The 57,671-nt window shown below is 61.4% G+C and carries 46 protein-coding genes and 1 pseudogene (1 of these 47 running past the window's edge); 16 read left to right on the forward strand and 31 right to left on the reverse strand.

The window, feature by feature from the left end; all coding sequences use genetic code 11:
- A partial coding sequence (locus tag DDF78_RS01650) for a Spy0128 family protein (protein WP_152581451.1) occupies positions 1 to 1,591 on the reverse strand: 1,591 nt, incomplete at its 3' end.
- 780 nt (positions 1,592 to 2,371) lie between these two features.
- On the opposite strand from DDF78_RS01650, the gene DDF78_RS01655 reads away from it, so the two are divergent.
- Entirely contained in the window at positions 2,372 to 3,334 is a 963-nt protein-coding gene (locus DDF78_RS01655) for a hypothetical protein (protein ID WP_152581452.1), read from the forward strand.
- Positions 3,335 to 3,541: 207 nt separating this feature from the next.
- Here the strand turns inward: DDF78_RS01655 and DDF78_RS01660 are convergent, their stop codons facing one another.
- From DDF78_RS01660 to DDF78_RS01700, 9 genes are all read right to left on the reverse strand, one after another.
- Positions 3,542 to 3,886 carry a lectin-C gene (locus DDF78_RS01660; RefSeq protein WP_152581453.1) on the reverse strand — a complete coding sequence of 115 codons (345 nt, stop codon included), beginning with the start codon at positions 3,884 to 3,886 and terminating at the stop codon, positions 3,542 to 3,544.
- 111 nt (positions 3,887 to 3,997) lie between these two features.
- Positions 3,998 to 4,477, reverse strand: a complete 480-nt coding sequence (locus DDF78_RS01665) for a Fur family transcriptional regulator (RefSeq protein ID WP_162000788.1) — start codon at positions 4,475 to 4,477, stop codon at positions 3,998 to 4,000.
- A gap of 493 nt (positions 4,478 to 4,970) precedes the next feature.
- Entirely contained in the window at positions 4,971 to 5,738 is a 768-nt protein-coding gene (locus DDF78_RS01670; protein ID WP_162000789.1) for a siderophore-interacting protein, read from the reverse strand.
- Positions 5,739 to 6,140: 402 nt separating this feature from the next.
- A complete protein-coding gene (gene rplI, locus DDF78_RS01675; RefSeq protein ID WP_152581456.1) occupies positions 6,141 to 6,587 on the reverse strand; it encodes a 50S ribosomal protein L9 in 447 nt (148 codons plus the stop codon).
- A gap of 14 nt (positions 6,588 to 6,601) precedes the next feature.
- The gene (gene rpsR, locus DDF78_RS01680; protein WP_152581457.1) at positions 6,602 to 6,850 is read right to left on the reverse strand and encodes a 30S ribosomal protein S18; all 249 of its coding nucleotides are present in this window, start codon (positions 6,848 to 6,850) and stop codon (positions 6,602 to 6,604) included.
- Positions 6,851 to 7,053: 203 nt separating this feature from the next.
- Positions 7,054 to 7,704 (reverse strand): single-stranded DNA-binding protein, encoded by a 651-nt coding sequence (locus tag DDF78_RS01685; protein ID WP_152581458.1) that lies wholly within the window; start codon positions 7,702 to 7,704, stop codon positions 7,054 to 7,056.
- A gap of 90 nt (positions 7,705 to 7,794) precedes the next feature.
- The gene (rpsF, locus tag DDF78_RS01690) at positions 7,795 to 8,091 is read right to left on the reverse strand and encodes a 30S ribosomal protein S6 (protein ID WP_152581459.1); all 297 of its coding nucleotides are present in this window, start codon (positions 8,089 to 8,091) and stop codon (positions 7,795 to 7,797) included.
- Between the two features lie 300 nt (positions 8,092 to 8,391).
- Complete coding sequence (locus DDF78_RS01695) at positions 8,392 to 9,855, reverse strand: zinc ribbon domain-containing protein (protein ID WP_162000790.1); 1,464 nt, start codon at positions 9,853 to 9,855, stop codon at positions 8,392 to 8,394.
- A gap of 135 nt (positions 9,856 to 9,990) precedes the next feature.
- Positions 9,991 to 12,822 (reverse strand): zinc-ribbon domain-containing protein, encoded by a 2,832-nt coding sequence (locus DDF78_RS01700; protein WP_152587860.1) that lies wholly within the window; start codon positions 12,820 to 12,822, stop codon positions 9,991 to 9,993.
- A gap of 31 nt (positions 12,823 to 12,853) precedes the next feature.
- Here DDF78_RS01700 and DDF78_RS01705 point away from each other — a divergent pair, with 31 nt between their 5' ends.
- Positions 12,854 to 14,764: a zinc ribbon domain-containing protein gene (locus tag DDF78_RS01705; protein ID WP_162000791.1), complete on the forward strand. Its 1,911-nt coding sequence runs from the start codon at positions 12,854 to 12,856 to the stop codon at positions 14,762 to 14,764.
- Positions 14,765 to 15,008: 244 nt separating this feature from the next.
- On the opposite strand, the gene DDF78_RS01710 is transcribed toward DDF78_RS01705, so the two are convergent.
- Positions 15,009 to 16,262, reverse strand: coding sequence for a pre-peptidase C-terminal domain-containing protein (locus DDF78_RS01710; protein ID WP_152581463.1), 1,254 nt, complete (start codon positions 16,260 to 16,262; stop codon positions 15,009 to 15,011).
- A gap of 434 nt (positions 16,263 to 16,696) precedes the next feature.
- Between DDF78_RS01710 and DDF78_RS01715 the strand changes: the two genes are divergently transcribed.
- Positions 16,697 to 17,710 (forward strand): ribose-phosphate diphosphokinase, encoded by a 1,014-nt coding sequence (locus DDF78_RS01715; protein WP_152581547.1) that lies wholly within the window; start codon positions 16,697 to 16,699, stop codon positions 17,708 to 17,710.
- A gap of 603 nt (positions 17,711 to 18,313) precedes the next feature.
- Here DDF78_RS01715 and DDF78_RS01720 read toward each other — a convergent pair.
- The gene (locus DDF78_RS01720; RefSeq protein WP_152581464.1) at positions 18,314 to 19,117 is read right to left on the reverse strand and encodes a potassium channel family protein; all 804 of its coding nucleotides are present in this window, start codon (positions 19,115 to 19,117) and stop codon (positions 18,314 to 18,316) included.
- Between the two features lie 110 nt (positions 19,118 to 19,227).
- On the opposite strand from DDF78_RS01720, the gene DDF78_RS01725 reads away from it, so the two are divergent.
- Positions 19,228 to 19,569, forward strand: coding sequence for a hypothetical protein (locus tag DDF78_RS01725; protein WP_152581465.1), 342 nt, complete (start codon positions 19,228 to 19,230; stop codon positions 19,567 to 19,569).
- Positions 19,570 to 19,616: 47 nt separating this feature from the next.
- Here the strand turns inward: DDF78_RS01725 and DDF78_RS01730 are convergent, their stop codons facing one another.
- Entirely contained in the window at positions 19,617 to 20,690 is a 1,074-nt protein-coding gene (locus DDF78_RS01730; protein WP_152581466.1) for a YeiH family protein, read from the reverse strand.
- A gap of 283 nt (positions 20,691 to 20,973) precedes the next feature.
- Complete coding sequence (locus DDF78_RS01735) at positions 20,974 to 21,789, reverse strand: LysR family transcriptional regulator (RefSeq protein WP_152581467.1); 816 nt, start codon at positions 21,787 to 21,789, stop codon at positions 20,974 to 20,976.
- Between the two features lie 111 nt (positions 21,790 to 21,900).
- Here DDF78_RS01735 and DDF78_RS01740 point away from each other — a divergent pair, with 111 nt between their 5' ends.
- Positions 21,901 to 22,215, forward strand: a complete 315-nt coding sequence (locus DDF78_RS01740; protein ID WP_152581468.1) for a chorismate mutase — start codon at positions 21,901 to 21,903, stop codon at positions 22,213 to 22,215.
- A 111-nt stretch (positions 22,216 to 22,326) separates the two neighbouring features.
- Here DDF78_RS01740 and DDF78_RS01745 read toward each other — a convergent pair whose 3' ends face one another.
- The 5 genes from DDF78_RS01745 to DDF78_RS01765 form a co-directional block, all read right to left on the reverse strand.
- Positions 22,327 to 23,907 carry a bifunctional phosphopantothenoylcysteine decarboxylase/phosphopantothenate synthase gene (locus tag DDF78_RS01745; protein ID WP_152581469.1) on the reverse strand — a complete coding sequence of 527 codons (1,581 nt, stop codon included), beginning with the start codon at positions 23,905 to 23,907 and terminating at the stop codon, positions 22,327 to 22,329.
- An 83-nt stretch (positions 23,908 to 23,990) separates the two neighbouring features.
- Positions 23,991 to 24,620 carry a Type 1 glutamine amidotransferase-like domain-containing protein gene (locus DDF78_RS01750; protein WP_152581470.1) on the reverse strand — a complete coding sequence of 210 codons (630 nt, stop codon included), beginning with the start codon at positions 24,618 to 24,620 and terminating at the stop codon, positions 23,991 to 23,993.
- A gap of 94 nt (positions 24,621 to 24,714) precedes the next feature.
- Positions 24,715 to 25,932, reverse strand: a complete 1,218-nt coding sequence (locus DDF78_RS01755) for a MalY/PatB family protein (RefSeq protein ID WP_152581471.1) — start codon at positions 25,930 to 25,932, stop codon at positions 24,715 to 24,717.
- 286 nt (positions 25,933 to 26,218) lie between these two features.
- On the reverse strand, positions 26,219 to 27,304 hold the full coding sequence (locus DDF78_RS01760) for an alpha/beta fold hydrolase (protein ID WP_237564508.1): 1,086 nt from the start codon (positions 27,302 to 27,304) through the stop codon (positions 26,219 to 26,221).
- A gap of 253 nt (positions 27,305 to 27,557) precedes the next feature.
- Positions 27,558 to 30,188 (reverse strand): alpha/beta fold hydrolase, encoded by a 2,631-nt coding sequence (locus DDF78_RS01765; protein ID WP_152581472.1) that lies wholly within the window; start codon positions 30,186 to 30,188, stop codon positions 27,558 to 27,560.
- Between the two features lie 434 nt (positions 30,189 to 30,622).
- On the opposite strand from DDF78_RS01765, the gene DDF78_RS01770 reads away from it, so the two are divergent.
- Genes DDF78_RS01770 through pknB form a run of 7 tightly spaced genes read left to right on the forward strand, consistent with a single transcriptional unit; the run spans position 30,623 to position 39,605 of the window.
- Complete coding sequence (locus DDF78_RS01770; RefSeq protein ID WP_152581473.1) at positions 30,623 to 31,324, forward strand: FHA domain-containing protein; 702 nt, start codon at positions 30,623 to 30,625, stop codon at positions 31,322 to 31,324.
- Between the two features lie 24 nt (positions 31,325 to 31,348).
- Positions 31,349 to 31,963, forward strand: a complete 615-nt coding sequence (locus DDF78_RS01775) for an FHA domain-containing protein FhaB/FipA (protein WP_152581474.1) — start codon at positions 31,349 to 31,351, stop codon at positions 31,961 to 31,963.
- Between the two features lie 8 nt (positions 31,964 to 31,971).
- Entirely contained in the window at positions 31,972 to 33,618 is a 1,647-nt protein-coding gene (locus DDF78_RS01780; protein ID WP_152581475.1) for a protein phosphatase 2C domain-containing protein, read from the forward strand.
- Complete coding sequence (locus DDF78_RS01785) at positions 33,618 to 35,039, forward strand: FtsW/RodA/SpoVE family cell cycle protein (protein WP_152581549.1); 1,422 nt, start codon at positions 33,618 to 33,620, stop codon at positions 35,037 to 35,039. The genes DDF78_RS01780 and DDF78_RS01785 overlap by 1 nt, the downstream gene beginning before the upstream one ends.
- Complete coding sequence (locus DDF78_RS01790; protein ID WP_152581476.1) at positions 35,036 to 36,502, forward strand: peptidoglycan D,D-transpeptidase FtsI family protein; 1,467 nt, start codon at positions 35,036 to 35,038, stop codon at positions 36,500 to 36,502. The genes DDF78_RS01785 and DDF78_RS01790 overlap by 4 nt, the downstream gene beginning before the upstream one ends.
- Positions 36,499 to 37,548: a serine/threonine-protein kinase gene (locus tag DDF78_RS01795; protein WP_152581477.1), complete on the forward strand. Its 1,050-nt coding sequence runs from the start codon at positions 36,499 to 36,501 to the stop codon at positions 37,546 to 37,548. The genes DDF78_RS01790 and DDF78_RS01795 overlap by 4 nt, the downstream gene beginning before the upstream one ends.
- Positions 37,545 to 39,605, forward strand: a complete 2,061-nt coding sequence (pknB, locus tag DDF78_RS01800) for a Stk1 family PASTA domain-containing Ser/Thr kinase (RefSeq protein WP_152581478.1) — start codon at positions 37,545 to 37,547, stop codon at positions 39,603 to 39,605. The genes DDF78_RS01795 and pknB overlap by 4 nt, the downstream gene beginning before the upstream one ends.
- A gap of 291 nt (positions 39,606 to 39,896) precedes the next feature.
- Here the strand turns inward: pknB and DDF78_RS01805 are convergent, their stop codons facing one another.
- The 3 genes from DDF78_RS01805 to DDF78_RS01815 form a co-directional block, all read right to left on the reverse strand.
- Complete coding sequence (locus tag DDF78_RS01805) at positions 39,897 to 40,544, reverse strand: anthranilate synthase component II (protein WP_152581479.1); 648 nt, start codon at positions 40,542 to 40,544, stop codon at positions 39,897 to 39,899.
- A 137-nt stretch (positions 40,545 to 40,681) separates the two neighbouring features.
- The gene (locus DDF78_RS01810) at positions 40,682 to 41,974 is read right to left on the reverse strand and encodes a class E sortase (RefSeq protein WP_152581480.1); all 1,293 of its coding nucleotides are present in this window, start codon (positions 41,972 to 41,974) and stop codon (positions 40,682 to 40,684) included.
- Positions 41,971 to 42,732, reverse strand: a complete 762-nt coding sequence (locus DDF78_RS01815; protein ID WP_152581481.1) for a DUF881 domain-containing protein — start codon at positions 42,730 to 42,732, stop codon at positions 41,971 to 41,973. The genes DDF78_RS01810 and DDF78_RS01815 overlap by 4 nt, the downstream gene beginning before the upstream one ends.
- 72 nt (positions 42,733 to 42,804) lie before the next feature.
- Here DDF78_RS01815 and crgA point away from each other — a divergent pair, with 72 nt between their 5' ends.
- On the forward strand, positions 42,805 to 43,323 hold the full coding sequence (gene crgA, locus DDF78_RS01820; RefSeq protein WP_202613171.1) for a cell division protein CrgA: 519 nt from the start codon (positions 42,805 to 42,807) through the stop codon (positions 43,321 to 43,323).
- Between the two features lie 1,076 nt (positions 43,324 to 44,399).
- Here the strand turns inward: crgA and DDF78_RS01825 are convergent.
- Positions 44,400 to 45,110, reverse strand: a complete 711-nt coding sequence (locus DDF78_RS01825; protein WP_152581483.1) for a rhomboid family intramembrane serine protease — start codon at positions 45,108 to 45,110, stop codon at positions 44,400 to 44,402.
- Between the two features lie 142 nt (positions 45,111 to 45,252).
- Between DDF78_RS01825 and DDF78_RS01830 the strand changes: the two genes are divergently transcribed.
- Complete coding sequence (locus DDF78_RS01830; RefSeq protein ID WP_152581484.1) at positions 45,253 to 45,471, forward strand: hypothetical protein; 219 nt, start codon at positions 45,253 to 45,255, stop codon at positions 45,469 to 45,471.
- A 257-nt stretch (positions 45,472 to 45,728) separates the two neighbouring features.
- Here the strand turns inward: DDF78_RS01830 and DDF78_RS01835 are convergent, their stop codons facing one another.
- Together DDF78_RS01835 and DDF78_RS01840 are read right to left on the reverse strand one after the other, a co-directional pair.
- A complete protein-coding gene (locus DDF78_RS01835; protein WP_152581485.1) occupies positions 45,729 to 47,099 on the reverse strand; it encodes an MFS transporter in 1,371 nt (456 codons plus the stop codon).
- Between the two features lie 448 nt (positions 47,100 to 47,547).
- Entirely contained in the window at positions 47,548 to 50,004 is a 2,457-nt protein-coding gene (locus tag DDF78_RS01840) for a glycogen/starch/alpha-glucan phosphorylase (protein ID WP_152581486.1), read from the reverse strand.
- A gap of 474 nt (positions 50,005 to 50,478) precedes the next feature.
- Here DDF78_RS01840 and DDF78_RS01845 point away from each other — a divergent pair, with 474 nt between their 5' ends.
- The gene (locus DDF78_RS01845; RefSeq protein WP_152581487.1) at positions 50,479 to 50,949 is read left to right on the forward strand and encodes a sterol carrier family protein; all 471 of its coding nucleotides are present in this window, start codon (positions 50,479 to 50,481) and stop codon (positions 50,947 to 50,949) included.
- Positions 50,950 to 51,135: 186 nt separating this feature from the next.
- Here the strand turns inward: DDF78_RS01845 and DDF78_RS01850 are convergent, their stop codons facing one another.
- The 5 genes and pseudogenes from DDF78_RS01850 to DDF78_RS12045 form a co-directional block, all read right to left on the reverse strand.
- Positions 51,136 to 51,957: an amino acid ABC transporter permease gene (locus DDF78_RS01850; RefSeq protein WP_202613172.1), complete on the reverse strand. Its 822-nt coding sequence runs from the start codon at positions 51,955 to 51,957 to the stop codon at positions 51,136 to 51,138.
- Entirely contained in the window at positions 51,948 to 52,628 is a 681-nt protein-coding gene (locus tag DDF78_RS01855) for an amino acid ABC transporter permease (RefSeq protein WP_202613173.1), read from the reverse strand. The genes DDF78_RS01850 and DDF78_RS01855 overlap by 10 nt, the downstream gene beginning before the upstream one ends.
- A gap of 341 nt (positions 52,629 to 52,969) precedes the next feature.
- Positions 52,970 to 53,977 carry a glutamate ABC transporter substrate-binding protein gene (locus DDF78_RS01860; protein ID WP_152581488.1) on the reverse strand — a complete coding sequence of 336 codons (1,008 nt, stop codon included), beginning with the start codon at positions 53,975 to 53,977 and terminating at the stop codon, positions 52,970 to 52,972.
- A 300-nt stretch (positions 53,978 to 54,277) separates the two neighbouring features.
- On the reverse strand, positions 54,278 to 55,033 hold the full coding sequence (locus DDF78_RS01865) for a hypothetical protein (RefSeq protein WP_152581489.1): 756 nt from the start codon (positions 55,031 to 55,033) through the stop codon (positions 54,278 to 54,280).
- Between the two features lie 517 nt (positions 55,034 to 55,550).
- Positions 55,551 to 55,919, reverse strand: a pseudogene (locus tag DDF78_RS12045) (DUF3073 domain-containing protein); the annotation flags it as partial.
- A gap of 156 nt (positions 55,920 to 56,075) precedes the next feature.
- Between DDF78_RS12045 and trpS the strand changes: the two are divergent.
- Complete coding sequence (gene trpS / locus DDF78_RS01875) at positions 56,076 to 57,167, forward strand: tryptophan--tRNA ligase (RefSeq protein WP_152581491.1); 1,092 nt, start codon at positions 56,076 to 56,078, stop codon at positions 57,165 to 57,167.
- 151 nt (positions 57,168 to 57,318) lie between these two features.
- Here the strand turns inward: trpS and DDF78_RS01880 are convergent, their stop codons facing one another.
- On the reverse strand, positions 57,319 to 57,671 hold the 3' end of the coding sequence (locus DDF78_RS01880; protein ID WP_152581492.1) for a GuaB1 family IMP dehydrogenase-related protein. 1,108 nt of this gene lie beyond the right edge of the window; the window shows 353 of its 1,461 coding nt (coding positions 1,109-1,461); the start codon falls outside the window, past its right edge; its stop codon occupies positions 57,319 to 57,321.

Raw genomic sequence — 57,671 nt, forward strand, 5'->3', positions numbered from 1 at the left:
AGCCAGACGTGGTATAGGTCACGGCCACCTTCGCATAGAAGGTCTGCGAGTTTGTCTCATAGCCCGCGCCCGCGCTGTTTTCCACCACCTTGTAGACGTAGATGCCATCCGTGCTGTACTGCTCGATGTTCGGGAAGGAAATGCTGCCACCGTTGTTCGACACGGTCTTGCTGGTGAACGCCGCCGCGCCGCTAGGGGCTAACTGTCGTGTCAGGGCGAAGTTGAACTGTTGGCTACTCGTAGGCGTCTTGCCATCCACCGTCTTCGCCAGCGACAACGACTGCGTCGCGGGAACTATCGTCTTCTTCGTGACGTTGGCGAATGTTGGGGTGCCGCCCACCGCCTGCGTCAGCGCGGCATCCGTGTACCAAACAGGTGCGGCGGCCGCATACGTGGTCGTCGAGCCAGACGTGGTATAGGTCACGGCCACCTTCGCATAGAAGGTCTGCGAGTTTGTCTCATAGCCCGCGCCCGCGCTGTTTTCCACCACCTTGTAGACGTAGATGCCATCCGTGCTGTACTGCTCGATATTCGAGAAGGAAATGCTGCCACCGTTGTTCGACACGGTCTTGCTGGTGAACGCCGCCGCGCCGCTAGGGGCTAACTGTCGTGTCAGGGCGAAGTTGAACTGCTGGCTACTCGTAGGCGTCTTGCCATCCACCGTCTTCGCCAGCGACAACGACTGCGTGGCGGGAGTGGTTGTTGGGGTGGTCTGGCCGCAAGGCAGATTAGGAAGGAAATTCAGCTGATGGACTTCCTCGCCGTCGGAGCTGGATGTCACAGTTATGTCTTTGCCCAGAATTTGCGAGTTCACTGAAAATTGGATATTCAACGCCAAGTTGGCGTTTGGTGCATAGATCGCACCACCTTGGAAATTGTTGAATGTTACTGTGCCCGTGACCTGGGAAAGATCCCACAAGACCGATGTCGACGGGCCTGACGGATCAGACTTACCATTCAGAACACCTGCGAACGGATCATTGATGGTCGTAGTTCCACTTGGAACCCTAACCACCAGTGGGCTGTTCGGAGACGGGGTTATATTGCCTATCGACCCGCTCACGCTATTTGACCAGTTCAGGTAGTTGACCTTGCCGTTGGTAAATCCTTGGATGCTCCCGTTGCCATACGAGGACGCGTAAGTGACCTGGTTGGCCTCCGGAAGGCTATACATACCTGCAAGGCACTGATTGGTGGCCGCAATGTTGGTACTCAGTTTGGTGAAGTAACCACTGACAGGTGATTGCTTGGTACTGAAATCAGACAACTGTGCGTTCTGCAACTGATTAACGTTAATTCTGTTGGCATTCCCAGAGGAGTTGTTAATCTGAACTGCACCAGGACCAGTAGCAACTAGCTTCAAATTCGATATATCACCGAATTTCACATAATCCTGAGTAACCTCGAATAACCCATTGCCACCAGCGAACTTCTGCGCAAGAAGGCGAAGCGGTACCCCATCGATGGTAGGCACAGCTTCGGAACCCATTCTTGCGTTACCGTTGTTTTGATGCGCATTAGTGAAGGTGCCAAAAGCTGCCATCGCCGATTGGTTGTGGCTGTTGTTCAGGACCAGGTTGCCCTGCGCCAAGACGCCGAAGGTCGCAGTTTGCCCGTCCGGGGCATTAGTAACAAAAGGATTAAAGGTCGTAGAGGCGGCAGAAGCTTCGCCTACAGACCCCCCCCCCGATGCTGGCGGCGAACACTCCGAATACAGATAATGCGAATGCAATGAATGCAGCAACGACCGCTCTGAACGCGCGTGACCTCAGCGACGTATGCCTCATTTGTCACTCACCTTTCATGTGCCGCAGCTTCCCCGGGGCTTGCGGCATCCCCCTTAAAACTTTACTCATACTATAACCCCGGTGCATCATCCTTCCAATTCGTCATAATGCCTGATTTTCGTTGTAATACCAGTCATACGTAATCGATTACGTTGCTGGAATTCTGCGGAAAAGAGCATGTCAACTCTTCCATTTTCATCAACTAGCAATATATGTGATATAACACACATTTAATAGGTAAAACTCATCCTTCGCTCCAAAAATGCCTCATATGCAATGCCCACGAAGCGACCGTTCTGTTCCAGTACTCCATCTAACTGGCACAAATCAGCCACTGACCGTCGGACAGCGTCCGTTCTCTGCCAGTAGCCCGTACTACTGGATAAAATGCGCCACTGACAGCAACTCAGTGGCCGTCCTCCGCCAGTTGACCATGGCAACTGCAGGGAACGGTCGCCGACATGCAGCCGACACGCGGAGGAGCGGCCATTCTGCGCCAGTTAGCGAGACTGGACGGCAAGCCTTCGACCACATAGGCCGGAATGGGTTGTGGGGTACCTTGCGACACAGTTACGGTCATTGCTATGAAACAGCATCCCGGCGTACAGAACCTGCTAAACCGCGCCAGACTTGAGCAGCGGTGCTGCTTTGGCACAAACCAAAGCGAGCAGAAGGCGTTGCGCCGCCGCCTTAAGACCGGCGAACTCGTCAGCCCGCATCCGGCGCTGTACGCCGCACCCAAGGAATGGCAGGCGCTGAACCCCGTCGAGCAATGCATGCATATGGTGCGAGCGCTCGCACTGCGGCATCCGAACTGGGTTTTCGCTGGCCCTAGCGCGGCAGCAATATGGGGCCTTGACCATCCTTGGTCGATGCATGACGGCAGCGTGGCGATTATCAGCTCAACGAGCTCCCGGCATTCTGCCCATCGCAGACTTACCTATATATATGCATCGTCCTTCGACGTGCATGAATGCCGAGGGCTGCGGGTCACGAGTGTGGCGCGCACGATTGTGGATTGCGCGCTGAGGCGTTCCTTGCGCGAAGGCCTGCCGTTCATTGATTCAGGATTGCGGGCCGGGCTGGTAACGACTGCAGACGTTCTCACTGAATGCGAACGGCTTCGTGAGAGTTGCGCCCACATCCGTGGGCTGGTGAAGCATGCTAGCCCCGCGAGCGAGAATGGCGGGGAATCGTTCTGCCGCGGCACTGTTATCGAAGAAGGTTTCCCCGTTCCCGAATTGCAGGTTGTGCTTCGTGACCCGGACGATCCGAAGGCCGTGTGCCGCGTCGATTACTTGTATCGTCTGCATGATGGCAGGCTCATCGCGATCGAGTATGACGGCATGCGCAAATATGTCGACCCGAGCATGACCGGAAATCGAGAGATCAGGGAGGTAGTGCGCGATGAGCGGGAACGCGAGGCCCTGCTGAAGCGCGCCGGCGTCACCGCTATCATCAGGCTGGATTACACCGAGGTATTGCAGCGCATGCCGCTGGTCCGCAAACTCATGGCCGCAGGCATCCCCCGGCTGTTCCGCCACTGACCGCCACGCCACCAGCGGCTTTCTGCCCCAGTAGACCCTGCAACTGGATGAAATAGTTCACTGACCGCTACTCAGCGGCTGTTCTCCGCCAACTATCCCATTCAACTGGAACGAAAGAGCCACTGACCCGAAGATCAGTGGCTCTTTCGTTCCAGTCAGCCGCCTAGGAGCGGCCAGGACAGTAGCAGCTCAGGCAGCTCAGCAAGCTCAGGCAGCGAGGGCAGCCTTCAGCTCGACGAGATCCTTGATGATCTCCTCGTGCGAGGCCTCGTCGGTGTCGAAGGCGAGGTGGCAGAAGGCGCAGTCGTGGTGCTCGTTGTTCTCGGTGCAGGCCTTGTCGCAGTCCTTGGCGTTGCATTCCTTGCCGCTGACACAGTCGGAATCGTTGCAGCAGTCGCCGGTGAAGCAGCAACCACAGCAGCCACAGGCGGCCGTGCCATGCACATGCTGCTCAGGGTCGAAGTTCTTCAGCGTCTCGGTGTCCACCGCGAGCCGGCCGGCGCTCTTGGTGTCGATTGCATAAGCGTGCTCGTCATATCGCGTGATATCCATGTTCATTCCTTATCGATCATATGCTGCAGGCAGGCATGCCCGCGCACCGTTGTTCGTTACCTAGAACGGTACGTGCGTGATCGGCACAAGGCTAATTGTTGAAAGTGGATATCACTTCGTTTGCTCGCTGCGAGGCGCAAGACCCAGACGGGTCGCTAAAATGTCGGCTTGCTCAGGGCTTGCATCATCATCCGTTGCCTTGCGATCCTCAAGCTTCCGGCACCGCGCGCACAGGCCGAATATCTCAATCGAGTGCGTAACGTCAGAGAATCCCAAGGATTGCGCCCGGCTGTTCACCCATTGCTCAAGCCCGGGAATCTCAAGCTCGACGGCCCGCCCGCAGCGCCGGCACACGACGTGATGGTGGTGATGCCGATCGCGACACAAACGGTAGTAAACCTCGCCATTCTGCCGGACGGAATCCAGCTCGCCATCCTGAGCCATGATCTGCAAATTGCGGTACACCGTAGCGATGCCGACCCGGCGGCCTTTCTCAAAAAGCCGGTTATATACGGTCTGCGCGGTGGCGAAGGTATCGTCCTCCTGCAATTGCTTCACAATCTGCATCCGCGCCCGGGTGACTCTTTGCATCGTAGGCATTCAGCGCTTCCCGTCAAGCCCGAAGGCATATCGTTCCCGTATCGTCATGCCTTTAACTATATGTAACGATATTCGTTATCACAAGTTATGAGCGCAATACTGTCACTTTTGCTTCTCTTTTGACTGTCTCAGCCTGCCTTAGCCTGTCTCAGCCTGTCGCCGACATTTATTAAGCAGTTTTTTCGCTTATTCAGCACTTCGCAAAGTAGACATCATTGTCAGCACAGAGCGTTTTAGCGGAATTCCGCCATTCCTGTGCGCCCATATGCAAGCGCCGACAGGCATGAAGCCTAGCAATCGCCGAAATGTGCTTAATTAATTCGCATGGCCCCGGTTATGACCCCCGCCATGCCCCCGCAAGCCACACCCTGCAAGTCACGGCGCAGATCCCGCCCCGCAAGTCAGGTACATTGCACGGTTACATAGCACATGCGGGCCAACGCCTATGCGTCAGCATCCCAACCCTGTGCTGATTCTTACAGCGTCAAAACCTCAGCACTGCGCGCTGCGCCCAGTAGCCCTGCACGTGCGTATCGCCTTTTGGCAGAGCGCCACGAATCGACGCGCGAATCGAGCGCATCATCGAGGATTCGCCCGCCGCCCAGCAGAACCATGCCTCCGGCTGCGAGTCATGCAGCATGTGCAGTTGCTCTTGCAGCTTCCTAAAGGCATGCAAGGCTTTAGCCGTCGGCACGTACCGCACCTCGACCCGTTCATCAGCTTCGATGAACCCGCTGAGGTCATGCGCTCCCGTGAGCATCACATAGACGCGAACACGATTCGGCAGACTGCTCACAATCGCCCTAATCGCCGGAAAAGCCGTTTCGTCGCCCATTAGGACAACGCCTTGGCAGCCTTCGGCAACGCTGAAAGGCTGCGAGCCGGCCATAGTGGCGACCAGTTCGCTGCCCGAGCGCACATGCAACGCCCACGCCGCCGCCGGCCCGCTCGTCTGGTGCAGGTAGAAGCTCACGTCCACGCGGCTGCGATCCGGGGGATGCCCGGCAATCGTATATCCGCGCTGCACTTCGCGGCCCGAACCCATCGGGAACCACAGCCGGACCCAGGCGGCAGGCTCGAACAGACTCTCCGGCAGCGCATCAGGGCTGGCGAAGGACACCCGCTTCATCAGCCCGCCGCATTCGAGCGCCGTGGAAACGACGCGGAGCCGGAACTCCGGGGCGCGCATCGCTTTGAGCACGACCCCCTGGAATCCGCGGCTCACCGAGCCGACTCCTGCTCGCAGCCGCATGACCCTCCGCACAGCTCGCAGCCGCATGATCCCCAATTACAGCAGCGCTGGAATCCTCGCATCGAAGCGTCTCCAATCCGGCCAAGAGCCGATATCATGCGGCGACGAGCGATGCCGTTTTCGCCGCGCACAATCGCGCACAGTCACGCACAGCCACGTATAGCCGCGCATAATCCCCATAATCCATGCTGATACACACCGTGCCGAGCGCATGACGCGCCTTCAGACACAAAAGAAACAAAAGATACAAAAAGCACAAAGGCATAAAAAAGTTCGCCGTCCATGCGCAGGGCATGAACGGCGAACCGTATGCTTAAGCCCGAGCCTGCTGGGCTACTCGCACATGCATATATGTATATACAGCAGACGAGCGGCCCATTAGGCGGTAAAGAAAACCGAAAACTACTCCGCGACGACCTTGACGGTGAAGGAAGCGGAGATTTCCGGATGAAGGGCCACGGTGGCGGGGAACTCGCCAGTGGTCTTGATGGTCTCGACGGCGATGCTCTTGGGATCGACGGCGGCCTTGGGAGCCAGCGCGGCGGCGATCTTCTCGGCGGACACGCCACCGAAGAGCTTGCCGGATTCCGACACCTTGGCGGCGACCTGAACGGTCACGCCTTCGATGGCGGTCTTGGCGGCGACGGCATCCTCGCGGGTGGCGACGGTCTTGGCCAGACGCGCACGGCGCATCGACTCGATCTGAGCTGCGGCACCCTTGCTCCACGCGAAGGCCAGGCCCTGCGGGATCAGGTAGTTGCGCGCGTAGCCGGGGCGCACCTCGATGACGTCACCGGAGTGACCGAGGTTGGCGACGGTTTTGGTGAGAATAACCTTGGTTTCAGCCATGTTCTCTTCTCCTATCAGCGACCGGAAGTGGCGTACGGCAGCAAAGCCATCTCGCGGGCGTTCTTCACGGCCTGCGCGATTTGACGCTGCTGCTGGATGTTGACGCCGGTGATGCGGCGAGAGCGGATCTTGCCACGATCGGACACGAACTTGCGCAGCAGCGCAACATCCTTGTAATCGATCTCGTGGATCTTCGCCGCGCTGAGTGGGTTCGGCTTCTTCTTAATGGGTTTGACCGGTGGTTGCGGCCTCTTGCGTGACATGTGATTGTCTCCTTATTACCAACTGATTATTGAGAGCTGCATCCGTGAGCCGCGGCTGTGTCTTATCGACACTGTTTTTGTAAACACTGTCGTATCAATACCGTGCTTCATGAATGCGATTGCCTATGAACTTGTGTGAACACGCGAACGTACGAATCTGTGGACGCACGAACGCCGAACGCTAAGCGGGGAAGTCGGAACTCTCAGAACTCCGGCTCGTCGCCGTCGCCGCCGAAGTCCGAACTCCCGCCGAAGGACGAGAATCCGCCACCATTCGACTGCGCGGGCGAACCCCAGGGGTCGGCCACGGGCGCGGACTGCGACGGAGCGGATGCGCCGCCGGAGTAGCCCGAGCCGCCGGAGTAGCCGGCACCGCCCTGATACCCGCCATTGCCGCCGTTGCCGCCGGAATTGCGATTGCCGCCGCCGTTGTTGCCGCCGCCATTACCACCCGCGAAACCGCCGCGATTGCCGGAGAATCCGGAACCGGAGCTTTGGCGAGTCACTTGGGCCGTGGCGTAGCGCAGCGAGGGGCCAATCTCATCGACCGTCATTTCGACGACCGTGCGATTCGTTCCGTCGTTCGCCTGATACGAGCGCTGGCTGATGCGGCCCTGCGCGATTACGCGCATGCCCTTGGACAGGCTCGACGCGACATGATCGGCAAGCTCGCGCCACGCGGCGCACCGCATGAACAGCGCCTGGCCGTCCTCGAACTGGTTCGTGTCGCGGTTGAACGTGCGCGGGGTGGATGCGATGGTGAAGTTGGCAACGGACGCGCCGCTGCCGATCGTACGCACCTCGGGGTCAGCCGTGAGGTTGCCCACGATGGTGAGAGTTGTTTCACCTGCCATGACGTACCTTCTTCCCAGTCATTATCGTTGCGAATGCACAGAATGCACACGATGCAGCGCCTATGCGCCGTATCAGCGAGTTGTTCGGCGTTACTTGGTGTCCTTGCGCAGGATCTTCGTGCGGATGACAGACTCGTTGAGGTTGAGCACGCGGTCGAGCTCATTGCTCACGGCCGGCTCGCAGGCGTAGTTCACCACGACGTAGTTGCCTTCGTTCTTGCCATCGATCTCATAGGCAAGCTTGCGGCGTCCCCAATAATCGGGATCCTCGACGGAACCCCCTTCGTTGGTGACAAGTTCCAGATACTGCTCGGTCAGCTTCTTCAGACCGCGCTCATCCAGCTCAGGATCGGCTATGAACATCAGTTCATATTTGTGTGCAGACATCACCCACCTCCTTTGGACAAAAGGCTGCGGTCGTTCCGCAGCAGGAGTGTGTATGCAAAGCACGCAGCTTGACGCTACGCGCAACCTCACAAGAATAACCCCATGTTGGGACTTCGAGTAAGCGGTTGGAGGCCGGCGCATTGGGAAGTCGGCCCGTTGGACGTCAAGGAGACCGGTACCGTTGACGGCTGGTGCAGTTCAGTTGCGAGTCGGTTGGGTGATTGGTTGGCGGAGCGGCAATCAGCGCAGCCCTTCGCTGCCTGTGCATACCTACATATGCCCGCGCGAGCTTACGACACGCTAGGACAACTGAACCGGCATGCAGTTGTCCGCAGTCAGGCCGTTGGCGGAGCACCATCCTTTGGCCTCGTCAGCCGAGCCGAAGGATTCGCCGGAAAGGATGACATAGAAGTTGGCGTCGAAGCCGCGAGCCGTATAGTAGCTGTATTTCGAAGCCCAGATGAGGATGGCCTTGGGGTGTGCGATGCGCATCTGCAGGAACTGCTCCATGATGTCGCGATACTGCCATGTCTTGCCTTCCGCCTGCAGATCCTTCTTCTTGCTGGAAAGCTGCGTGGTCGTCGTGGAGTAGAACTGGTTGGCGGCATCCGCATCGTTGTCGAGCTGCCAGTTGAGCGCGGATTGGGCGTTGCTCTCGATCTGCGCGTCGTCGATGTTCGCGCCGCCCAGCGCGCCACTGTCCGAAGGGGCCACAGTGCCGTTCGGGGTGCCGTGCGGCTGGACGGTGACATCCGTGTTCGAAGTCCTGATCGCGTCGTACGGACGCCAGTACTGCATCGTGGTGAAGGCCAGCTTGACCGTGGACGTGCCGCCGCTGAACGATATTGGCGAGTGCGAGAAGTCATAAACCGCCGACGCCACGACATCGCCGCCGTCCTTGATGGTGACCGTGACTCCTGACTCGGCGAATTTCGCATTCTTACTTGCGCAATTGCTCTGCGCAGAGAAAGTCACGATGAGCGTGGCATTGCTGTGATCCACCGATTCAAGCGAAAGATCCGGCGCGCTGGTGCATGCCTTGGCAGCCGTGCTGGGTGACTTCGACGAGCCGTTGGACTGCGCCGTGGCATTCTGCTGCGTTTGCGAGGCATTCTGCTTCGCACCATTATTCGAGCCAGAGCCGCGCAAAGCGAACCACCACACGCCAAGCCCCACCGCCAGCAGCACGAGCAGGGCGCATACGACGGCGATGATTCTGCGGCGCGATGCGTCGCCTTGCTTCTGCGTATTCGCATCCTGATTACTTCCGCTGCCACCAGGGTACGTGGCAAAAGCGCCAATCGCCGCAGGCGGGAGCGCCGGAGGGATTGCCGGAGGAGCCACTGCGGGAATCATCGGCGGAACTTCGCCGTTCTTCTTGTCGGCGGGCGTTAGAGAGAACTGCGTTGCAGCGGGAGCGGCTGCTGCAGTAGTGGCGCCAGCGCCGGCGGCTGCAAACATAGGCATGGCCTGCGTTGCGCCCACCGGCATGCCCGTATTGGCCGAACCAGCAGATTCGGCTACAGCGGGCGAAGCGGCAACACTCAGCCGCGCCCCACAGGATTCGCAGAAGCGCATATCAACGGTAATCGGAGTGCCGCATTGCGGGCACGTCGGCGCAGCAGCAGGAGCGACGGCGGTCACAGCAGCAGCGTTGGCAACAACAGCGGGCGGCGCAATCTCCGGCTGCTCGGTGCCACAACTCGCGCAGAACCGGTCATCATCGTCCATCTCGGTCCCGCAGGACACGCACGCCTTCGCCATTGATGCTCCCTCCGCCATACTGCCGTCACACTCAGCTTATATACAGCTACCCTTTATCCTTGCACAATCGTTAAACCTTGCGCTGTAGGTGTTCAGTTTTGATGCTTCGCCGTTGAAGGCAGGCCATGAGCCACCTCAATCCTGCGGAGCGAAGAATACCCCGCCAACATTGCTATTGAACAGCTCACCATTCTTGGCTTCCGAACCGGCTATCACCGGAGTGGATAGCGCACTTCCATCGGGAAGGTTGTTCATACCACCAAAACTCCGTATCGAATCACCGAGTTGAGCCACCGGAAAACCTTTCGGATACAAAGTAAACGACCCACACGAACCAATGCCCGTCGTGACTTCCGACTTATCGACCGTGAGAATTCGCATGCCCTTGTCTGTGTTTTGGTCAACATAGGAATCTCCTGGCTTCCCCTCAAAATGCAAGGCACCAGCATCGCACTGCAAGGCGTATGAGCCATCCGTGTTCTTCGTTGCCGAAGCGAATCTGCCTGTAAAACGGCTCTCCCTAATCGTCCCCTGCGGGTGCTCGGGAGTGGTGTCACCGTCACCTGTCGCGTTGTATCTCATCGCTCGTCCTGAGAAACTGCCATCGCCATTTACGGTCAGCTTTGATTTCCACATGGTGCCCACGTCATACACATACTGCCCCGCGGCCTGCTGCATCGCCGCCTTCAGCACCACTTTTGCCGCGCTGTCAGCAGCCGCATTATTCTTCGGCTTAGGCGGGTTCTTGACATCGGGCAGCGCGTCCCAATCGACCGACGCGGAATCGACAAGATAATATGCCGTGTCATCCGAAGGGGCAGGCTTTACTGGTTCCATTGAAGAACCGTTGCCCCACGGCAAGAACGGATTGGGAGTCGTTAATGATGTAATCGGAATGCTGGAAGAGTCATACAGGGTCTTGTCACGACGAATAAAGAACGGACGCGACGTATCCACCGGTTTGCCTTTTTTCGCGTCGGCAACGGATTGCTTGTCGAAATATCCCGAAGCGACAACTTTATTGACATCAGCGCCAACTGGGAAATAGACGTAGAGCGGTCCCATATCGTAGCGTGCTCCCGACCACTTGCCATCACTAGGCGCACCTTCTGTTATCCACTTGCCACCGATACAATTACCGCCTTCACGCCCCAACTTATACGTGTCACCGCATGTAAAGCCAGTAAGAGTGGAAAGCGGCAGCAGTTCAAAAGCACCAGTGTTGCCTGTGAATAAGTTGTTAATCATGCTATCGTTCGGGCAAGCACTCTGCTGTCCCGAAACACAAAACACCAGATTATCCTCGAAAGTCCAGCGCTGATCCGGTGTCTGATACTCGGAACTCGACACACCATTCGTCTCGCCATCCGAATTTTTCGTAAAGTCGACGCAATCATTCTTGCTATTGCAGTAGCGTCCCTGCACCGGTGCTGTCATAGGATTAAGACTGTCTGGGTCATATTGTCCAGACACCGCATCCTTCATTCCCGAAGCGTCGATACCGTAGAACAGCGTGAGCGCACCGCCTTGCGCGGGGGTGCCGGGTGCGGGGTCGGAATCGACGACTTTGCCGAGCATGTTCTTCGCGGAGAAGCGGGGGCGCAGGGTCACGTCGAAGCCGAGCTTGCCGTATTGGCTTTGCGCGGCGTTTTTGTCGGTGCCGATAATGTCATAGCTCACGCCCGTTCCCCGCGCGGCGACGGCGAGCTTGATGCCGGACGCCGGGTCGGTCACCGGCTGACCGTCAGCGGGCTGCGAGGCGACAACCGTGCCCTCTTTGATCTTGCTGCCGTTGACCACGACCTGCTTGTACGCCACCGGCACGCCCATATCCTGCACTGCGGCGGCCGCCTTGCTAAGGCTCTGCCCGGTCGTGCCCTTCGGGACGCCGGGGCCTTGCGACGAGAGCACGGTGACGGTCGTGCCGCGATAATGCTGCCCGGCGTGAACGTTTTTGTACCCAAGGAAGGTGCCGCTCTTCTCGCGGGAGAACTGCACCGTAACCTTGGGCGTGAAGCCTTGCTGGCTCAGCGCCTTGGACACCTCTTTCGCCGACGAGCCGGACTTCCCGCCAGCGGATACGCCCGCCGGATCGGGGATGGCGTTTCCGCCCCACAGACCGGCCTGATAAGTGCCGAACAGCGCTGCGACGACCACGGCAATCACGGCTACTAGCGCGATGATGATGCGAATGCGCCGCGATGGCGAAACTGCTGTGGTTGCTGCGGTTACTGGTGCAGCGGTTACAGTTGCGGAGATTGCAGTCGCCGCTGGCGCTGGTGCTGCGCCCTCGGCTACCTCGGCCTCGGCGACCTCACCTATCTCATCTATCTCGCTGACAGGTGGAGTCGCGCCATTCGGCTGTGCTTCCGCCTGCATTTCAGCCGGCGCTTCGGCTTCCCAAGCGGATTCGGCCGCTTGAGGCTCCTCGACTGAATCAGACGACGCGACTGATACAACCGGCTCAGCTGACTCACTTGACGTTGCGTCACCGACAGCAGCATCGTCATCGGGGTCGCTGCTGTCAATGTCGACGCCGCTACCGGCGTTGTCATCGACGCTGCCATTGCCGCCATCGACACCATCACCGCCATCAGCATCAGCCTCGCCGGCATGACTGTCAACGGTATCCATCTCACCGACACCAGTATTATCGACATTCGTAACAGAAGCGAGCGAAGTCGAATCGTCGGCTGCCACAGTTTCGGCATCACCCAGCGAAGCACCACTCTGCGCAGTCGCTGCGCCGCATTGGTCACAGAAGGCAGCATTGTCATCGATTTTGTGGCCGCATTGCGTGCAGTACATGCTTGCAGACTCCTTTGTGTCGCAACATTCCCTGAATTGGCAGGTCTGCGCCGCACGTCGGCCTGTCGCGGGCATCGCATGGCTGCGAACACCAATATGTGCCGCATCCGTGACGATATCTGCTGATAGTCTACACGTAACGTTCAGAAATCTTGTCAACGACGTTCAGGAAACGAACGAAGGGGAAGTTATGTTCTGCAGCCAATGCGGCACGAAACTCAACGACAACGCGAAATTCTGCTCCCGCTGCGGGCAGCGGGTCGCCATGGCAGCGCCGCCGCAAACGCCCACGCCGGTTACAGCCGTGCAGCCTACAGCCGCGCCGGTTGCTGGCGTCAGTCAAACCGTGCCAGTAACCGCACAGATCAATCAAACCGCCGCCTCAGCTCCGACTGGGCAGACAGCTCCCTTGGTCAACCTCGCTGCATCGGCAACTCCCGTCACGCCCGTGCAGGTTCCAGCCATGCCTACCGCAACAGTCCCCGCACCCATAGCACACACACCCGTGGCACCCACACCTGCACCCACCGCACCAGCTACCACTGCTCCCGCACCCGCAGCCGTGCCGCCCGCAATCTCGCCAGCCACGTCCCCGATCGCTCCAACCGCCGCCGCACCCGCGAACCCAATCACGAGCAATCCGCTCATCGGCCGCCTGTTCAACCCCGCCAGCCTGAAAACCATGCTTGTTTCACTTGGCACCGGCCTAGGGGCGGCGCTGGCCGTGGGGCTCGTCGCCGCGCTATGCATATCGATTGTCATTCCGCCATCGTCGTGGCTGTCCGCGCTGTCGTCATCGAATTCCAGCGTCTCCTATGCGCTCGACGGCTCAGATGCGTATATCGCCATGCCGAATTTCGTGCAGATTCTCGTCGCGATAGTGATTGCGGGGCTCTCAGGAAGCTTCTCCGTGCAAGCTTCAGGCCCGGTCGGCAGCAATAACGCATACGTCTCGCTGCAGCAGCTCGGCGTACACACCTCAATCTGGCTCCCGGTAGGCCTGTCCGGGCTCGCGCTGCTCATCGGCGCGGCATTCGGCTCATACATGCTCGCCCGCAAACGCGAAGCCCCCGTGCAAGTACGCTGGGATGGAGCCGCGAGCGCCGCGATAATCGGCCTGGGCTCCGGGCTCGTTCTGCTCATACTGGGTGCGCTGTTCCCGCTGAGCATCAAGGGGTCGGCGGATCAATTCTCCGCATCCGGCGCATTGGACGGCGCTTCGCTGCGCACTTTCGCTATGGGCTTCCTGCTCGCAGGCATCGGCGCGCTGATTGGCTACGCGATGGCGCGGTTCGCCCCGGACAGCAGCAATGTCGCCCTTGCGCTGTGGCGCTGGACGCACCGCACCCGCGGATTCGTGCGCACCGTCGTTGAATCGTTTGCCATCTACTGGCTGGTCTTCACCGTCATCGGCGTCGTCGTATTCATCTGGCTTATCGCGCAGACGCATCAGCCGAAACTGTTTCTGCTGCTGTTCCTCGCCTTCCCCTATCTTCCGGTTGCGCTGTTCGCCTTGGCCGCATTCGGCACGATCGCGTACAGCGGCTACGGTCCGGCGCTGAATTTCTCTCTGTTCGGCTTCGCCAAGCCTGCCGGTTCCAGCACCTCGATTGACTCCTCCCCTGCCGTTGCCGTCGGATGGCAGCTGTGGCTGCTGTTCCTCGCCTTCGTCCTCGCCACAATCGTCATCGTGCTGCGCACGTCCTTGCGCAATATGCAGGATCCCTGGTACGCCGCGTGGAAGCACACGTGGAAAAGCCCGGTTGCAGTCGGCGTGCTCTGGATTGTGTTCACCGTAATCATGAGCTTCGGAGCCTCGCTGAGCTTCAATGGCTTCTCAGGGGCGCTGAGCAGCATTCTGAGCAACTACGATCTCACGAGCGAGATTCACCCCTATCATTTCTCCATCGCCATCGCGGCATGGTTCTTCATCATCGCGGGCCTGTGGGCCTTCATCATCGAGGCATTGGCGATGCGCGTCGGGCCGACCATCATCGCCTCCATGCCGGGAATGGGCAAGTTCCTCGCCGGCGGCTACGTTCAACCGACGCCCGCGCAGATTGCAGCGCGCGCGAAGGCAAGATTAGCGTCCGTTTCGTAGCGCTAACTATGCCCTAACGCTACAATCCGGACGCTAACGAAGCCTTACAGACCGTTGTGTAGCGCTACCCGAGGGCTAATCGAACGAAACGGACGCTGAGTGCTCATCAGCGTCCGTTTCGTGCCATTACAGGAAGACTGTCGCTACAACCCGGACGCTAACCAAAAGAGGGTGCGGGCGAAAAGCATTCCAACTTTTCGTCCGCACCCCTGAGTCTAGAGATCAGATTGTGGCGACAGCCGGTTTACAGTCCTTTCCAGGCAGTGCCTTCCTGATGCCAGCCGGCCTTGCCGACAGCCGCATACTCCGTGGCACTCGTCGTGTAGACGTGCTCGCCCGAATGCGGGTTGTACAGGCGGTACACGGTCACCGGGCCGGCCGGATTCGCATACCACGCCACGCCCTCGCTGCGCCAGCCCAGACTCACAAGCTTATTGTGCTCCGCCTGATTCAGCGTCCAGTTGTGATTGCCGTTGTGCGGGTTGTACTCGCGATATACCGGCACCAGGCCCGAGGCGGAGCCCTGCTTGGCCGCGTTGAACGACACGCCCTCGTACTTCCAGCCCAGCTTCACCAGCGCGTCCTTCTCACCCAGGCTCGTCGTGTAATGATGCAGCCCGGAGTTCTTGTTGTACACGCGATACACCGGCACCGGAGTTCCCTTCCCCGCCGGAGTCGGCTTAGATGTCGGCTTAGGAGCAGGAGCAGGAGCGGGAGTCGCGGGGGTGTAGCTGACCTTCAGCTGATAGTCGGCGTCATCCCAGGAATAGCCGGCGTTCACTTTGACATAGTACGTGCCCGCTGCAAGGGAGTGCGCCGGCGTATTGCAATAGCCACTACCCGAACTGCACCGTACATAGTCAACGGGATCGTAGTCGGCATAACCGCCCGGGGACGTATACATGCTCAAAACATAGTCACCGCTGTCTGTGTTCGTATTCATGTCGAGCCGCACACTGCCCTTCGCGGGAACCGTGTACTTGAACCAATCCGTATCACTGCCGCTGGCGATATTGCCGGCGTAGAACGTGTTCAGCTTGACAGGCGTGGCGGCAGAAGGATTGTTGTCCGGCTCGACCTCGGTAAGCTTACTGCCCTCGTTCACATAATTGACGCGAAGCGTATAAGAAGTCTTAGGAAACCAAGCTTGTATACGCACGTAATATGTGCCAGCGGGAAAACGGTGAACGTCAGAGGCAGCGCCATTGTCATCGTGTTGCTGCGTGCTACCAGCGCTCGTGAATAAACGAACATCAGGGTCGCTTAGATTACTACCGCTTATCCAGACCTTGCCTTTCGCTGGAATCGTGTACTTGAACCAGTTGTTATCATAGCTACCATAGTCAGTACCTACGGCGCCCGACACAGTCGTATTCACCGCGATGGCCTTGGCCGTATCGGACGTATTGCCCGTATCCGCCGACGCGGACGGCGCGACGAACGCGCCCGCCACCAGCATCGCCGCCGTGGCAAGCACCGCGGCAAAACGCTTCTTCATGGAAACCCCTTTGCTTAAAGATTCTCTCGAAACCGCTCATTTCGCGCAGGCACCCCACCGCCACTATGCATATGCAGCACCAAGGCTCACATAACCTGTTCCCGCCTCAAAATACCCCCCCCCCGTACAATTTAGGCCCTTCCATACGTCAGCAGACCTCACGTACCACCAAAACGCCCGCCGCGCACCGGCATGCCCGCAATCGTGGAAGCAGCATTGCACGACCTCTGATTCGCATTCAGTTGCGTTCATCTCACGTTTTCTCCATATTTTCCGTGCGTTTGGGCAACATTTACCACACGTTTGGGCAACCCGCCGTCTGATGATGCTCCGAGATGCCTGTATATTGGAAGGCGGCTCGATTTCGGCTCAAGCGTGATGAAACCCGAACACCAAGCAGTGCACGTCACATTCATGTCATGGGAAGGCGAAACATGTCGGCGATTCTCGAAGGCACTCCGGACAGGCGGCTGGTCGTTGTGACGGGTCGCGCGTACCCGGAACAGGCGCAGGCGACCGCAGCATGTCTGGGCTCGAAGCTGGTGGACACCACCGCCTATGACTTCGCGAACGGCGAGATGTACGTGCGCTTCACCGAACCGGTGCGCGGGGCCGATGCCTTCGTCATTCAGGCGCATACCGACCCGATCAACACATGGATCATGGAGCAGCTGCTCATGGTGGATGCGCTCAAGCGAGCCTCCGCCCGATCAATCACCGTCGTCGCACCATTCCTGGGCTATTCGCGCCAGGACAAGAAGCATCAGGGCCGCGAGCCCATCACCGCCCGGCTCATGTTCGACCTGTTCCACGCCGCCGGCGCCGACCGCATCATGACCGTGGACCTGCACGCGCCGCAGGAGCAGGGCTTCTTCGATGGCCCGGTCGACCACCTGACCGCCATGCCGGTGCTGCTCGACTACGTGCGCGGCAGCGTGCCGCTGGCCGAGGCGACCGTGGTCTCCCCCGACGCCGGGCGCATCAGGGTTTCGGAGCAGTGGGCCGCCAAGCTCGGCGGGCTGCCGCTCGCCTTCATCCATAAGACGCGCGACATCACGCGCCCGAACCACGCCGAGGCGCATGGCATCATCGGCGATGTCGAAGCACGCGACTGCATCGTTGTGGACGATATGATCGACACGGCCGGCACGATCTGCGAGGCCGTGCGCACCCTGCACGACGCCGGCGCGAAAAGCGTCACGCTCGTCGCCACGCACGGACTGCTTTCCGGGCCAGCCGTCGAACGGCTGAAAGACTGCGGCGCGCGCGAAATCGTCCTCATGGACACCGTGCCCGTGCCTCAGGAGAAGCGTCTGCCGAACATGACCGTGCTGTCCGTCGCCCCGCTGCTGGCCGCCGGCATCCGCTCGGTGTTCGAATCCGGCTCCGTGAGCACACTGCTCGACGGCCTGCCGAACGACATTCGCCCGCGCAACATCTATGCGTGATTGATGTTCTGTCGCCTGCACTGCTTCGCCCACGCTGCTTCGCTTGCTTCACCCGCACCCTTCACCATTAACTAAGCACATTTCTTCATGCGGATGCCTGCGCAGGGTCTTTTGTGGCTTTGCCAAGCATTCAGGATTGGCGGAATACCAACGATTCCGGTAAGCGCATATGAGGCGTCTACTTTGGCATGTGCTTAATAGAAGAAAAAAGTGCTTAGTAAACGTGTGGGGCCGGTGACGGTTGAGCCAAATGCGTGAAGACACCGCTGCAAGGCCGCAACCATCTATTAAGCACTTTTTTCGTCTATTAAGCACTTGGAAAAGTATGCCGTGAATCTAACGTCAACCATTTTGGCGGAATACCAACGATTCCGGACTTTGCCGTGTAGCCGTTGCGGCGCGCGCGAACCCTTGATTCGCTCGAATCTGCTTAATTAATTTCACAGTGCATTCGCAGAGCTGCCGCATACGCCTCGGCAGGTGCCTCGGAAGGCCAATGCGAGCTCACAATATGTCAACCGAGGAAGCGCGACCCATATCCGCCGTAATCAGGAAAACTATCAGGGCTTTGGTTCATTTGACTTGGTGCTGATGCCAGCTATCTCAGGTATTTTCAGCAATGCTGTCACTGATAGCGGCGCCGCCGGCATTATCATCCGCACCGGCCACATTGCCGCCGTTAGCGCCGTCGTGCATCTCCTCGCGGACTTCGGCGATCATGCGCTCGATGCGATCAAGGCGCGCCGCCACAGCCTCGACTTCCTCACGGGTGATTTCGGTGGTGCGCTCCGTCTCAGCGCTCACCTCCTCCACGATCCACGAGCCGAACGTGCCCGTAACCACGCCGATGATGCCGATGCCCGCAATCATGAGCACGAATGCGATAAGACGTCCGGTGGCGGTCACCGGCGTGTAGTCGCCGAAGCCGACCGTGGCTATCGTCACGAAGGTCCACCACAGCGCCTCGGGAAACGTCCTGATCGTCGCGCCGGGGGCATAGCGCTCCGCTTCGAGGACGGCGAGCGAGCCGACGAGTACGAGCAGCACAGCGGAGGCCGTCACATAGATGATGATCTTGCCGCGCAGCGCCATGCCGGTGGTGCGGTGCAAGGCGTTGAGCGCGGTCAGCACGCGCAGTGCGCGCAGCGGCCGGATGATGGGCAGCAGCACGACCGCAAGATCGAAGATATGATGCTTGAAATACTCCTTGCGGTCCTCCGCCAGCACAAGCGCAACGACGTAATCCAGCGCGAAAATCAGCCATAACGCATTCATCGCAATATTTGCCGCAGCGTTCCATGAACCACGCGGCTGCGCGAGGATCTGCCCCGCATAGACTCCGAGGAACAGCACCGACAGCACTGTCAGCGGCCATTCCGTCAGCGACTCCCATTTTGTCAATTTCATATCAGAAACAATAACGCTTTGCGGCCGCAGCGCGCCGAAGCGTGGCGCAATACGGACGGCAAAACAGACAGCAAACGCAGAGACAGTAACCGACGCGATAGTGTAGAGCTATGGCAGATGACAATACATGTGAAGACGGCCCCGTGATTCTGCACGCTTCGGACGACGGCAGCGATGTCGCGCGTGGCCTGGCGCTGGCATCCGATATTCTTCATGACCCGGATTGCGACGACCGCGTTCTGCTCGTCGTCAATCACACTGCCATCGAGGGGACACGCGCGCTCAACGGCGCGGACATCCCCGAGGGACTGACGGTCGTCGCCTGCGCTAAAGCGATGCGCACCCACGGCATACCGGCCTCGGCGCTCGACCCCCGCATCAATGTGGTGCCCTCCGGCATTGTATTTCTTGCTCAGCAGCAGCGGTCGCACGGCTGGTACATCAGGCTTTAGCATTGGGCGCAAGCCGCATTGGGCACCGGCACGGCAAGCAGCACACTTTAGAAGAGCAACACGGCGATGCCGGCGGCTAGGAACATGAGCAGAATCGAGGCGAGGAAGCTGGCCAGGAAGACGCGGCGACCTTGGACGGCGATGGCCTTGAAGTTCACGGTCAGGCCGAGGGCCGCCATGGCCATGCCGAGCACGATGTAGGCGATGTTCACCAGCTGCGCGGTAATTGCGGCGACGAAGGGCACGAAGGTGCCGATGACCGAGGCCGCGATGAAGCCGAGCATGAACCACGGGAACGCAACCACGCGCTTGCCGTCGCCGGCTACTTGGCTGTGGCGCTTATCCCACCAGACGGCGATGATAATGGCCGCGAACACCAGCATGAGCACGCGCGACAGCTTCATGATCGTTGCGATATCCACCGCGCCGAATGCGGCTCCGGCCGCCACGGCATGCGCGATCTCGTGCAGGGATGCGCCGGCCGTAATGCCAAGCTGCGTGTGGCTCATGCCGGTCAGCGGGCCGAGCGCGATCTCGGCGAGCGCGAACACCGTGCCCATAATCGCCACTGTCGCCACGGCCATGGTCACGTCGTCGGCCTTCTCCGTTTCGCGTTCTTCGGGGACTCGTATCGCGCCGGACAGGCCCATCACGGCTGCCGCGCCGCAGATGCCGGTGCCGCCTGCGACCAGAATCGCCAGCATCGGGTCGACGCCGAGCCTGCGCGCGATGGCGTAGGTCACGACGATGGTGAAGGTGACGACGAGAGCCGCGATGGGCAGGCATTTGAGGCCCTGGGTGAAGAGCACGGTGAGGTTGAGCTTGAAACCGAGCAGGATGATGCCCAGGCGCAGCAGCTTGTTGGAAATCAACCCGGCAGCGTCCTTGACACCGGCACGGCGTTGCTGCGAACTCTTGGAAGCGCCGACGTACCACCGACGAATCGGGAACTGCAACAGCATACCGATAAGCAGTGCGATAATCAGTGCGCCGAACAGGCTGAACCCCGGATATTGCTTGAGCCAAGCGCCGATCAGCGACGCGACGAGCGTCACGACAGCGACGAATAGCATGTCAACGGTGAAGACGCGCTGCGCCCATTTCTTCTGGAACTCTCTCATGGACGACCATTCAACCAGACGCAACAAGTATCGGTCAAATCAAATCAATCAATATTTATCATTGGTTATTTCGATACCATGTGGGTTACTGCGGTTACCACTCGTACATTCATCGGAAGAATCAGCCACCCCCCGTGGGCACCCCAATAACGCCTCACACAAGCGAGATGCACGGTTCTCATGCAAAAACTTCAGGATTCCCAGCCACCTCGGACACCGAAAACAGCTCAATCACACGCAACCACGCACTCAGCGAGCAGATTCTCGCTCAACCACCTGCCGTTCACCCGCGCATCGCGTCGACCATTGTGTGGGCCAAGACTCGTTGCACCCGCGAGAGGCCGGAGCGCGGTATCAGCGCGTAGAAGCGCCGCACGAATTCGCCGCTCAGCTCGCGCGTCGGCACATGGGCGGGCACGGCGGCCTGCGAAACGATCGACTGGCCGAATCCGGCGGCAAGGGAAGCCACGATCGCCGCATTGCTGGCCACTTCGATGCTGTGCGCTGGAACGGTGCCAAGGGTTTTGAACAACAGGTCAGTGTAATAGCGCACGCCGGAGCCGTGCTCGCGCACGAGCCACACGCCATCTTGCGCCCCCGCCCACACAAGCCGGTCCGCGCGCAGGGTGACGCGGCTCACCGACTCGTTGACGATGGGCTTCTCCACGATGCCCAATTGCGCGGTCTTCATGCCGGTGCGCTCAAGAATCGCGTCGGAATTCATCGTCGCCGTGCGCAGGTCAAACTGCGCAAGCTCGGGCGTCGCGGCAGCCAGCGCCGAGGGCAGCAGCACCTCGGATGCGGTGTGGGAGAACAGCGCTAGAAACGGCTCGCGGTGCTCACGACTTGCCGCGATCTGCTCGCAGGCTTCGCGCCACGAGTCGCCTATGCCGGTCGCCGCGCGATACAGCAGCAGCCCCGCTTCGGTCGGCGTCACATCGCTTTTCGCATGCCGCTCGAACAGCGGCGCCCCGACCATCCGCTCCAACTGCGCGATACGCGAGGAGACCGTGGACTGCGAGACCTTGAGCTCGTCGGCGGCCAGTGTGAACCGGCCGATCTCAACCACGGCGACAAGAGTCTCAAGCAAGGGGAACATGGGTCAAGCCTAGCGCAGCGGTCTCTCTGATGAAATCTCAATCGCAGTGATTCGAGCGGCAGCACAAAAGAATCCATGTTCCGACGAACAGACCGCAGTACCATGAAAGCCATGAGTGATTCAGATTCAGTTAACGACATCGCTGAGGCCCGCGCCAAGATCGACGGTATCAATGAGCAGATCATCAGGCTTATCGCCGAACGGCAGCAGTGGGTCGCCGCAGTCGGCAAGCTCAAGAAGGATGAAGGCGCCGTGCACGCTCCAGACAGGGTCGAGCAGGAAATTCGCAAGGTTCGCCAGCTCGCCACGGATTTCGGCGCGTCGCCGGACGTCGTCGAGGCGACTTTCCGCGCAATGATCGCCGCGTTCACCGATTTCGAACTCGATGTGCACCGGAACGCCGCGAGCCAAAGCCAACAGCTATAGGTGTAGATGTAGGTTAGTCTGAGCTGTCGCAAAGGCAGTGAACTATTCAGTTACAAAAGAACGCATCAGCATAGTCCGGTTGATACCACAAATAAAACAGTTATGCATGGCTCACGCCGCTGCCTGCGCCCGAATGCCCGCCAAGCGCCGCAGAATCACCGCCGCCAACTGCGTTTTCGGCATTTGCGGCAGACGCTCGGTGCGCACCTGCTGATTGGGTAGACCGTTATCGTCATCATCCCCGCAGCCGCCGGCCGGAGTCAGGATCGTGACGACGTTGGTGTCGGTTGCGAAGCCCGCTCCGGGTTCACGCAGGTCGTTCGCCACCAGCATGTCGCAGCGTTTTGCGAGCAGCTTCCTGGCCGCATTATGAATCAGATCCTGGGTCTCCATCGCGAAGCCGCACAACGCCTGTGAGCCATCGGTGCGCCGATGCCCACCCATCCACGCGAGAATGTCGGGATTGGACACGAGCCGCACCGTCAGATCAGCACGACCCTGCTTCTTGATCTTCTCGGCATCCGCATGCTCGGGCCGGAAATCGCCGACCGCAGCAGCCATGACTACGATATCCGCCGAGGCGAAATGCCGCTGCACGGCCTCGAACATATCCTCGGCGCTGAGCACGTGGACCACGTTCACGCCCGCCGGCTCGGGCAGCGCGACTGGCCCGGACACCAACGTGACCTCAGCCCCCAATGCCTTGGCGGCCTGAGCAAGCGCATACCCCATTTTGCCGGTCGAATGGTTGGTGATGTAGCGCACCGGGTCGAGCGGCTCCTGCGTCGGACCGGCGGTAATCAGCGCGCTCAGGCCCGCAAGCGGTCGCTCGTCGCTGTCGTTGTCGTCAGCATTCGTCGTCTCGCTTACGGTACCGTCAGTATTCGTCTCGTTCACGGCGTCCGCCGCCTGCCCATTTCTGCCGGATTCGGGTGCGCCGGCACGCGATGATGTCTGTCCATACCCACTCGATTCGGGCGACATATAGCCCGACGGCGCCTGCGACGATGCACTCACCGGCACCAGCACCAGCAACGCTGCTCGCAGCATATCGGCAATCGCACGTTCAATGGTCGCGACATTCGCGAGCCGCCCCTTGCCGACGTCCTGGCAGGCCAGGATTCCCGTCTCCGGCTCCACCAGCCGATACCCGAGCTGCCTGCAAACAGCAAGGTTGCGCTGCGTCACCGGGTTCTCGTACATGTGCACATTCATCGCGGGGCACACCAGCTTCGGGCAGGTGGCGGCAAGCATCGTCGTGCTCAGATAGTCGTCAGCCAGTCCTGCGGCCAGCTTGGCGATGCTGTTCGCTGTCGCCGGTGCGATGACCGCGATATCCGCCCATTTGGCGTCTTCGATATGACTGATTCCCACGCCAAAATCGCGATTGTCGGCGCCGTCGCCTTCCATCGAGAGTGCGTATTCGGTTTCGGGGAACATCTCGGTCCGCGTCACGCTATGGGTCAGCGCGTCGAATGTCGCCGTGCCGACGAACTGCCGCGCCGCAGCGGTCATGATGACGCGAACCCGGCAGCCGGATTTGGTCAGATCGGAGGCGAGCTGGCATGCCTTGAACGCTGCAATCGACCCCGTGACGCCGAGCAGCACATGCGGCGCGCGATGCCGAAACGATTGATACGCGGCGGCAACCGCGCTGTTTACAGAGTCATCAGAGCCCTCAGAACCATCCATAACGGCAAGCATACTCACACGCTTTCCCGTGGATTGCGCTCAGTTCCAGGAGCAACAATGCGCCGCTAAGCCCGCTAGGCCCGCTAAGCCTGCCGTCGGTAATGCGCGCGCGATGCGACAGTGCTGGTTTGCGCGCCTCGCACGGCGATGGCCTGCCGGTTGGTGAGCGCCCTGAGATCGAGTCGCGCATCGCCTCGGGCAAGGATGCGCTGCGCGGCCTTGCCGAACAGGATGTCGCCGCAATGGGGCACGACCGAAAGCGCGACAAGGTCCAGACCAGCGAAATCGCCGCGCAGCCCGGCACCCTTGCGATGGTCATCCATGGGTTTGATGTATTCGATATCCGGCCCAGCGGCGACCGCGCCCGCGGAGATGCCGATGTACAGCTTGCCCTGGGCCACATGCTCGGCGATAAGCCTGTCCGCGCCGGAGCGTTTCAACTCCTGCAGCAGGAAGAAGGTGTTGCCGCCGCTGACGAATACGATGTCGGCCGCGCGAATCGCCTGCGCGATTTCGCTGTGCGATGCCGAGGAAATCTCGAGTTCCTGAGTCGTCACGCCAAGTCTGGCAAGCTCTTTGACATGCAGGCCGACGGGCAGCTTCACCCGGCTGACGATGCCGGCGGTCGGGATGAGTACCGCCCGCCCGGCGCCCTTCGAGGCTTCCGAACAAATCAGGCAGCCGCCCTGCGACCGGGAAAAAGCGCGAGGCAAGAAACAGGTTCTTCATATGCACTCCTTCGCCGTCCGATCGTTCCGCCCGCCCGCGCACAATGTTCGCGAGCTGCTCCATACAGCGTCATTCTACTCATGCATTAATGAACACATATGTACTCAGCCGCGCCATAGCCTCTTTCACCAGGCTGAGCGGCAGCGCGAGGTTCACACGCAGCGCGCAGGGGGCGTTGAACTGGCGGCCGTCCTGCACGGCCACGCCGACCCTCCAGGCCCGATGCTCCACCTCGTCGATGCTCTCATGGTGCTCGGTGCACCACTGCGTGCAATCCAGCAGCAGCATGTACGTGCCTTCGGGCCTGAACACGTCAATCCCGGCGAAGTGCTCTGCGATGTAGTCGCAGGCGTAGTCCACATTGCCCGTCAGCACTGCGCGCAGCTCGTCAAGCCATGCGTGGCCCTCGGGCGAATACGCGCCGACCAGCGCATGCATCGAGAGCACGTTCATATCGTTGTAGTGCGACTTCGCGCCCTTCGACACCACGCGGTCGCGCAGCGCCGGATTGTAGATGATGTGGTAGCTGCCGACGAGCCCAGCCAAGTTGAAGGTCTTGCTCGGCGCATAGAAGGCCGCCGTACGATTGCGGGCATCCTCGCTCACCGACTGGGTGGGGATGTGCCTGTGCTCGCCCAAGGTCAGGTCGGACCAGATCTCGTCGGAAATCACCACGCAGTCATTGGCGCGGTACACCTCCATCGCCCGCTCGATCTCCCAGCGCTCCCAGACCCGGCCGCACGGATTGTGCGGACTGCAGAACACCGCCACATGAATCTGATTCTCCTTGAGCCTGCGATCCATATCCTCGAAATCCATACGCCACACGCCCTGCTCGTCCCTGACCAGCGGGCTGTGCACGATATGGTAGCCGTTCGACTCGATGCTGCGCGTGAAACCGACGTAGGTCGGGCTGTGCAGGAGCACCGCGTCGCCAGGCGCGGCGAAGGACGTCAGCGTGGAAATCACGCCGCCCAGCACGCCGTTCTCGTAGCCGATGGCCTCGCGCGTCAGCCCTTCGACGCCGTTGCGGCTGCGCTGCCAGTCGATTATCGCATTGAAATACTCGTCCGTGGGCTCGAAGTAGCCGAAGGCCGGATGCTGCGCCCGCGTGATAATCGCGTCCGTAATCGTGGGAACTGTCGCGAAGTTCATATCCGCCACCCACATGGGAATCGCATCGAAGCCGTCCTGCGGCGCGTCGGGCGCGATGCCCCAATGCGCTCCGCCCAAGCCGTCCACCGCGAGCGCGTCTTTGCCGTGCCGGTCGATGATCGAAGTGAAATCGTATGTCATGCCTGTTTCCAGTCCTTACTCTTATGGCTATTGCCTTGTGGCTCCTGTTTTGCGACTGTTGCGCCGTTTCCTGCCTGCGTCCCTGCCCTCTTGCCGCTGCCGCTCTCTTCGCGCCGCGCGCTGCTGTCAGCGTCTGCCGGCGAATCACGCCACCCACTGTACTGGAAACAGGAACCAAAGTCGCCTGCGAGCGCGGCGGCCTTGCGCTTGAACCTAAAGGAGCCTATACGAAGCACGTTACGCGGTTGATTCGTGTCTACTTATTCGATGTCTACCAAGTCGATACCTACCGAGTCGAATCGCCGAGGAAGCTGAACAGCGTGTTGAGATACGGGCCGAGCGCGCGATTGGGCATGCAGAACATGTTGTGTGCCGAGTCGGCGAAACGCACCATGCGCAGGTTGCCGCCCGCGTCTTGCACCTGCCGAACGAAGCGGTTCTGCGCCTCGTTGAGCACCCAGATGTCCTTGCCCGCCTGGCAAAGCAGCGTCGGGGTCTCGATTCGCTCGCATGCCGAGGGCCGCAGCGCCTCGCGCGACATCCTCAGTGCCTCGCGCACCCAGCCGTAGGTGGCCGAATTGCTGTGGTAATGCACATCTTCGGCTCGCCGATCGTAGTACCAATGCGCCCGCGCCTCGCTCATCGCCTCCTCGCCCTCGATGCTGAATTCCGCAGGGAAACCACCTTGCCCGAAGACCACATGCTTCCCCTGCCCTATGCCGCACATCAGCGACATGAGCGGCCGCGCAAGCCATGTCGGCATGCCCGTCTGCGGGGCGATCATCGGGCTGGACAGCACCGCCTTGTCGAACAGCGCGGGGTAGCGCTCCACCATGATGGCCCCGATGCCGCCGCCCATCGAATGCGAGTACAGGTACAGCGGCCGGCCATCCGCACTTTGCTTGCCTATGGTGGTGACGAACTGCGCCAGATCGGCGATATAGCGGCGGTAACCGTCAATCCACACCAGCGCTGGATCGTCGATGTCGCGCGGCGAATAGCCATGCCCGCGATGCTCGAGCATGCAGATCGAATAGCCCTGGCACAGGAAATACCAGATCATCTCGCTGTATTTCGCGGCGAATTCCGAGAACCCGTGCACTATGACCACGGTGCCGCACGATCTGGCCCCGGCGTTGCCTTGCGCGGCCCTGAATTCCGCTGCGTCGTAGCACAGATAGTGCAGCTTGCCCGGCGAAGGCACCGGTGCGAGGCCATCGGCCTCAGCCGGCTCCATCCAGCCCTCGCTACGGCACCGGGCCAGCGCAGGCAGCACCTTGCCCCGCATCTCGCCCGCATAGTTCGTCTCATCGATCAGGGTTTCATCAATCGGTGTCTCATCAATCAGTGTCTTGACCAGTGGCATCTGCATGCCTTCATCCTAATCGCCCAAGTCGCCTACGCATGTACACGCCGTCACGACGAACGCAAGCAGCGAGTAGCTTGCAACTCCTAGTACTTTCGTCACGCTACAAGGCTGCTTTGCGTGACAAGAGTCCGAGGAATCGTCTCTTCTAGTACGTTTGTCACGCAAATCCCATGTTTTGCGTGACAAACGTACTAGTTACGCATGCATACACATACAGCGGGCCTCGCGGACCCCACCGGCCCCACATCCCCGGATTTCAGCAGCCTTCGGACAGGCGCGCCGAGCGGGCGTTCATGCCCAGCGCGTTGTAGAGGAAGTCGCGCTGCAGGGTGAGCAGGTTTTCGGCGACCGCCTCATCGTTGGTCATATGCGTGATGCCGGTCAGCGGCAAGTAGGTATGAGGACAGCCGGCTGCCATCAGCGCCTGCGAGAGGCGCAGGGAATGCGCGATGGTCACGTTGTCATCAGCGAAGCCGTGGATGAGCATGAGCGGGCGGCGTAGCTTCGGCGCGTCCGCGATGATGCTGTTGCGCTCGTACACCGCCGGGTCGAGGCCGAGGTAGCGCTCGGTGTAGTGCGTGTCGTACAGCGTCCAGTCGGTCGGCGGCGCGCCGGCGCAGGCGGCATGGATGACGTCCGGCGCATCCAGCACGGCGAGCGCGGAGAGGTAGCCGCCGTAGGACCATCCAATCATTGCGACCTTGTCAAGATCTGCCTGCGGCTCCGCGCTGGCAAGCGCTTTCACCGTTTCGACCTGATCGGCGAGCGAGATTTCCTTCATATTCTCGAAGATCTCGCGATCCCAACGCGGGCCACGGCCAGTGGTGCCACGCCCATCGGAGGTGACGACGAGGAAGCCCTGATCGGCCCACCACTGCGACTCCCAGTAATAGGACTCGCTGAACGCGACCTGCTGGAAGCCCGGCCCGCCATACGGCTTCAACAGCACCGGCAGCTTGTCGGCATGCGCGTACGGGCTTTCGGCGCTCGGCCGTGTGATGGCCGTGAACAGCCGATGCTCGCCGAGCTGCACGAACGCGGTGTTCGGCGTGAAGCCGGGAGTCGCCGCGTGATTCTCGATTGCGGCGCGGAAGGTCTTCGGGGCAGCGACATCTAAAGCGGCAGTCTTATCGCCTAACGCCTCAGCGCCATCCGTCGCTGCTGATGTGACAATATGCGTCATTGCCACGTGGGGGACATGCATCGAGCGCCCGGTGACAACCAGTCCGCGGCCCGCGCGCGAAGCCGTGTATACGCCGGGCTCGCCAGTGAGAGGGGTTACCTTGCCCTCATAATCGAAGGCGACCACATCAAAGCTACGGGCGTCATGCTCGGCAAGAGATACGTCCGAACCGTCTCCTGCGGGATCGTCCAATTCCGGCGTCCGCTGCACAACCGCCAGCACATTATCGTCGCGCACGTCGAGCACTTCGCGCACCTGCCATCCGGCCGGGGTGAAGGCCTTGCCGTCGATGGTGAGCCGATTGGTGTCGGCTGCCATATCATTCGCCGCGCACAGCAGCCGCCCGTCCGGCGTGTAGGCCGGCGTGCCGGGAATCAGGTCGAGCCACTGCTCGTTGGCATGCTCCTCAAGCACGCTCGTCATGCCGGTAGGCTCTACGGCAAGCACCTGATCGCGGTTCTGCCGCCGGTTCTGCACCAGCAGCAGCGGGCGATGCCCAGCCGACCAGCGCACCGCCGCCACGTATTCGTAAGCCTTACGATCCCAGGCGATGCGCCGCGCATCCAAACCGCAAGAATGGCCGCGCCCGTCGAAACTGAGTCCGGCCAGCGTCAAGTAGACATCGGCATTGCGCGTCAACGCACGCGGATAGCGCCGGGGAGTTGCCGGAGACTCGGGGTCGGCGGGGTCGCTGATATGCCATACCGGTTCGGGCGCGCTGTCGAAAGTCTCGAAGATGATGCCGTCCGAATCGGGCGACCACCAGAAGCCGTCGTAACGGCCCATCTCCTCGCCCGCGACGAACTCAGCCAGGCCGATGCGCCAGGTGTCGTCCTCCTCGTCATCGCCGCCGATGCCCCACAGCGCGGAGACATGGTCGCCCGCAGACACGACTTCGTCCTCCTCCTCGCCACAGCGATGGACATGAGAATACGCGGCATGGGCATGGCTGATCGCCGCCATATTCGCAGCGTAGTCATCGTCGCCCGCATCATCGGATGCACCCGCATCGGCGTCACCAGTACTGCTGGGAACGTCGGCGTCATCATGTGCGCCAGAAACATCGGAAAAACTGGCTTCGCCTGTAGTGCCATCGCCAGCCTCGGCAGCACCGTCAACCTCACCGACCTCGCCGGCCTCATCCGCATCATCCCAATCGGCGATATCGACCATCACCAAATGGCGCCCAGTGGTATAGAGCACATGCCGGCCGTCGGGCGAAATGCGCGGGTTGAGCACCGGCGCATACTCGGGATGCTCGTCGGTCAGATCGGCTACGCCCAGCTGGCGCGTCCTCGCACCCTGGCCGTCCGCATCGATGTGCGCGAGATCAGTGAGAAACAGCCTGCCGTCGATGGTGAAAACCACGCGATCGCCGGCCGCATCAGCCGAATACGACACGATGCCACGCCCACCTTCGCGCGCGCGTTCGCGACGGGCCAATTCCTCGGGCGGCACATCCTCGCCCTCCGCGTCGGCCAGCAGCTCGCGCGGATCGGCCAGCAGCAGCTCATGATGCCTGCCATCAGGCTCGACAACGCTCAGCCACAGCGCGGTCACGAGGTCTTCGGGGCCGTCGGAACGCAGGAACAACGCGCGCGTGCCGTCGCCGATAGCCGTCGCCGACCGTGGCGCGCCGCAGGTGAAGCGCAGGGTGCGGGCCTTGAGGCGGGGAAATTCTCGTATCGCTTGTGAAACACTCATGCTCTCTAGGCTACTGCCTCGGTGCCACAAAAAACCGCTCTCGGCCCCCGTCTCCCGATTCCTGCGCCCTTTCGCCATTCGTCACTACGGAAGCCGCAACACATCGACCGTCGCCTTTTGTACGCTAAGACGACACTGCCGTACAAAACGGCACGTTATGCAGGCCATGAACGTTACATTTCATACGTCAGCCACGCGATAGCGTACAAAAGGCGACGCAGAACATGCACAGGCCATAATATGTGAGGCCCGAGCCCACGCAAATCCATAGCAAATGCATGCCAACTTCGCAGCGAACACATGGCAACCGAGTAATAGGTAGGCCTATGACGTATGATGGCATCCCCAGCGATGAAGAATTTGCACGTATCCGCAACGTTTTTTGCCCATTTCGCCTTGCCGCGTAGGATGGGTGAGGATAGAAAGGGATCACTATGAGCGTTCTCGACCGTTTTGAAAAGAGCGTCGAAGGTGCCGTCAACGGTGTGTTTGCGAAATTCGGGTCCAAGGACCTGCAGCCCGTCGACCTCTCAAGCGCCCTCGAGCGCGAGATCGACGCCGAAGCCATGCCTGTCGGCCGCGACCGTACGGTGGCCCCGAATGAGTACCGTTTCAAGCTCAGCACCCCCGACTTCGATCACATCGAGCAGTGGGGCAGCGAGACTCTCGCCAATGAGCTGGCGGACAATCTCACACAGTACGCGAAAAGCCAGCATTACGCCTTCGTCGGGCCGGTGGTCGTGATCTTCGAAGAGGATCTGGACCTGGGCAAGGGCAGCTTCAACCTGTCTTCCGAGTCGGTCAAGGGCAACGCGGTGCCGGTCACCACGGACGATCAGGCGCAGGACAGCCCGATGCTTGAGATCAACGGCAGCCAGTACCTGCTCACCAAGGAGAAGACGGTTATCGGGCGCGGCTCCGGCTGCGACATCGTCATCGACGACCCGGGCATCTCGCGCAACCACTTGGAAATCGACATCACCGACAACGGCGTCATCGCACGCGATCTGGGGTCCACCAACGGCACGTACGTGGAGGGCCATCAGGTGCCCGCCGCCACGCTGCTCGATGGCAACACCATCACGATCGGCCGCACCCGCATCCTGTACTGGGCCTCTTCGCAGGATCAGGACTGACGCGATAAGCCACCGCTCGAAGCTATGTTAACCGAACTGACATTCGCGATTCTCAAATACGGATTCCTCATTCTGCTATGGGTGTTCGCCTGGCTCGCCGTGCGCTCGCTGCACCGCGACATCACGTCGCTCAGCCCGCGCAAATCCCGCGCCCATCGACGCGCCGAGCGCCGGGCCCGCAAGGCCGCTTCCGCCCCGGTCGCGCCAGCCCCAGCGTCGGCATCGGCCGTCGCCGCAGCAGCAGCATCCGCAACACCGGTAACGCCCGCGACGCACCCGAGCACCACGCAAATGCCCGAGTCGGCAATTGCATCGGCTGGCGCATCTGCATCTCAACCCGCGTCCAGCCCGGCGCTGCTCGTGGTCATCGACGGCCCGCTGGCCGGCTCCTCGGTGCCGCTGGGCGATGAGCCGATCACGCTGGGCCGCGCCTCATCCAACACGGTGGTCATGAACGACGAATTCGTCTCGTCGCATCACGCACGGGTCTATCGCGATCCGGTTTCGGGCGATTGGGCCATCGAGGACTTGGGCAGCACCAACGGCACTGCGGTCAATCAGCGCCGCATCAGCGAGCCGACCGTGCTTGCAGCCCGCGTGCCAGTGCGCATCGGCGCCACGACTTTCGAGCTGAGGTGACCAGCCACATGCCGCAATCCGACGCCTCGCCAACCCTGTTCCTGTATTCCACGACTATTTCGGACGTGGGCACCGTGCGCAGCAACAACCAGGACTCGTCGTTCGCCGGCGAGCACTTGGTCGCCATCTGCGACGGCATGGGCGGGCACGCCGGCGGCGACACGGCTTCGACCATCGCGATTCGCTCGCTGGCCCATATCGAGCGCGATGACGTGCGCAGCAATGTGCGCACGGTTTCCAGCATGATGGAAACCTCCGTGATGGCCGCGCATGACGCCATCGTGGGCAAGGCCAAGCGCGAGCGCAAGCTGGCCGGCATGGGCACCACCGTCACTGCTGTGACGCTTGTGGGCGGCTACTGGATTCTGGCGCATATCGGCGATTCGCGGGCCTATCTGCTGCGCGACGGCACGCTGACGCGCATGACGACCGACCACAGCTACGTCCAGCATTTGATCGACACCGGCCGCATCACCGCTGCCGAGGCGCGCAACCATCCCCAGCGCAACGTCGTGATGCGCGTGCTGGGCGATTTCGACATCGACCCGCACCCCGACATCGCCATCTGCGCGGCACACCCGGCCGACCGGTGGCTGCTGTGCTCGGACGGGTTGGACGGCGTGCTTGAGGATTCGACAATCCAGGAGACGCTCACGCAGTGCGCCGACCAGGGCGAATGCGCGCAGCGGCTCGTTTCCATGGCTCTCAAAGCCGGCAGCACCGACAACGTCACTGCCGTAATCGGCGACGCGACGCTCGCCCTGGATGCCGATGCCTTCGATCTGCCGCATCAGACGCCGCTGATCGGCGGAGCGGCGGCGGCAAGTCTCGAAGCCATCGCCGACATCATCAACGAACCCGTGGCTTCAGCGCCCAATCTGCGCCATGACAACGATTCCCCGGCGCAGCGAGCAGCGGCGCTCGCGCAGAACCCGGATACGGAAACCCAGCTCGCCGAGCCCCGCGTGGCGCAGCCTTCGGCGATGCGCGAGAAGACCAGCGACGAGGGCGAAACCAATACCGGCGAGATTCCGGTCGTCCAGAAAAGAGACGGCCGACTGTCCGCCGACCCCAATGATCCAGAAGTCGCCAAGGCGATGCGGCGCGAGCGAGTCCAGGAGCAGCAGGCCTCCCGTTCGCGCCGCATGCGCCGGCGCATCGTCGTGCTGATTGGCGTGCTGGTGCTGCTGGCCGCTGTGCTCGGCAGCTCCTTCGCCGCGTGGCGGTGGAGCCAGAGCAAGTACTATCTGGGCGAAGCCAACGGCGTGGTGTCGATCTATCAGGGCGTGAACACGAATCTGTTCGGCTATCCGCTGTCGCATAAGGTCGAAAACACAAGCATCAAGATAAGCCAGCTGCCGCAGTCCTGGCGCGACCAGCTCGCGCAGGGCATCGCCGTCGACAGCCTGTCGGAGGCGCACAGCCACGCGCAGCTCATCGAACGCGAGGCCAAGAGTCTTCCCGAATCCTCCACTGATGGCAGCAGCAACGGCAGCAACGGCACGAACGGTGCTAAGAGCGGTTCCAGCGCCTCGCCATCGGCATCCGCAAGCCCATCAGGCCAGTCAAGCCCGTCAAGCTCCGCTAAATCCGCCAGCTCCGCCACATCCCCAAGCCCATCAAGCCCTGCAAGCTCGTCGAAGGGGGCCAAGTGATGATCGCCACCCGTCTGCGTCAGGTGTCGTTGCTGGTTTTCGCGATGCTGCTGAGCTTCATCGCCTTCTTTCAGATGTTCGAGCGCACCGCCGGCGCATTCCCCGTGAAATTCGCCGGCATGCTGGTTCTGGCCGGCGTGCTGTTTCTTGTGCTGTGGGGACTGCTGCTCAAATTCCAGCCCTATGCCAGCCAGTCGATTCTGCCCTGCGTGCTGCTGCTGACCGCAATCGGCACGATGATGATCGCGCGCATCGACGATGCGAATGGCACCGACGTGGCCTTCCGCCAGCTGATCTGGCTGTGTGTGGCGCTGGTGCTGACCATGCTGCTCATCGTGTTCCTGCGCGATTACCGCGTGCTGCGGCGCTTCTCGTACGTCAGCATGGTCATCGGCCTGGTGCTGCTGCTCTCGCCTATGATTCCGGGCATCGGCAAGGACATCGGCGGCGCGCGCATCTGGATCGGCTTTGGCAGCCACACCTTCCAGCCGGGCGAGTTCACGAAGCTCTTCCTGGCCTTCTTCTTCGCCGCATACCTCTTCGATCACCGCGACCAGCTGGCCGTGGGCGGGCGAAAGGTGCTCGGCATGCGTCTGCCCCGCATCAAGGACACCGGCCCGATCATCGTGGTGTGGCTGGCGTCGATGGGCGTGCTGGTGATTCAGCAGGATCTGGGCACTGCGCTCATGTTCTTCGCGATGTTCGTCTCCATGCTCTATGTGGCGACCGGCCGCAAAAGCTGGGTGGTCATCGGCTTCCTGGCCTTCGCAGTCGGGTGCGTCACGGCCGCGAAGCTGTTTGCGCACGTCGAATACCGCGTGCAGGCCTGGCTGCATCCGCTTGACCCTGCGGTGTACAACCAGTATCCGGGCGGCTCCTCGCAGCTGGTCAAGGGCATGTTCGGCATGTCCTCCGGCGGTCTCATGGGCACCGGCCTCGGCCAGGGCCATCCGGCGCTCACCCCGCTGGCGAACTCCGACTTCATCTATTCGTCGCTGGGCGAGGAGCTTGGGTTGACCGGCCTGCTGGCGATTCTGGTCCTGTACCTCGTCATCATCGCCTCGGGCCTGATCACCGCAATGCGCATCAAGGACGGCTTCGGCAAGCTGCTGGCCGCCGGACTCGTGTTCACGATGGCCTTCCAGGTCTTCACGGTGGTGGGCGGCATCACGCTGGTCATCCCGCTCACCGGCCTGACCCTGCCGTACATGGCCGCCGGAGGCTCTTCGCTCATTGCCAACTTCGTGCTGGCCGGGCTGCTCATCGTCATCTCGAACGCCGCGAACAAGCCCGAGCCGGACACGCTCTCCGACACCTTCCAATATGAAGCGCTGGTCGCACTTGGTGAACGAGGCCGCGAACGCGGGCAGCACGGGCAGGACCGCCAGCGCAGCACTGAAGGCAAGGGGGAAGCGGCATGAACAAAAGCCTGCGCCAGCTCTTCACCGCCGTCATCATCCTGTTTACGATTCTCGGCCTGTCCAGCACCATCATCACCGCGATTCGCGCGAACCAGCTCAATGCCGACCCGCGCAACAGCCGCACGCTCTACCACGAGATCGGCGCGCCACGCGGCCCGATTCTCGCTTCCGACGGCACCGTGCTCGCCAAATCGGAGCCCACCAACGATTCCTTCGCCTACCAGCGCTCCTATGCGAACGGGGCGCTGTATGCGCCCATCACCGGGTACTTCTCCATCACGCACCCGGTCGACCGTGGCTTGGAGATGTCGCGCAACGACCTGCTCGCCGGCGATTCGAATGCCTTGTTCTGGCAGAAATTCAAGTCGCTGTTCACCGGTGCCGAGAACAAGGGCGCTTCGATCGAGACCTCGATCAACCCGAAGCTGCAAGGGGCCGCCTATCAGGCCCTCGCCGGCATGGATGGCGCAGCCGTGGCGATCGAGCCGAAGACCGGCCGCATTCTTGCTATGGCGAGCACGCCGAGCTACGACCCGAACCAGCTCGCGCAGCACGACACCAACAAGGTCAATAACGTCTACGCGCAGCTGACTTCCGGCGACAACAGCCCGATGATCAACCGGGCCATCGCGCAGTACTATCCGCCGGGGTCCACGTTCAAAACCGTCGTGGCCGCGGCCGCGCTGGAAACGGGCAAATACAACCCGGACACTTCGATTCCGGCAGGCGCGAGCTACACGCTGCCCGGCACGGCGACCAACCTGACGAATGCGGAAAGCGCGGCCAACGGCTCGAACGGCCAGATCTCCTTCGAGGATGCGCTGGCCTATTCATCCAACACGGCCTTCGCACAGCTTGGCGTCTCGCTGGGAGATCAGGCGGTCGAGACCCAGGCCAGGAAACTCGGCTTCGGCAGCTCGATCACCGTCGACGGCTCGGATTCCACAGGCGGGCCGATGAAGGCGATATCCTCGCTCTTCCCCACGGGGCTGACTCCCGACAAGCTCGCCTTGGCCTCAATCGGTCAGGGCGATGTGAACGCGACGCCGCTGCAGAACGCGCTCATCGCCTCGGCAGTAGCCAACGGCGGCACGCTTATGCGCCCCACGCTCGTCGACCGCGTGCGCTCAAGCGATCTGTCAGTCATCTCGCAGACCGACCCCGCAGTCATGTCGCAGGCCTTCAGCAAGGACACGTCCGACAAGCTCGGCCAGATGATGCAGACGGTCGTGACCAAGGAGAACCCGAATCTGGCCATCCCCGGCGTAAAGGTCGCCGCGAAGACCGGAACCGCGCAGATCGGCCAGAACAACAGCAGCATCGATGGCTGGGTGATCGGCTTTGCCCCCGCCGACAATCCGAAGATCGCCGTCGCCGTGGTCGTCCATAATACCGATGTGCTTGGCTCCTACGCAGCCGGTCCCATTATGAAGCAGATCATGCAGGAGGCGTTGCAGCAATGAAACTCATCGAAGGCCAGCTCATCCACCGGCGATACCGGCTCGACTGCCGGCTCGCGCAGGGCGGCATGGGCGAGGTGTGGAAGGGCTATGATATTCAGCTCGGCCGCCCGGTGGCCATCAAGGCGCTGCGCGGGGATGCGACCAACGCCGAGGCCAAGCTGCGTCGGCTGCGCGTCGAAGCGCATAACTCCGCGAATCTCGCGCATCCGAATATCGCCGCGCTCTTCGAATACTACGAGCATGACGGCATCGGCTTCCTCATCATGGAATACGTGCCGAGCAAATCCCTGGCCGACATCTTCCACGAGAAGGGCGCAATGGACCCGATCGAACTGCTGCCGATTCTTGAGCAGACGGCACGCGGCCTGTTCGTCGCCCATTCACATGGGGTCATCCACCGCGACGTGAAGCCGGCCAACATCATGGTTTCGGCTGACGGCGACGTGAAGATCACCGATTTCGGCGTCTCCTACTCCACCAACCAGGAGCAGATCACGCAGGACGGCATGGTGGTGGGCACCGCGCAGTACATCTCCCCCGAGCAGGCGCAGGGCAAGCATGCCACCGCGCAGTCCGACATCTACTCGCTTGGCGTCGTGGCCTACGAAGGCCTGTGCGGCCACCGACCCTTCACCGGGGCCACGCCGGTCGATATCGCCGCCGCGCATGTCAACGACCCCGTGCCCCCGCTGCCTGATTCGATCGATGTGCAGCTGAGCCAATTCGTGATGTCGATGCTTTCGAAGGACCCGCTGGACCGGCCGGGCGATGCGCTTGTCGTCTCGCGCATGCTCTCGAAGATCGAGCGCCGGCTGCTCGACCAGCAGACCATGCTGAACAGCTCGACCAAGATCATGCCCCCCAGCAACCGCATGCCCCGGCGCATCATGAGCGCACCGCACAGCATCCTGGACTCACGCCTGCGCGCAGCTGCCGGTCAGACGCCGATTCAGGACGTCGGGCAGTCCCAGGTGTTCATCAGCGGCACGCCTGCGCCGCGAACCGCGAGTTCGCAAGCAAGGTATCTCGACAAGGAGCAACAATGAGTAGCAACCTGCCTTCGTCATTGGCCAACGGCCGGTACCAGCTCGGCCAGCTCATCGGCCGCGGCGGCATGGCCGAGGTGCGCGTCGCCCTCGACACGCGCCTGGGGCGCACCGTCGCCATCAAGATCATGCGCGCCGACCTGGCGAACGACGATATCTTCCTGACCCGCTTCCGGCGCGAGGCGCATTCGGTCGCGCAGATGAACAATCTTAATATCGTCAATATCTACGATTCGGGCGAGGAGACGATTCTCGACGAGTCCGGGCACACCGAGCGGCTGCCCTACATCGTCATGGAATACGTCAAAGGCCAGACGCTGCGCGATATCATCAAGGCGAACGGCCCCTTAAGTCAGCGCGACGCCGAACAGGTGATGCTCGGCGTTCTGGGTGCTTTGGAGTATTCGCACCGCGTAGGCATCATCCACCGGGATATCAAGCCCGGTAACATCATGATCTCCGAGCAGGGCATGGTCAAGGTCATGGACTACGGCATCGCCCGGGCGCTCGATGATTCCGTGGCCACGATGACGCAGTCGCAGGGCGTCGTGGGCACCGCGCAGTACCTCTCCCCTGAGCAGGCGCGCGGCGAGAGCGTCGACATGCGCTCCGACCTGTATTCCGCCGGCTGCGTGCTCTACGAGATGCTCACCGGCCGCCCGCCCTTCACTGGCGATTCCGCTGTCGCCATCGCCTACCAGCATGTCTCCGAAGTAGCCACGCCCCCCAGCGCCATCGTGCCGGGGCTGCCCAAGATGTGGGACCAGATCTGCGCGAAGGCGATGGCCAAGGACCGGCAGAACCGCTATGCGACGGCCGCCGAGTTCAAGAACGATCTCCTTACCTTCATGAATGGCGGCGTGCCCGTCGCAGCGGCCTTCAACCCGCTCACCGATCTGGCGAACGTCAAGACCCGCAAGCAGGCCGAGCAGACGGCGGCGACCCGGGCGATGAACCCGGTGGCCGCCACCGAGGCGACGCAAGCCTTCAACCCGGTGACCGGGCAGTTCGAGGCGGTTCCGGTCGCAGCGAACAGGCCTGCGGAAACCGCATTGAAGTCCCGCGCCGAGCAGCGTGCCGCCGCTGCCAAGGCCAAGCGCAAACGCCGGATTATCATATCGGTTATCAGCGCCATCGTGCTCATCGCCGCAATCGTCGGCGCACTGGCATACGCGAACCGCGCCAAAACGCCTGAAATGGTCACCGTGCCGACCTTCACCGAGCAGACCACCAAGGCCCTCGCCCAGGAGAAGCTCACCGCAGTCGGGCTGCGCTTCCAGGCCGAAACCGACACCAATTCGACCCAGCCTCAGGGTACGCTCACCAAGCAGAGCCCCGCAGGCGGCGCCAGCGTGGCGAAAGGCTCCACGGTCAGGGTGTGGTTCTCCGCAGGGCCGCAATCCGCCGCCGTGCCCGACGTCAAAGGCATGACGCAGGACGAGGCGCGCTCCGCCTTGGAAAGCGCCGGATTCAAGGTGGGGCCCACCACGCAGAGCGAGATGAGCGCCGACGTGGACAAGGACCGCGTCACCCGCACCGACCCCGCCGCCGGCACGCAGCTGGCCAAGGGCGAAGTCGTGACCCTGTTCATCTCCTCGGGCATGACACAGGTGCCCGATGGGCTCGTCGGGCAGCCGCTGGACGCGGTAATTCAAAAGCTGAACAGCCTTGGATTCAGCACAAATCAGGCACAGGAGCATTCAGACACTGTGGGCAATGGCTTGGTCACGCGCACCGACCCGCCTTCGGGCACTTCGGTGCAGCAGCGCAGCACGATTACGGTCTACGTCTCACAGGGCAAGGAGCAGGTCACCATTCCCACCGATATCACTCTGGGAAGCACCACTTACGCCGAGGCCGCAAACAAGCTGCAGGCGGCAGGATTCAAGGTGGCGCTCGACGGCGGAGCCGATCCGGCTAAGGCCGACCCGTCAAGCATTGTCATGGACATCAATCCGGCTCCGGGAAGCCAGGCCGACAAGGGCTCCACGGTCACACTGAAGCTCCAAGCCGCACCTTCCCCATCCTCCAGCCCAAGCAGCTCAAAGTCACAGTGAAACACGTGCGCTGCCGGCACGCACCGCTCCTGCGGAGGCGTTAAACTCGCAGCGCAGTGCGCTGCGAGTAGCCGACGCTGAGGCCCCACCAAGGGGCCGAGGAAACAACGGAGTTCACCCTTAGTCATGAACGTCACAATTCCCGCACTAACTCGACCTTTACGCAGGAATTGTGACGTTTCCGCACGGTTTTACGTCACAACCCCCGCATGATTACGAGGACTATGCGGGAGTTGTGACGTTTGCACGCCGGCTGTTGCGTAGTTGCCCACGGCAACCGCACGACAGCGATTATCGAGCCGCGACCTTGGGCTGCAGGCCCTGGGAGCGCTCGACGGCATCGCTCTGGCCGCAGATGGCAAGCCAGTTCGCCAGCAGGCGGTAGCCGTCCTGCGTCATCACCGATTCGGGGTGGAATTGCACGGCGAACAGCGGCAGGTCCTTGTGCTTGAGCCCTTGGATGATATGGTCGTCCTTGGTCCATGCGGTGACCACGAGATCGTCGGGCACGGAATCCGGCTCGACGGCGAGCGAATGGTAGCGGGTCGCGGTCATCGGCTCGGCCACACCGGCGAACACCGCGTCATCGACATGCTCCACGACGCTCGTCTTGCCGTGCATAATCGTCGGGGCGTGGTCCACCGTGGCCCCATACACTTCGGCGAGCGCCTGCAAGCCGAGGCAGACGCCGAACATCGGCGTGCGCGTCGTAGCGCACAGCCGGATAAGCCCTTCGCTGGCCCCGGAATCCGCCGGAGCGCCCGGGCCGGGCGAGATCAGCACGCCATCATACCCGTCGAGCACACTAGGCGCGGAGGCGTCGATCGCATCGTTGCGCACCACGTCGACGGTGGCTCCCAGCGTCTTGAGATAGCCGACGATCGTGTACACGAAGGAATCGTAGTTGTCGACCACGAGGATATGCGCGGAATCGGTCATAATCGCCCTCTGCCTGTGTTGGAGTTGCTGGCCGGCGTGCGCCGCCGACCTTTCGACGCCATTGTAGTCCAAAGGCGGCAAGCTGCGCGCGAATCGGTCATAGAGTGTGGGTCATAGGGTGCGAAGTTGCGAGATGCTCAGACAGTTACATAATTCGACATCGCGCGCAGGTACGGTATGGTGCTCGCCGCCCAAGGGTAGGCCCACTGCATCAGCGCCGCAATGCCTGCAACCAGCAGCAACAGCAAGAGCAGCGCGCGTATCGGGGCCACGCCCGGCTGCCAGCGCAGCAGGGTGCCGTAGATGCTGATGTCGGGCCTGCGGCGGCGACGCTGGTGGATGTCGCGCAGGACAGGCCAGCGCCAGGCCACGGCGGCCGCGATGAACAGGACGAGGTAGATGGTAAGCGCCACCGCGATAACCGGCTGCATCGAAGGCAGTCTTGCGGCGAGCGAAGGCTGCTCGTTGCTGGTGAATTTCACCGCTCCCGAAGCGTCGGTCGTGGCAAGCTCCTTGGGTACGCCGTCGGAGACTTTCGCCCAGTAATCAAGCTCGCCGTAGCTGATCCAGCGGTGCGTCGGCGTGGTGTATTTCGGCTCGCAGGTCGTCAGCGTGATCATGCGCTTGGTGGGGGGCGCGAAGGGATTCTCCGGGTTCGGCGCTACCACGTCGCCCTGCGTCGGCAGCACGATGCGATAGCTCGTTTGCCGGTAGACGTACCAGTAATCCTTGGTGCGCAGGATGATCGGGTCGCCGACTTCGAGCTTGTCGATGTCGCCCAGCGGCTGTCCGTAGCCGTTGCGATGGCCCGCGATGGCCATATTGCCGACCTGCCCGGGCATCTGCGTCTGCTCGTAATGCCCCATGCCGTGTTTGTTGAGCTGCACGGGGTCGGTGCCCTGCACGACGTTGCGGTTCCATTGCTCGCCGAAGCGCGGGATGTAGACCTGCGCGACCAGATCGCCGACATTCGCGCTGGCAGGCTGCACCGGCGGATCACCCGGCTGCGCCTTGGCGATTTGCAGTTTCCCGCCATTGCCGGGGGCCGACCACGCGGCCGACTGCCGGGTCTGATCCTGCGCACGCTCGGATTCGACGCCCGTCCACCACATCTGCCAGGCGATGTACAGGCCGCACAGCACCGCCAGCGTGAGCAGTAGCTCGGCGATGATGCCAAGCAGCTGCCACCCTGCGCCCGAGCGGCGACGCGACACGTCGTGACGTCCCTGAGCGCCCGACGCCGCACCGGCACCCCTTGCGCCGACATTTCCTGCGCTGACGCCCGCAGTGCCCGCAGTGTCTTCGACACCCGAAGCGCCTTCGGGCATATCGGCAGCGCCGCCCATATCAGCGGCATCCGCCACATCGGCCAGCTCGTCTTCCAGAGCGGCGCGAGCGGGCGCGCCTGCGGCGTGGGAACCATGCTTCATTGCTGCTTCGATCCTTCCTGCGGCACAGTGGCGTAGCGCAACGGCTGCAGCAGCGCCGCCTCAGGGAAGCGCTGCGTGTCCTTGTCCTCGACCTTCCAGCCTAGGCCATAGGCGCGCACATACTCCTTGTAGGTCTGTATGGCGCTTGAATCGTTCAGCGCCTGCGTGAGCGCGTCCGGGTCGCCTATCGCCGAAACGGTGTAGGGCGGCGAATACTGCTTGCCCTGCAGCGTGAGGATATTGCCGGTGCAGCGCACTGCGGTGTTGAACAGCACGCGCTGGTCCTGAATCATCATCGCCTCGGCACCGCCGTGCCACAGCGCGTTGACGACGGCCTCGATATCCTGCTGGTGAATTACGTAATAGTCGATGTCGACGGAGGAGCCGGAGTCGCCCACGGTCTTCTGCCACAGGGAGGAGTCGTTCAGCGTCACCGCGATGCCAGGCCCCTCGACTGCGGGAAGCAAGGTCGCCGAACCGGCGTCATCGCTCGATCCGCTGGTAGTGCTGGCATTGCCCGATGTCATCTTGTTCAGGGTGTCGACCTGCGAGGCGAGGCCGTTGACCTCATGCTGCAGCGTATTCACCTGATTGACGCGCTGCTCCACCAGCTGCGAGGTGTCGGAGGTGACCGTGGTGCTGCGGTTCACGCGCAGATTCGTCATCAGCAGGTAGCCGGAGAACGCGACGACCACGAAAACGACGAGACCGCCCATCTTCGAGCGCCTCGCCCCATGTTTTCCGGCCTGTTTCGCCATATTCGCCACATTTCCCTCGCCGATAGTCGCCGGTTTCGAGTCTAACCACTATTATGATTTCTAGCCTATCGAATGGAGACTACGCTTATGGCTGACGAAGAGCTGCACAAAACCGGCGCGAACGACCCTGGAAGCCAGGTGGACTGGCAGTCAGGCGCCGAGGACGCGCATACCGCGCAGCCGGGCGACGACGCGAAAACAGGCGTGAACGCAGACGCGATTACGGATACGAAGGACGCTGCAGAGGGCGCGGCGAAGAGCGATGAAGAGGACTACGGCATCCCGATGGACAAGGTCGAAGCCGTGCTCAACGCCAGCATCGACCAGTCGGCCATGACCCCGCAAATGCAGCGCATGGTCCGCCGCCAGGAGGAGAACACCCGCCGCGTCGAGGAGACCATCAAGGGCACCAAGGCGAACCCCACCTGGTTCGTGCCGCTGTTCTGCATCCTTATGGTCATCGGCCTGGCGTGGGCCGTGGTCTACTACCTCACCGGCAGCTACCCCATCCCCCACATCGGCGCATGGAACCTCGCAGTCGCCTTCGCCATCCTCATGGTCGGCTTCCTCATGACCATGTGGTGGCGCTGAGCTACTGAGTTTCTGAATCGATGAGACGCTGAACTACAGCGCTCATCTTCTGATCTTCCGTATCATTCCGTGTTGCGAGACAGCGATATGAATTGCATCTCGCTGTTTCGCGCCCCAGCGCATACATCAAGTCGCCCATTCGTAGTCAGTTGCGCCATTTTTAGCCATCTGTTTCTTCAACTGCCCGTGTCTTCCAACCGCCCGTGTCTTCCAGTCGGCTATACCTTCGAGCAGGCCAAACAATAGCTCTGCAATTGCCCCGCGAATCTATTAAGCACTTTCTGTCAATTTTCGCCGATACATGCGTTGTAACGCACACATACCAAATCTTAAAAACGTTGGTATTCCGCCAAAACGGTAGGCACCGGATTTACGGTCTACTTTGCGAAGTGCCTAATAAACGAAAAAAGTGCTTAATAGATGGTTGAAGTAGTTTTGCAGTGGCGTCTTCGCTCATCTAGCCCGACCGTTACCGGTCCCACACGTGTATTCAGCACTTTTTTCGTCTATTAAGCACATGCGAAAGTAGCTACCGGTCGCGCCTTGTGCGAGATACCTGCAATTCCGCCATTTCGCGATGTGCCGCGATGGCTGCATGAGACCTTCGGAGGCGGTTTCACCCGGCAATCTGCTTAGTAGATGATGAGTAGACGGATGGCGGCGCAGCAGCAAGAGCCGTCGCTATTCAGCGATTCCCAGAGCCGCACATATGCTCCTTGCGCTGGATGCATAGGAAATCCAAAACTTGCGTCGCTGCCCATACTGAGGGGTACTGCGATGTCGCAACGCCAGTAGTTATCCACATTTGCTTATGCACATTGTCCACAATGGTGGAAGCGTTGGGAATTCAGGGTTTTCGGGTAGCTGGGTGGATAATTGGGTGACTTTTCCACAGGTTATGCCCGACAATGCCCATGTTATCCACAATGTTGTCCACCGATGTGGAAAACTACATGTGTGTTATTTGCGCTCGTATACCCAGTCGCGGTGCCCGTATCTCAGCGGCAATACCTGCACAGGGAATTCTGCATAGCTGCATATCGGTATAGCCACGTCCATCCGACGCGCGACTATGCTCACATCGCGAACTTCGCGCACAGCACGATAACGGCAGCCAACACCACGACCATCGCACCGCCGTACGTCCACATGCGAGCGCGCATCGAGGCATGCTGCAAACCGGGCATGCGCGACACCAGCAGCACGGTGAGCAGCCCGCCCACGACGAACCCGCCGGCATGCGCCTGCCATGCGACATTGGGAATGACCAGCGGCATGGCGAAGTTGATTGCCATCCAGATCAGCATCGAACGCAGCTCGACGCCCATGCGCCGGTATACGACCAGCAGGGCTGCGAACAGGCCGAACAGCGCTCCCGAAGCGCCATACGCGCTCACCGACCAGTCCGCCCGCGCCCATGCCCACAGCGAAAGGCCCGCAGCCCCGCCCAAGCCTGAGATCAGGTAGAGCCCCAAGTAGCTCCAATGGCCCATCATGCGCTCCAAAGTCGGGCCGACCATCCACAGCGTCAGCATGTTGAAGCCCACATGCATGGGGTTCTGCGCGTGCAGGAACAGCGAGGTCAGCCAGCTCCACGGGTGCGCAACGGCGAGATACGGCGCATACAGGCCGCCGCCCACCACGCTCGCATACAGCGAGGGCGAAAGGTATCTGAGCACGACCTCAAGCAGCCACGCGGCCACGCAGATGGCGATGATCGCCTGCGTGACGACGGGGCCGCCGTGGTGCCAATCGTATCGGATGCTGCGCATGCTCAAGTTAGCCATTGCTCCACTCTACCGGGCAGCCGAAACCGACATATCGACGTTGTTGCGCAACTTTCCACTCAATCGTCACAAACAAACCCCTATGATAGGAACAGGAATCGGTTTGGACGTGCAAGCCGATGCGATCGGGAAAGGAGCCGTCATGGAGAATAAGTCTTCTAACGGTTGGAAGTTCTTCGCGCTGCTCTTCGGAGCGGCACTCGCGGCAGTCGTCGGACTGTACATCTACAAGCAGCAGAATCCGGATTATGATCCGTGGGAGGAGCCTTGGGAAAACAGCTCTTCGCCGGTCGATCTGGGACTTGCCAAGGACAGTGAGGAGCCCGAGGAGGACGAGGCCGCTGAGGCCGCCACGGACTGATTCGGACTGATGGATTCCGACTGCTGCTGGTTTCTGGATTCCACACCGTTAGCGAAGACCCCCGCATCGCGCGTTAGGTTGTTGTCTGCAGATTGCCTGCCCAATCACTTGGGATTGCAATAACGGCATTGCCTACGTCGATACGGGGGCTTTTGCATGCCCAAAAGAAGGCCATCACATAGCGCTTGTCCTGCACCGGTTTCGACACCGATGCAGGACAAGCGGAACACAACTCAATAAGGGCAGTCGCTCACAGCCTAGCCGATCGACTTGCGCGAGGTCTCGGCGCCGAACACGCCGACGACGAGCATTGAAACGATGGCGATGGCGCTGATCGAGACGAAGATGGATGTGGTGCCCCATGCGGTCAGCATCCAGGCAACGGCCATCGGCATAAGCACGTTGAGCAGTTTGGCGACGGCATTGGCGAAGCCGACGCAGCGGAAGCGCACCTTGGTGCCGAAGAGTTCAGGCGCATAGACGGCCACGACCGAGGCCATCAGCGTGTACAAGCACACCATGAGCAGGAAGCCGACGATGATGGCGGACACGGCGGATGTCTGGTAGGCGTAAAGCATGCCGAACACGCCAGTGAAGAGGAATGCAGGCACAATGGTGCGCTTGCGGCCGATGCGGTCGATGAGCAGGGAGCCGACCAGGCAGCCGACAGGCGCACCCACCATCATCAGCGTGGAGGTGAACAACGAGCTGGACAGGTTGATGCCACGCTTGAGCAGAATCGTCGGCACCCACGACGTGAAGGCATACGAGCACACATTGGTGGCGCTGACGGCCACTATGGCCACGAGCAGGCTGATGCCGAGCGAGCGGCCTCCGGCATTGCGTGAGGAATCAGCAGCAGCCGAAGACTGCGCGGACTGCGGCTCGGAGCCATTGCTCTCAAGCTGCTTGACAATGGCATCAGCCTCGGCGTAGCGGCCATGCACGGCGAGCCAGCGCGGCGATTCGGGTATGTCGCGGCGCAGCCACCAGATTACTGCCGCCGCAAGGCCGACGCCTACGAACAACGGCCGCCACGACCAGCGCGGAATGACCCATGCGCACAGCAGCATGGCAATCGGCACGCCGCAGTTGGCGACCAAGGAAACCATCGCGCACCAGTGCCCACGGCGGTTCATCGGCGCGAACTCGTTGACCATCGCGAAACCGGTGACGATTTCCGCGCCCAAGCCCAGGCCAGCCCCAAGGCGGCAGAGCGACAGCACGGCCATATTCGGCGCGAAGGCACCGAGCAGCGTGAAACCGCCGAAGAGCAGCAGGTTAATCTGGTAGGCGGTGCGCCGGCCTTTGAAATCGCCGACGAATCCGGCCAGCAGCGAGCCGATCAGTAGCCCTAAGAAGCCCGCGGACATGAATGTGGAATTCTGCGCGACCGTCGACCAGTGCGTCGACAGGGCGCTGCTCGCGACGGCGCTGCCCAGGTAGACATCGATGCTGTCCATCAGTATGCCAGCGGCGATCAGCGCGGCAATGCGGTGGAACATCGCGGTTTCATGCGCGCGATCTATACGCGAGATAATATCCTGTACTTCGGCTGAATCCCCTGCCACGCGCCGCTCGGACGCCGTGGCGGACTCGCCGGAAATCTGCTGTGCTGCAGCAGTCATAATCAATGCTTCTTCTCTACACAAGCCCATATCCAGCCAACCTTCGGCCGGCTTCCGGCGGGAAAATTCACGCCTCGCCAAAAATGCTATGGGCGAACTCTCGACGTGACCGACGGCCACCCGCCATCCCATTGTGTGGGAGGCCGATGCGCGCCGCATCATCGCCTTGAATTCCTCACGACAGTGCAATCGTTATGCAATCGCACCTCGCATAGCCATCCACTATAGCGCCGGGCAGGACTTTGGCTCGACGGCTCTGCGCTCGGCGACTTGCCCGGCCCTCACGAAAGTACGCATGACAAAGCCCCTGCTACTACACGGATACCGTGTGGTAGCAGGGGCTTACCCTATGTAGATCAGCTGTCAGCGACGCAGATTAGCGACTCAGCGAAGTCGCAAACTCAACGACTCAACAAAACCGCAGACTCAGCAACACGAACTCAGCAGCTCACTCGCCGAGCGGGCCAGTCTCCCAGATGTCGCGCAGGTAGTCGTCAATGGCGCGGTCGGAGCTGAAGAAGCCCGAGTTGGCGACGTTGAGCAGGGCCTTGCGGCTCCATTCGAGCGGCTCGCGGTACAGGGTCTCGATTTCGCCCTGGATGTCCATGTAAGCGCTGAAGTCCGCCAAGGTCATGAAGTAGTCCTTGTTCAGCCAGTCGGTGACGAGCGGCTCGTACAGGCCCTTGTCACCTTCCGAGAAGGTGCCGTCAGCGACCATGTCCACGGCCTGCTTGAGGCGCGGATCGGCCTCGTAGTAAGACTTCGGCTCGTAGCCCTTGGCGTAGAGCGCCTCGACCTCGTCAACGGTCATGCCGAAGAGGAAGAAGTTCTCGGCGCCGACGCGCTCGCGGATCTCGACGTTCGCGCCATCGAGCGTGCCGACGGTCATCGCGCCGTTGAGGGCGAACTTCATGTTGCCAGTGCCCGAGGCCTCCTTGCCGGCCTGCGAGATCTGCTCGTCAAGGTCGGTCGCGGGGATGAGGTGCTGCGCGAGGCGGATGTTGTAGTTCCAGGGATAGTACACGGCCAGCTTGCCCTTGACGTCCGGGTCGTTGTTGACGACGCGGGCCACATTGTTGATGAGCTGGATGGTGAGCTTGGCCATCTTGTAGCCGGGGGCTGCCTTGGCGCCGAACACGACGGTGCGCGGCAGGATGTCGTCCGCGCTGACCTTGCCGCTCTTGATGTCGGCGTACTGCGAGATGACGGAGAGAATCTTCAGGCTCTGGCGCTTGTACTCGTGCAGGCGCTTGATCATGGAGTTGACCATGGTGTTGGGGTCGATGTCGAAGTCGTACTCGCGCTTGGCGTAGTTGGAGAACGCGACCTTGTTGGCCTGCTTGACGGCGGCGAATTTCTTCACGAACTCGTCGTCCTTCGCCAGCGGCACCAGTCCTTCGAGCATGTCCAGATCGCTCAGCCAGCGGTCGGTGCCCAGGCCCTCGGTGATCAACGCGGACAGGCGCGGGTTGGCGATCCTGATGAAGCGCCTCGGGGTCACGCCGTTGGTCACGTTGGTGAACTTGTCACCGTAGACGTCCGAGAAGTCGCGCAGCGTGACGTCCTTGAGCAGCTGCGAGTGCAGCGCTGCCACGCCGTTGACGTGCAAGCCGCCATACGTGGCGAGGTAGGCCATGTGCACCTGCGGGTCTTCGCCGTCGGTGACGATGCGCATGCGGTCGATCTTGGCGCTGTCGTTCGTCTTGGTGCCCAGCTCGGCGACGAACTGCTCGTTGATCTTGTTGATGATCTCAAGATGACGCGGCAGCAGCTCGCCAATCAGCTTCGCCGACCAGACCTCAAGGGCCTCCGGCAGCAGCGTGTGGCAGGTGTAGTTGAAGGACTTGTTGGTGATGGACCACGCGGTATCCCAGTCGTAGCCGTACTCGTCGATGAGCACGCGCATGAGCTCGGGGATGCCGATGACCGGGTGCGTGTCGTTGAGCTGGAAGCAAATCTTGCTCGGGAAGGTAGTGAGGTCGGGGTTCTCCTCGCCGGGGTAGAAGACGCGAATCGCGTCCTGAATCGAGGCGGCGACGAAGAAGTACTGCTGCTCAAGGCGCAGCGCCTTGCCCTGCGGGGTGGAATCCTCCGGGTAGAGGATCTTCGAGATGTTCTCGGCGGCGACCTGCGGCTTGACGGCGTCCACGTACTCGGACTTGTTGAAGGCCAGCAAGTCGAACTCGTCATAGGACTTCGCGCTCCACAGGCGCAGCGTGTTCACGCGGCCCGACGCATAGCCCGGCACCATGTAGTCGACCGGCACGGCGCGCACCGACCACGCCGGCTTCCACACCTTCTTGCCATTCTCCTCCACGACGCTGCCGCCGTAGTTGACGCGCTGCGAGCGGTTGTAGTCGATATGGCCCCACGGCTCCTCGTTGGCCAGCCAGTAGTCCGGACGCTCGACCTGAGCGCCCTGCTCGTCGAACTCCTGCTTGAAGATGCCGTAGCGGTACTGGATGCCGTAGCCGAAGGCGGGCACGCCCTTGGAGGCGAGCGAGTCGATGTAGCACGCGGCGAGACGGCCCAGGCCGCCGTTGCCCAGTCCCGGCTCGTATTCCGAGTCGATGACATCCTGCACGTCGAAGCCAAGCTCCTTGACCGCATCATAGAACTGATCGCTCAGGCCGGCGTTGAGCAGCGCGTTGAGCAGCTGCTTGCCCATGAGGAACTCGGCGCTGAAGTAGCCGACAGCCTTCGTGCTGCCAGCGACCATGTCATGCTGCGTGCTCGCCCACGAATCCACGAGGTGCTTGCGCACTGCGGTCGCGGTGGCGACGTACACATCGGCCGGCGTCGCCTGCTCGGCGGTCACGCCCTGCGTATACTTGAGTTCCTTGCGAATTTCGTCGGCGAATTCGCCCGGCGTGGTCGGTGACATGGGTGCGGTGTGTTCGGTCATTACCTGACTCCCTTTGACGGATTGTTCTCCATGAAACATTATGCCCGATTATGCCCGAGCCGAACGACGCCACATTAACTTTTGCACTGCTGCCCATTCGCCGTCACGACTCGTTATTGCATACGTTTCCAGCGCTGAGCTTAGCACGACCGCTGAAACACCAGGTATCGGGAGTCTTAATATTTGGCGGCGCGGGTGCCATGCGCGGCATGGGCACTATGCCCGACGTACGCGACGTACGTGGCAGCGGATTCGGGCAGTGTGCGCCGTCACCAGCTCAGCGTACGTTTTCCTACACGTTCACGACGTTCGTATTGGATAACGTACGATAACCGCTCCTCAGCGTACGTTTTCCAATACGGAGCATGGGAGCGTGCATAGGAACGTACGCTGAGGCGGCATATGACGCCCAATCCGCACGGATTGCACCATCATGTCCGATCCCACGTCCAATGCACTGGCACAATGGAGGCTATGGCAGCGATACGTGAACAGGATCTGGCGGCAGGCAAGGCCGCATTGCACCAATGGGCGCAGGCGGCGCAAACCGCGTTGGAGTCGCAAGGACTGCCGTCTCCAACCGTTCCAATTGCAAGCCCGGCAACACAGACCGATGCGGCGGTGCGCCTGTCCGTTTCCCCCGACCTGCCGCGCCCAATCTGGGCACTGGCCGTGCGCTACTCCCTGTTCCTGCTCGAACGCAGGGCACCTGGGCCGGGCGTCGAGGTGCGCGTGGCCCCGTGGGCCGCCGTCAAGATTCTCGATGGCCCGGCTTCGGACCCGCACAATCTCACGCCGCCCGATGTCATCGAACTCGACCCGGACGTATGGCTGCGCTTGGCATGCGGCATCACCACATGGGATGAGGAAAAAACCGCCGGCCACATCAGCGCCGTCGGCGAGCGCGACGACCTCAGCCCTCTGCTGCCGCTGGTAGCCGCGTAACGCACCACTTTTGCGTGCAACCGGCCCCCGTTACTCGTACTAGCGTCACTGTCCTAGTAGTGACGTCACGCAAACGGCCGTGTTTGCGTGACGAAAGTACTATCAATCGGTGTTCCTAGTAGTGACGTCACGCAAAACCACCTGTTTGCGTGACGTCACTACTAGAACCAATGATGTCCCCAACCCTCACGCCACGAGTATCTTGACGTCGGAGCGGCTCGAAAGCCAGCGGGCGAAGCGGGAGATGGCGTAGTTGACGAGGATGTAGATGAGGGCGACGATGAGGTAGACCGGCAGCATGCTGGTGGAGTTGGCGACGATGACCTTGGCATTCTGCATCATCTCGGGGTAGGTGACGACGTAGCCGAAGGTAGTGTCCTTGACCACGACGACCAGCTGCGTGACCATCGTCGGCACGATGATGCGGAACATCTGCGGCAGAATGACCGAGCTGTACACCTGCCAGCGGCCCAGACCCAGCGATTCCGCGGCTTCCCGCTGCCCGGCCGGCACGGCCTGCACGCCGGCGCGATACACTTCGGCCAGCACGGCGGAGGCGTAGAACGACACCGGGATGACCACCATCCAGTAGGTGCTCATATGGATGCCGAACTGCGAGGGCACGAGGAAGAAGAAGTAGATGAACAGCAGCGTTGGCGTGCCGCGCACGAATTCGATCACTGCCGTGGCGAGCCAGCGGACCGGCGCGATCCCCGAGATACGGCCGAACATAAGCACTAGGCCGCCGACGAGCGCGATGACCCCTGCGCTCAGCGACGCCCGAATCGTGCCGATGAAACCGGCGCCGAGGAACTTCCAAGTGTTGACGCTGGCGAACAGATCCCAATACTGCGGGTCGAACTGGCCGTTGGCGTCCAGTCGCATGAGGAGCCAGACGACGAGCGCCGCGAACACCAGCGAAGTGGCGATGGTGCCGATGAGGATGCGTCGGCGGGCGCGCGGACCTGCGGCTTCGAACAGCGCGGCTTCGGTGGGTGTCATCGCCATATCACGGCCCTCTTTTCGATGATGCGGCCTATCGCGCCGATGACCAGCCCCGTGGCCACGTAGAATAGCGCGGCGACCACGAAGGTCGGTATGCCCAGCGCTTCTTTGGTGTTGATCTGCGAAACCAGCCCGGTCAGCTCGTTATGGGCGATCGGCACGAGCGCGCCGGTCGAGGAGCTGATGATCACCGAGATAAACAGCGTAACCATCGGCTGCACGACGGTGCTCAGCGCCTGCGGCAGCACGATGGAGCGCGTGATGCCGCCAAACGACAGCCCTAGCGAGCGTGCGGCCTCAATCTGCCCGGGGTCCACGGCGTTGATGCCCGAGCGCAGGTTGTCGCAGCCGAACGCGGAAGACACCAGCACGAGCGCGGCAATGACGCTTGGCTCATAGTCCAGCGTAAGACCAACCTCCGGCAGGCCGTACACGATGAACAGCAGCAGGCACAGCACCGGAATATTGCGGAAAATTTCGACATAGCCCGAAATCGCCGTCCGCAGCGGCGGAATCGGGCTGATGCGCGCCATCGTCAGCAGGATGGCGAGCAGCAGCCCAATAATGAACGAGATGACGCCGATGCGCAGCGTCACCCCGTAGCTCATCACATAGTCATGGCCGAAGCGCCCGGCCAGATAGGACATGGTGCCCCATAGCGAATCCTGATGCATACGCCACCGCCTTGGGCTTGTAGTCGGTTAATCGGTTATTGCCGTTATTACCGTTATTACCGTTATTACCTGACGTGATCGGTCGCCTGATCGCTGCGGCTTTCAGCGACCGGTCATGTGAGCATCAAGGGCCGTTCGGCAGCTAGCTGGCGTATCTGAAACATCTCATGCATCAGATACGCCGACTTTATCAGCCACCGAACGACCCTCATTCGGATGTGCCTGGCGGCTGCTCGGCTTTCGCCCCGCCTGGCTTGAGATTGCTTTCGTTTGCTAACGCTGCGCCTTGCAAGTACTCACTTAGTCAACGCTTACTTGGCAGGCACTCACTCAGCAGACGCCTACTTGATGTTCAGCGAGCCGATGGTCGGCACCTTCGGCACCGTGGTGACGCCGGTGCGGTCGCCGATGGTGGCCTTCCACAGCTTCGCCCACGTGCCGTCGGCGACGATCTTCTTCAGCCATGCGTTCACGAACGGCTTGGCGTCAGAGCCCTTCGGCAGACCGATGCCGTAGGGGTCCGGAGTGCCGAAGCCACTGCCGACGACCTTGAGCGCCTTGGGCTCCTTGGCCACATCGCCCAGCACGAGCGACTGGTCGACCACGTAAGCGTCGATGCGGCCCTGCTTGATGGCCTGCACCAGCTGCGAATCGTCCTGGAACTCCTGCACGGTGGCCTTCGGCGCGGCCTTCTTGACGACCTGCGGGCCAGTCGAGCCAGCCTGCACGCCGACCTTCTTGCCGTCGAGATCCTTGACGGACTTGATGCTGGTATTCGTGGACTTGACCAGAATGCCTTGGCGCGAAACATAGTACGGGCCGGCGAAATCGATCTTCTGCATGCGCGCAGGGGTGATCGAATACGTGGCGAACACGGAGTCCACCGTGCCGTTCTGCAGCACGGCCTCGCGCGTGGAGGAGGTGACTACGCTGACGTCGGTCTTCGCGTCGCCAATGATGTAGCGGGCCAGCAGCTGCGACAGGCCGGCATCGAAGCCGCGCACCTTGTTGTCGTCCGGGCTTTGCAGCGAGAACAGCGCGGAGGTCTTGGTGCCGCCTACCTTGAGCACGCCGGCCTTCTTGACCGCCGAGGCCCAGGTGTTGGCATCGACCGTGGAGCTGTCGGCCACGGAGCCTGCGGCGATGATCTTGTCGTAGGCCGCAGTGTCCAACGGCTTGCCGACGGCGCTGTTCGAGCCATTCGATCCAGACGCGCTGCTCGACGATGAGCTGGTGGAACCCTGCGAGCCGCATCCGGCCAGCGCGAGGCCCAAGGCCGCGATTGCTGCGGCAGCGGACACCGCCAGTTTGCGGTGCGTGTTGGTAACACGGTTCTTCAGAACGTTCATATGCTTCTTCCCTGTCTGATACATGTCTTGCGTATCTCTGTTTGGCTGGCGCCGTCGGCCACCGGCCATCCCTGATCGGCTGGCCCATAACGTCAAGCGCCCAGCCATACGATACCGCCCAAAGATGATGGTCCATGCGCGGCATCGGCTCAGGTCAGTATAAAGTACCTTTGTTGCCGTTGACGCCGCAGCGGCCACATTGCGCTATCGGCATTCGTTATAATCGCTTATCACAGCACGCCGTGGCAGGCTCGCGACGGATTGCGGCTATATTGCGGTGCTACGACGTTCGGGGCGAATTCAGGCCGATTCGCGGCGCTCGATGACGATGACGCGGCGCTCATACCGGTCATTCACCAAGGCGTACGGCACGCGCTCCCCGCTGTCGAACAGCGAGACGGCAATCAGCCGATTGGCCTGCGCGGGCTCATGCTCGATGCGCTGCACCTGCACGCCGTCGACCTTGGAATCCTTGTACGGGTCGAATACGCGCACGGCTGCGGCACCATCAGGCAGCGCGCCGAAACCAGTGACCAGCACATAATGCCCGTTCATCCGGTTCGACCAGACCCGCGCCACGCCGACTGCGCCGGGGCTGACATTATGCGCAGCCTCATCAATGTGCTGAATGCTGGTGCGCTGAGCATCAGCGTCGGAAGCGTTCTCGCCATTGCGCTGCGCACGAGTCGTCCAATTCGCATCGATGCCGTCCAGCCCCAGCTCAATCGCCCGGCGCAACGGAGTATCTAATCCGCCCGATTCGCCTGGCTCACCAGCCAGTGTATCCTCACCGCGCAGCAGCCGCGCCCGAATGGGGAACTGGCCGGATTCGCCATACATATTGAAAGTGCTGACCAGACTGAGCATGGCGTCCGGCGAGGTGCCATCGCCGCCGAAGCTACCGTCGGAGCCGTACATATCCAGCGAGGCGCGGAAAATCGACCACAGCACATCAGGGCGTATCTCGTTACGATCGAACAGATAGCGCAGCGCATTCACCATAGTCGCCGGCGCGCAGGTGTAGTCGGTCGACTGATACACCAGCTCATTCTTCATGTGCTTAGGCCTTTCCGGTTCCGGTTCTGCCCCTTTTATGACGCTTACTGCAGATTACCGTCACGAAAGGGGCATTCCTTGCGGTGCTCTGCCCCTTTTATGCCTCATATCGCGATTCAGCGTCACAAAAGGGGCACAGGCCGCTGCATGGAGTTCGAGTCGCGCCTACGAATTACTTGGCTTTGGATGCGGCGGCCGATCGGCTCGCGGAAGCGCCCGTTGCCTTCGCGGTCTTGCTGGCCTTGCCAGCCGACTTGCGCGCTGTGCTGCCTGAGGGCTTCGCGGCTTTCGCAGTTTTCGTCGCCTTCGACGTCTTGCTCACAGACCCAGTGTTTGCAGACCCAGTGCCCACAGCCTTACTTGCAGTCTTGGCGTCACCGGTTTTGCTGGCATTGCCCGACTCATCGGCAGCACTGGCACTTGCGTCGCGTGGCTCGGCACCGGCACCGCCCGCGACCTTCTGCGGCACGCCCGTCTTCTGCGACACGCCCGTCTTGTGCAATGCGCCGTTCTTCGACAGCGCGCTCGGCACCGGCATCGGAATGCGATGCGGCTTCGGCTTGGCAGCCGGCGTCACCGGCAACTCGTCGCTGGTCGCCTTCGCTGCGGCTTCGGCGGCCCACTTGGCATACTCGTCAAGATCGTCGTCAACGGGTGACTGTGCCTCAGGCTTGCTTTCGACCGCGTCAACGCGATCACCACCACGAGCCGACACCGAATCGTCGGGATACGCCGTTGTGCCATTTGTGAAGGAATCAGCTACGTCGGAGCCCTGCTCCTGGACGCGCAGCTCCTTGGCGAGTTCGTCGTAGTTGGTATCAGTTGTCAAGTACTTGAGCTTACGGGCTATTTTCTGCTGCTTGGCTTTCTGACGTCCGCGGCCCATCTGACCCCCTGAAATTTACTGTTGCGTTCGATTCATCACATAAGAGAGTACCACCAGTTGCGCCGCACCGGCTTGTCTGCTCGGACTTTTACGATAAAAGCGATATTTTCGAACGGTTTCCACACGCTTTTCGGCGGGTGCGGCAAAGGACATGGCATGAGCGACGACCAGCAGATGACTGCAGCGGGCAATGAGATGAGCGCGAGCTTCCTAGCGGCGAAGCGGCTTTCCGAGCAGACCAAGGCGCAGCTCGACGCGAATCCGGGCCGTTTCACGATGCTCACTGGCGACCGGCCGACCGGCCGACTGCACCTCGGCCACTACTTCGGCTCGATTCAGGAGCGTGTCGCCATGCAGAACAAGGGCGTGCACTCCAACATCATCATTGCCGACTATCAGGTGATTACTGACCGCGACACGACCGAGCATATCGAAGACAATGTGCTCAACCTCGTGCTCGACTATCTTGCGGCGGGCATCGACCCGACCAAGACCATGATCTACACACATTCCGCGGTGCCGGCCGAAAACCAGCTGATGCTGCCGTTCCTGTCGCTGGTGACCGAGGCCGAGCTACACCGCAACCCCACCGTGAAGTCCGAGATGGAGGCCTCCGGCCACGCATTGACCGGGCTGCTGCTGACCTACCCCGTGCATCAGGCGTGCGACATCCTCTTCTGCAAGGCCAACGTCGTGCCGATCGGTAAGGACAACCTGCCGCATGTGGAGATCACGCGCACCATCGCGCGGCGCTTCAACGAGCGTTACGCGCCCAAGCACCCCGTGTTCCCCGAGCCTTCGGCGATTCTGTCCGAGGCGCCCGAGATTCCTGGCTTGGACGGCCGCAAGATGAGCAAATCCTACGGCAACTCAATCATGTTGGGCGCCACCGCGCAGGAGACGACGAAGCTCATCAAGAAGAGCCCGACCGACTCCGAGCGCCGCATCACCTTCGACCCCATCGCCCGCCCCCAGGTTTCCGCGCTGCTGACAACCGCCGGCCTGGTGACCGACCGCGACCCGAAGGATATCGCCGAGGAAATCGGCGACGCGGGTGCCGGCGCGCTGAAGCAGTACGTCATCGACTCGGTGAACGAATTCCTTGCCCCGCACCGCGAGCGCCGCGCCGAGCTCGCCAAGGATATGGATTCGATCCGCGACATCCTGCACGACGGCAACAACCGCGCCAACGCCATCGCCGAGCAGACCCTCGATGAGGTGCGCGCCGCGATGGGCATGAAGTACTGAGCGGGCATTCGCAGGCTCGGTGCTGATGCCGAGCCTGCTGATACCGAGCCTGAGCGTACGTTTTTCTGATTGCTCACGAGGGCCGTGTTGGAAAACGTACGCTGACAGCGATTCAGCGTACGTTTTCCAACACGGCCCCATTTAACGTGGACTACGCCCGCCACCCTTGCGGCAGCGGGCGGCCCTCCTGATAGCCAGCGGCGGACTGGACGCCGACGACGGCGCGCTCGGAGAATTCCCTGAGATTGCGGGCACCCGCGTAGGTGCATGAGGAGCGCACGCCTGAGGTGATTTCGTCGATCAGGTCCTCGACGCCGGGGCGCTGCGGATCCAAGTACATCTTCGAGGAGGAGATGCCCTCCTGATAGAGCGCCTTGCGCGCGCGGTCGAAGGAATCAACGCCTGCGGTGCGAGCCGCGACGGCGCGGGCCGAGGCCATGCCGAAGCTTTCCTTGTAGCGCCGGCCTTCGCCGTCCACTTGGAGCGTGCCCGGTGATTCCAAGG

This window comes from Bifidobacterium tibiigranuli (assembly GCF_009371885.1).
GTDB classification, from domain to species: domain Bacteria; phylum Actinomycetota; class Actinomycetes; order Actinomycetales; family Bifidobacteriaceae; genus Bifidobacterium; species Bifidobacterium tibiigranuli.

What these genes read in the sequence shown, in the direction of transcription:
- DDF78_RS01865 (WP_152581489.1), bottom strand. Translation starts at nt 55,033, where the DNA reads ATGAAGAATGAGCTGGTGTATCAGTCGACCGACTACACCTGCGCGCCG.
- DDF78_RS01780 (WP_152581475.1), top strand. Translation starts at nt 31,972, where the DNA reads ATGCCGCAATCCGACGCCTCGCCAACCCTGTTCCTGTATTCCACGACT.
- DDF78_RS01795 (WP_152581477.1), top strand. Translation starts at nt 36,499, where the DNA reads ATGAAACTCATCGAAGGCCAGCTCATCCACCGGCGATACCGGCTCGAC.
- rpsF (WP_152581459.1), bottom strand. Translation starts at nt 8,091, where the DNA reads ATGTCTGCACACAAATATGAACTGATGTTCATAGCCGATCCTGAGCTG.
- rpsR (WP_152581457.1), bottom strand. Translation starts at nt 6,850, where the DNA reads ATGTCACGCAAGAGGCCGCAACCACCGGTCAAACCCATTAAGAAGAAG.
- trpS (WP_152581491.1), top strand. Translation starts at nt 56,076, where the DNA reads ATGAGCGACGACCAGCAGATGACTGCAGCGGGCAATGAGATGAGCGCG.
- DDF78_RS01805 (WP_152581479.1), bottom strand. Translation starts at nt 40,544, where the DNA reads ATGACCGATTCCGCGCATATCCTCGTGGTCGACAACTACGATTCCTTC.
- DDF78_RS01705 (WP_162000791.1), top strand. Translation starts at nt 12,854, where the DNA reads ATGTTCTGCAGCCAATGCGGCACGAAACTCAACGACAACGCGAAATTC.
- DDF78_RS01715 (WP_152581547.1), top strand. Translation starts at nt 16,697, where the DNA reads ATGTCGGCGATTCTCGAAGGCACTCCGGACAGGCGGCTGGTCGTTGTG.
- DDF78_RS01665 (WP_162000788.1), bottom strand. Translation starts at nt 4,477, where the DNA reads ATGCAAAGAGTCACCCGGGCGCGGATGCAGATTGTGAAGCAATTGCAG.
- DDF78_RS01725 (WP_152581465.1), top strand. Translation starts at nt 19,228, where the DNA reads ATGGCAGATGACAATACATGTGAAGACGGCCCCGTGATTCTGCACGCT.
- DDF78_RS01835 (WP_152581485.1), bottom strand. Translation starts at nt 47,099, where the DNA reads ATGACTGCTGCAGCACAGCAGATTTCCGGCGAGTCCGCCACGGCGTCC.
- rplI (WP_152581456.1), bottom strand. Translation starts at nt 6,587, where the DNA reads ATGGCTGAAACCAAGGTTATTCTCACCAAAACCGTCGCCAACCTCGGT.
- DDF78_RS01730 (WP_152581466.1), bottom strand. Translation starts at nt 20,690, where the DNA reads ATGAGAGAGTTCCAGAAGAAATGGGCGCAGCGCGTCTTCACCGTTGAC.
- DDF78_RS01845 (WP_152581487.1), top strand. Translation starts at nt 50,479, where the DNA reads ATGGCAGCGATACGTGAACAGGATCTGGCGGCAGGCAAGGCCGCATTG.
- DDF78_RS01735 (WP_152581467.1), bottom strand. Translation starts at nt 21,789, where the DNA reads ATGTTCCCCTTGCTTGAGACTCTTGTCGCCGTGGTTGAGATCGGCCGG.
- DDF78_RS01710 (WP_152581463.1), bottom strand. Translation starts at nt 16,262, where the DNA reads ATGAAGAAGCGTTTTGCCGCGGTGCTTGCCACGGCGGCGATGCTGGTG.
- DDF78_RS01720 (WP_152581464.1), bottom strand. Translation starts at nt 19,117, where the DNA reads ATGAAATTGACAAAATGGGAGTCGCTGACGGAATGGCCGCTGACAGTG.
- DDF78_RS01810 (WP_152581480.1), bottom strand. Translation starts at nt 41,974, where the DNA reads ATGAAGCATGGTTCCCACGCCGCAGGCGCGCCCGCTCGCGCCGCTCTG.
- DDF78_RS01850 (WP_202613172.1), bottom strand. Translation starts at nt 51,957, where the DNA reads ATGGCGATGACACCCACCGAAGCCGCGCTGTTCGAAGCCGCAGGTCCG.
- crgA (WP_202613171.1), top strand. Translation starts at nt 42,805, where the DNA reads ATGGAGACTACGCTTATGGCTGACGAAGAGCTGCACAAAACCGGCGCG.
- pknB (WP_152581478.1), top strand. Translation starts at nt 37,545, where the DNA reads ATGAGTAGCAACCTGCCTTCGTCATTGGCCAACGGCCGGTACCAGCTC.
- DDF78_RS01770 (WP_152581473.1), top strand. Translation starts at nt 30,623, where the DNA reads ATGAGCGTTCTCGACCGTTTTGAAAAGAGCGTCGAAGGTGCCGTCAAC.
- DDF78_RS01860 (WP_152581488.1), bottom strand. Translation starts at nt 53,977, where the DNA reads ATGAACGTTCTGAAGAACCGTGTTACCAACACGCACCGCAAACTGGCG.
- DDF78_RS01790 (WP_152581476.1), top strand. Translation starts at nt 35,036, where the DNA reads ATGAACAAAAGCCTGCGCCAGCTCTTCACCGCCGTCATCATCCTGTTT.
- DDF78_RS01755 (WP_152581471.1), bottom strand. Translation starts at nt 25,932, where the DNA reads ATGACATACGATTTCACTTCGATCATCGACCGGCACGGCAAAGACGCG.
- DDF78_RS01660 (WP_152581453.1), bottom strand. Translation starts at nt 3,886, where the DNA reads ATGGATATCACGCGATATGACGAGCACGCTTATGCAATCGACACCAAG.
- DDF78_RS01855 (WP_202613173.1), bottom strand. Translation starts at nt 52,628, where the DNA reads ATGCATCAGGATTCGCTATGGGGCACCATGTCCTATCTGGCCGGGCGC.
- DDF78_RS01775 (WP_152581474.1), top strand. Translation starts at nt 31,349, where the DNA reads ATGTTAACCGAACTGACATTCGCGATTCTCAAATACGGATTCCTCATT.
- DDF78_RS01685 (WP_152581458.1), bottom strand. Translation starts at nt 7,704, where the DNA reads ATGGCAGGTGAAACAACTCTCACCATCGTGGGCAACCTCACGGCTGAC.
- DDF78_RS01670 (WP_162000789.1), bottom strand. Translation starts at nt 5,738, where the DNA reads ATGCGGCTGCGAGCAGGAGTCGGCTCGGTGAGCCGCGGATTCCAGGGG.
- DDF78_RS01765 (WP_152581472.1), bottom strand. Translation starts at nt 30,188, where the DNA reads ATGAGTGTTTCACAAGCGATACGAGAATTTCCCCGCCTCAAGGCCCGC.
- DDF78_RS01840 (WP_152581486.1), bottom strand. Translation starts at nt 50,004, where the DNA reads ATGACCGAACACACCGCACCCATGTCACCGACCACGCCGGGCGAATTC.
- DDF78_RS01815 (WP_152581481.1), bottom strand. Translation starts at nt 42,732, where the DNA reads ATGGCGAAACAGGCCGGAAAACATGGGGCGAGGCGCTCGAAGATGGGC.
- DDF78_RS01655 (WP_152581452.1), top strand. Translation starts at nt 2,372, where the DNA reads ATGAAACAGCATCCCGGCGTACAGAACCTGCTAAACCGCGCCAGACTT.
- DDF78_RS01825 (WP_152581483.1), bottom strand. Translation starts at nt 45,110, where the DNA reads ATGGCTAACTTGAGCATGCGCAGCATCCGATACGATTGGCACCACGGC.
- DDF78_RS01695 (WP_162000790.1), bottom strand. Translation starts at nt 9,855, where the DNA reads ATGGCGAAGGCGTGCGTGTCCTGCGGGACCGAGATGGACGATGATGAC.
- DDF78_RS01740 (WP_152581468.1), top strand. Translation starts at nt 21,901, where the DNA reads ATGAGTGATTCAGATTCAGTTAACGACATCGCTGAGGCCCGCGCCAAG.
- DDF78_RS01745 (WP_152581469.1), bottom strand. Translation starts at nt 23,907, where the DNA reads ATGGATGGTTCTGAGGGCTCTGATGACTCTGTAAACAGCGCGGTTGCC.
- DDF78_RS01760 (WP_237564508.1), bottom strand. Translation starts at nt 27,304, where the DNA reads ATGCAGATGCCACTGGTCAAGACACTGATTGATGAGACACCGATTGAT.
- DDF78_RS01785 (WP_152581549.1), top strand. Translation starts at nt 33,618, where the DNA reads ATGATCGCCACCCGTCTGCGTCAGGTGTCGTTGCTGGTTTTCGCGATG.
- DDF78_RS01830 (WP_152581484.1), top strand. Translation starts at nt 45,253, where the DNA reads ATGGAGAATAAGTCTTCTAACGGTTGGAAGTTCTTCGCGCTGCTCTTC.